Annotated in this window: 51 protein-coding genes and 1 pseudogene; 28 read left to right on the top strand and 24 right to left on the bottom strand. The window is 48.7% G+C overall.

The annotated features are described in order from the left end of the window. The first annotated feature begins 945 nt into the window (after positions 1–945). The gene (locus ACJJIK_RS02465) at positions 946–1,752 is read left to right on the top strand and encodes a hypothetical protein (RefSeq protein WP_444931338.1); all 807 of its coding nucleotides are present in this window, start codon (positions 946–948) and stop codon (positions 1,750–1,752) included. Between the two features lie 18 nt (positions 1,753–1,770). Next, positions 1,771–2,667, top strand: coding sequence for a fatty acid desaturase family protein (locus tag ACJJIK_RS02460; protein WP_444944095.1), 897 nt, complete (start codon positions 1,771–1,773; stop codon positions 2,665–2,667). A gap of 273 nt (positions 2,668–2,940) precedes the next feature. On the opposite strand, the gene ACJJIK_RS02455 is transcribed toward ACJJIK_RS02460, so the two are convergent. The 4 genes from ACJJIK_RS02455 to ACJJIK_RS02440 form a co-directional block, all read right to left on the bottom strand. After that, the gene (locus ACJJIK_RS02455) at positions 2,941–3,552 is read right to left on the bottom strand and encodes an aspartate/glutamate racemase family protein (protein WP_444931340.1); all 612 of its coding nucleotides are present in this window, start codon (positions 3,550–3,552) and stop codon (positions 2,941–2,943) included. A gap of 128 nt (positions 3,553–3,680) precedes the next feature. Continuing rightward, entirely contained in the window at positions 3,681–4,847 is a 1,167-nt protein-coding gene (locus ACJJIK_RS02450; RefSeq protein WP_444931341.1) for an acyltransferase family protein, read from the bottom strand. Between the two features lie 95 nt (positions 4,848–4,942). Next, positions 4,943–5,734 (bottom strand): hypothetical protein, encoded by a 792-nt coding sequence (locus ACJJIK_RS02445; RefSeq protein WP_444944094.1) that lies wholly within the window; start codon positions 5,732–5,734, stop codon positions 4,943–4,945. Between the two features lie 582 nt (positions 5,735–6,316). After that, positions 6,317–9,856: a sialate O-acetylesterase gene (locus ACJJIK_RS02440; protein ID WP_444931343.1), complete on the bottom strand. Its 3,540-nt coding sequence runs from the start codon at positions 9,854–9,856 to the stop codon at positions 6,317–6,319. 1,034 nt (positions 9,857–10,890) lie between these two features. Here ACJJIK_RS02440 and ACJJIK_RS02435 point away from each other — a divergent pair. After that, positions 10,891–11,964 carry a 3-deoxy-7-phosphoheptulonate synthase gene (locus ACJJIK_RS02435; protein WP_444931344.1) on the top strand — a complete coding sequence of 358 codons (1,074 nt, stop codon included), beginning with the start codon at positions 10,891–10,893 and terminating at the stop codon, positions 11,962–11,964. Positions 11,965–12,105: 141 nt separating this feature from the next. Beyond that, positions 12,106–13,244 (top strand): IS3 family transposase gene (locus ACJJIK_RS02430; RefSeq protein ID WP_444930134.1). Its coding sequence is split into 2 segments (ribosomal slippage): positions 12,106–12,355 and positions 12,355–13,244, totalling 1,140 coding nucleotides; the frame shifts between segments, so codons are not numbered across the junction. Here ACJJIK_RS02430 and ACJJIK_RS02425 read toward each other — a convergent pair. The 4 genes from ACJJIK_RS02425 to ACJJIK_RS02410 all read right to left on the bottom strand — a co-directional run bounded on the left by ACJJIK_RS02425 (position 13,182) and on the right by ACJJIK_RS02410 (position 17,081). Beyond that, positions 13,182–13,970 (bottom strand): ion transporter, encoded by a 789-nt coding sequence (locus tag ACJJIK_RS02425; RefSeq protein WP_444944093.1) that lies wholly within the window; start codon positions 13,968–13,970, stop codon positions 13,182–13,184. The two genes, ACJJIK_RS02430 and ACJJIK_RS02425, sit on opposite strands and share 63 nt — an antisense overlap. 133 nt (positions 13,971–14,103) lie before the next feature. After that, a complete protein-coding gene (locus tag ACJJIK_RS02420; protein ID WP_444944092.1) occupies positions 14,104–15,372 on the bottom strand; it encodes a metallophosphoesterase in 1,269 nt (422 codons plus the stop codon). Between the two features lie 378 nt (positions 15,373–15,750). Then, positions 15,751–16,107, bottom strand: coding sequence for a 5-carboxymethyl-2-hydroxymuconate Delta-isomerase (locus tag ACJJIK_RS02415; RefSeq protein WP_444944091.1), 357 nt, complete (start codon positions 16,105–16,107; stop codon positions 15,751–15,753). A gap of 32 nt (positions 16,108–16,139) precedes the next feature. Further along, positions 16,140–17,081, bottom strand: a complete 942-nt coding sequence (locus tag ACJJIK_RS02410) for a peptidyl-alpha-hydroxyglycine alpha-amidating lyase family protein (protein WP_444944090.1) — start codon at positions 17,079–17,081, stop codon at positions 16,140–16,142. Between the two features lie 104 nt (positions 17,082–17,185). On the opposite strand from ACJJIK_RS02410, the gene ACJJIK_RS02405 reads away from it, so the two are divergent. Beyond that, positions 17,186–18,094 carry a LysR family transcriptional regulator gene (locus tag ACJJIK_RS02405; protein ID WP_444944089.1) on the top strand — a complete coding sequence of 303 codons (909 nt, stop codon included), beginning with the start codon at positions 17,186–17,188 and terminating at the stop codon, positions 18,092–18,094. A gap of 18 nt (positions 18,095–18,112) precedes the next feature. Here the strand turns inward: ACJJIK_RS02405 and ACJJIK_RS02400 are convergent, their stop codons facing one another. Further along, positions 18,113–18,559 carry a GNAT family N-acetyltransferase gene (locus tag ACJJIK_RS02400; RefSeq protein WP_444944088.1) on the bottom strand — a complete coding sequence of 149 codons (447 nt, stop codon included), beginning with the start codon at positions 18,557–18,559 and terminating at the stop codon, positions 18,113–18,115. 527 nt (positions 18,560–19,086) lie between these two features. On the opposite strand from ACJJIK_RS02400, the gene ACJJIK_RS02395 reads away from it, so the two are divergent. After that, the gene (locus ACJJIK_RS02395; protein ID WP_444944087.1) at positions 19,087–19,506 is read left to right on the top strand and encodes an ester cyclase; all 420 of its coding nucleotides are present in this window, start codon (positions 19,087–19,089) and stop codon (positions 19,504–19,506) included. A 53-nt stretch (positions 19,507–19,559) separates the two neighbouring features. Then, on the top strand, positions 19,560–20,042 hold the full coding sequence (locus tag ACJJIK_RS02390) for a pyroglutamyl-peptidase I family protein (protein ID WP_444944086.1): 483 nt from the start codon (positions 19,560–19,562) through the stop codon (positions 20,040–20,042). 25 nt (positions 20,043–20,067) lie between these two features. Here ACJJIK_RS02390 and ACJJIK_RS02385 read toward each other — a convergent pair. After that, positions 20,068–20,331: pseudogene (locus ACJJIK_RS02385) on the bottom strand (DMT family transporter); the annotation flags it as partial. A 301-nt stretch (positions 20,332–20,632) separates the two neighbouring features. Here ACJJIK_RS02385 and ACJJIK_RS02380 point away from each other — a divergent pair. The 6 genes from ACJJIK_RS02380 (at position 20,633) to ACJJIK_RS02355 (ending at position 26,941) form a co-directional block, all read left to right on the top strand. Beyond that, entirely contained in the window at positions 20,633–20,974 is a 342-nt protein-coding gene (locus tag ACJJIK_RS02380) for an ArsR/SmtB family transcription factor (RefSeq protein ID WP_444931353.1), read from the top strand. A 260-nt stretch (positions 20,975–21,234) separates the two neighbouring features. Further along, positions 21,235–22,689, top strand: coding sequence for a hypothetical protein (locus ACJJIK_RS02375; RefSeq protein WP_444944085.1), 1,455 nt, complete (start codon positions 21,235–21,237; stop codon positions 22,687–22,689). A gap of 115 nt (positions 22,690–22,804) precedes the next feature. Then, positions 22,805–23,887 (top strand): permease, encoded by a 1,083-nt coding sequence (locus ACJJIK_RS02370; protein WP_444944084.1) that lies wholly within the window; start codon positions 22,805–22,807, stop codon positions 23,885–23,887. Positions 23,888–23,914: 27 nt separating this feature from the next. Continuing rightward, on the top strand, positions 23,915–25,216 hold the full coding sequence (locus ACJJIK_RS02365; RefSeq protein ID WP_444944083.1) for an NAD(P)-binding domain-containing protein: 1,302 nt from the start codon (positions 23,915–23,917) through the stop codon (positions 25,214–25,216). 82 nt (positions 25,217–25,298) lie between these two features. Continuing rightward, on the top strand, positions 25,299–26,156 hold the full coding sequence (locus ACJJIK_RS02360; RefSeq protein ID WP_444944082.1) for a class I SAM-dependent methyltransferase: 858 nt from the start codon (positions 25,299–25,301) through the stop codon (positions 26,154–26,156). A gap of 233 nt (positions 26,157–26,389) precedes the next feature. After that, on the top strand, positions 26,390–26,941 hold the full coding sequence (locus tag ACJJIK_RS02355) for a hypothetical protein (protein ID WP_444944081.1): 552 nt from the start codon (positions 26,390–26,392) through the stop codon (positions 26,939–26,941). A 28-nt stretch (positions 26,942–26,969) separates the two neighbouring features. On the opposite strand, the gene ACJJIK_RS02350 is transcribed toward ACJJIK_RS02355, so the two are convergent. From ACJJIK_RS02350 to ACJJIK_RS02325, 6 genes are all read right to left on the bottom strand, one after another. Beyond that, positions 26,970–27,938 (bottom strand): UDP-glucose 4-epimerase family protein, encoded by a 969-nt coding sequence (locus ACJJIK_RS02350; RefSeq protein ID WP_444944080.1) that lies wholly within the window; start codon positions 27,936–27,938, stop codon positions 26,970–26,972. Positions 27,939–28,052: 114 nt separating this feature from the next. Then, on the bottom strand, positions 28,053–28,565 hold the full coding sequence (locus ACJJIK_RS02345; RefSeq protein WP_444944079.1) for a hypothetical protein: 513 nt from the start codon (positions 28,563–28,565) through the stop codon (positions 28,053–28,055). Between the two features lie 141 nt (positions 28,566–28,706). Next, complete coding sequence (locus tag ACJJIK_RS02340; RefSeq protein ID WP_444931361.1) at positions 28,707–29,597, bottom strand: AEC family transporter; 891 nt, start codon at positions 29,595–29,597, stop codon at positions 28,707–28,709. A gap of 34 nt (positions 29,598–29,631) precedes the next feature. Continuing rightward, positions 29,632–33,312 carry an efflux RND transporter permease subunit gene (locus ACJJIK_RS02335; protein ID WP_444944078.1) on the bottom strand — a complete coding sequence of 1,227 codons (3,681 nt, stop codon included), beginning with the start codon at positions 33,310–33,312 and terminating at the stop codon, positions 29,632–29,634. A gap of 10 nt (positions 33,313–33,322) precedes the next feature. Continuing rightward, positions 33,323–34,432, bottom strand: coding sequence for an efflux RND transporter periplasmic adaptor subunit (locus ACJJIK_RS02330; protein ID WP_444944077.1), 1,110 nt, complete (start codon positions 34,430–34,432; stop codon positions 33,323–33,325). Positions 34,433–34,435: 3 nt separating this feature from the next. Continuing rightward, positions 34,436–35,758, bottom strand: coding sequence for a TolC family protein (locus tag ACJJIK_RS02325; RefSeq protein WP_444944076.1), 1,323 nt, complete (start codon positions 35,756–35,758; stop codon positions 34,436–34,438). Between the two features lie 454 nt (positions 35,759–36,212). On the opposite strand from ACJJIK_RS02325, the gene ACJJIK_RS02320 reads away from it, so the two are divergent. The 10 genes from ACJJIK_RS02320 (at position 36,213) to ACJJIK_RS02275 (ending at position 45,938) form a co-directional block, all read left to right on the top strand. Further along, positions 36,213–36,920, top strand: a complete 708-nt coding sequence (locus ACJJIK_RS02320) for a TVP38/TMEM64 family protein (RefSeq protein ID WP_444931365.1) — start codon at positions 36,213–36,215, stop codon at positions 36,918–36,920. Beyond that, positions 36,920–39,157 carry a hypothetical protein gene (locus ACJJIK_RS02315; RefSeq protein WP_444944075.1) on the top strand — a complete coding sequence of 746 codons (2,238 nt, stop codon included), beginning with the start codon at positions 36,920–36,922 and terminating at the stop codon, positions 39,155–39,157. The genes ACJJIK_RS02320 and ACJJIK_RS02315 overlap by 1 nt, the downstream gene beginning before the upstream one ends. After that, positions 39,154–40,428, top strand: a complete 1,275-nt coding sequence (locus ACJJIK_RS02310) for a glycosyltransferase (protein ID WP_444944074.1) — start codon at positions 39,154–39,156, stop codon at positions 40,426–40,428. The genes ACJJIK_RS02315 and ACJJIK_RS02310 overlap by 4 nt, the downstream gene beginning before the upstream one ends. A 10-nt stretch (positions 40,429–40,438) precedes the next feature. Next, positions 40,439–42,868 carry an endonuclease/exonuclease/phosphatase family protein gene (locus tag ACJJIK_RS02305; protein WP_444944073.1) on the top strand — a complete coding sequence of 810 codons (2,430 nt, stop codon included), beginning with the start codon at positions 40,439–40,441 and terminating at the stop codon, positions 42,866–42,868. Between the two features lie 229 nt (positions 42,869–43,097). Continuing rightward, positions 43,098–43,781 carry a Bax inhibitor-1/YccA family protein gene (locus ACJJIK_RS02300; protein WP_444944072.1) on the top strand — a complete coding sequence of 228 codons (684 nt, stop codon included), beginning with the start codon at positions 43,098–43,100 and terminating at the stop codon, positions 43,779–43,781. 66 nt (positions 43,782–43,847) lie between these two features. Further along, on the top strand, positions 43,848–44,240 hold the full coding sequence (gene tusD / locus ACJJIK_RS02295; protein ID WP_444931370.1) for a sulfurtransferase complex subunit TusD: 393 nt from the start codon (positions 43,848–43,850) through the stop codon (positions 44,238–44,240). A gap of 2 nt (positions 44,241–44,242) precedes the next feature. Further along, the gene (gene tusC, locus ACJJIK_RS02290) at positions 44,243–44,605 is read left to right on the top strand and encodes a sulfurtransferase complex subunit TusC (protein WP_444931371.1); all 363 of its coding nucleotides are present in this window, start codon (positions 44,243–44,245) and stop codon (positions 44,603–44,605) included. Between the two features lies 1 nt (position 44,606). Beyond that, positions 44,607–44,900: a sulfurtransferase complex subunit TusB gene (tusB, locus tag ACJJIK_RS02285; protein WP_444944071.1), complete on the top strand. Its 294-nt coding sequence runs from the start codon at positions 44,607–44,609 to the stop codon at positions 44,898–44,900. Between the two features lie 6 nt (positions 44,901–44,906). Continuing rightward, complete coding sequence (locus tag ACJJIK_RS02280) at positions 44,907–45,242, top strand: TusE/DsrC/DsvC family sulfur relay protein (protein WP_444931373.1); 336 nt, start codon at positions 44,907–44,909, stop codon at positions 45,240–45,242. Positions 45,243–45,572: 330 nt separating this feature from the next. After that, the gene (locus tag ACJJIK_RS02275) at positions 45,573–45,938 is read left to right on the top strand and encodes a hypothetical protein (RefSeq protein ID WP_444944070.1); all 366 of its coding nucleotides are present in this window, start codon (positions 45,573–45,575) and stop codon (positions 45,936–45,938) included. A gap of 20 nt (positions 45,939–45,958) precedes the next feature. Here ACJJIK_RS02275 and ACJJIK_RS02270 read toward each other — a convergent pair whose 3' ends face one another. After that, the gene (locus ACJJIK_RS02270; protein WP_444944069.1) at positions 45,959–47,056 is read right to left on the bottom strand and encodes an IS630 family transposase; all 1,098 of its coding nucleotides are present in this window, start codon (positions 47,054–47,056) and stop codon (positions 45,959–45,961) included. A 194-nt stretch (positions 47,057–47,250) separates the two neighbouring features. Between ACJJIK_RS02270 and ACJJIK_RS02265 the strand changes: the two genes are divergently transcribed. Together ACJJIK_RS02265 and ACJJIK_RS02260 are read left to right on the top strand one after the other, a co-directional pair. Then, complete coding sequence (locus ACJJIK_RS02265) at positions 47,251–47,565, top strand: hypothetical protein (RefSeq protein ID WP_444944068.1); 315 nt, start codon at positions 47,251–47,253, stop codon at positions 47,563–47,565. A gap of 230 nt (positions 47,566–47,795) precedes the next feature. Further along, positions 47,796–48,140 carry an IS30 family transposase gene (locus tag ACJJIK_RS02260; protein WP_444944067.1) on the top strand — a complete coding sequence of 115 codons (345 nt, stop codon included), beginning with the start codon at positions 47,796–47,798 and terminating at the stop codon, positions 48,138–48,140. Positions 48,141–48,177: 37 nt separating this feature from the next. Here the strand turns inward: ACJJIK_RS02260 and ACJJIK_RS02255 are convergent, their stop codons facing one another. The 6 genes from ACJJIK_RS02255 to ACJJIK_RS02230 all read right to left on the bottom strand — a co-directional run bounded on the left by ACJJIK_RS02255 (position 48,178) and on the right by ACJJIK_RS02230 (position 52,499). Next, positions 48,178–48,678 carry a GNAT family N-acetyltransferase gene (locus ACJJIK_RS02255; protein WP_444944066.1) on the bottom strand — a complete coding sequence of 167 codons (501 nt, stop codon included), beginning with the start codon at positions 48,676–48,678 and terminating at the stop codon, positions 48,178–48,180. A 24-nt stretch (positions 48,679–48,702) separates the two neighbouring features. Next, a complete protein-coding gene (locus ACJJIK_RS02250; protein ID WP_444944065.1) occupies positions 48,703–49,329 on the bottom strand; it encodes a hypothetical protein in 627 nt (208 codons plus the stop codon). Positions 49,330–49,691: 362 nt separating this feature from the next. Further along, positions 49,692–50,830, bottom strand: a protein-coding gene (locus ACJJIK_RS02245; protein WP_444931122.1) for an IS3 family transposase whose coding sequence is annotated in 2 segments (ribosomal slippage) — positions 49,692–50,581 and positions 50,581–50,830 — 1,140 coding nt in all. Because the reading frame shifts where the segments join, the coding sequence is not laid out codon by codon here. 354 nt (positions 50,831–51,184) lie between these two features. Further along, entirely contained in the window at positions 51,185–51,514 is a 330-nt protein-coding gene (locus ACJJIK_RS02240; protein WP_444944064.1) for a hypothetical protein, read from the bottom strand. Positions 51,515–51,650: 136 nt separating this feature from the next. After that, positions 51,651–51,956 (bottom strand): hypothetical protein, encoded by a 306-nt coding sequence (locus ACJJIK_RS02235; protein WP_444944063.1) that lies wholly within the window; start codon positions 51,954–51,956, stop codon positions 51,651–51,653. Positions 51,957–52,088: 132 nt separating this feature from the next. Further along, on the bottom strand, positions 52,089–52,499 hold the full coding sequence (locus ACJJIK_RS02230) for a hypothetical protein (protein WP_444944062.1): 411 nt from the start codon (positions 52,497–52,499) through the stop codon (positions 52,089–52,091). Positions 52,500–52,733: 234 nt separating this feature from the next. Here ACJJIK_RS02230 and ACJJIK_RS02225 point away from each other — a divergent pair, with 234 nt between their 5' ends. From ACJJIK_RS02225 to tnpC, 3 genes are all read left to right on the top strand, one after another. Further along, the gene (locus ACJJIK_RS02225; protein WP_444944061.1) at positions 52,734–53,636 is read left to right on the top strand and encodes a site-specific integrase; all 903 of its coding nucleotides are present in this window, start codon (positions 52,734–52,736) and stop codon (positions 53,634–53,636) included. Further along, a complete protein-coding gene (locus ACJJIK_RS02220; RefSeq protein WP_444944060.1) occupies positions 53,636–54,682 on the top strand; it encodes an IS91 family transposase in 1,047 nt (348 codons plus the stop codon). Before ACJJIK_RS02225 ends, ACJJIK_RS02220 begins: the two co-directional genes overlap by 1 nt. A gap of 311 nt (positions 54,683–54,993) precedes the next feature. After that, positions 54,994–56,454, top strand: coding sequence for an IS66 family transposase (tnpC, locus tag ACJJIK_RS02215; RefSeq protein ID WP_444944059.1), 1,461 nt, complete (start codon positions 54,994–54,996; stop codon positions 56,452–56,454). A gap of 140 nt (positions 56,455–56,594) precedes the next feature. On the opposite strand, the gene ACJJIK_RS02210 is transcribed toward tnpC, so the two are convergent. Beyond that, positions 56,595–57,338: a hypothetical protein gene (locus tag ACJJIK_RS02210; RefSeq protein WP_444944058.1), complete on the bottom strand. Its 744-nt coding sequence runs from the start codon at positions 57,336–57,338 to the stop codon at positions 56,595–56,597. Positions 57,339–57,671 lie beyond the last annotated feature (333 nt).

The raw sequence follows: 57,671 nt of genomic DNA, 5'->3' as shown, positions 1-57,671 counted from the left end.
TCAAATTCTGGCTTAGCAAAATGCCAGCTTTTAATTTTAGCCCTACTCCTTTCACCCTCTGATACCGTGAGGTGTATACCCCCAACTAGTTCGGACATAGCCCTGTGCACTCATCAATGCGAAAGTGTAAACCGCCAAGGCTAACAACTAAAGAGGCAGATGAAAAAAACATCAGAAATTCAGGCAACCGAACCAATATCAATCAACCGATTGCCCCCTCAAATGTTCACAATCTAGCCTCCTAAAATCCCACCCTGACACCAAGATATCTTCACTCACAGCTTAAATATCAGTGATAACGAACTTATTAACTTAAACAACAAAACCAGAAGTTGAGACGATCGTCCCGGCCTCATGTTAAATATGAGTAGCAGCCAAGCAGAAATAGACCCCCATACCCACAACCTCTTTACCCCCCATTGTCAAGAGAGCTGTTCAGATAAAAGGTGAAGATAAGGTGCGCAAAGAACAGGATCTCGACGAAAGATAGCCCTCTTGGTCTCTCTATTTTGATTCCAGCTTTGTAAGCAAGGGCCTCGTTTCCAGGATACCGCTAGAGACCAAACGCCAACAAAAATAAACATTTTCATCGAGAAATGCTGAAGTGGCGAAAACAAAAAATTGGGACAAACACTGCACTTACAATACCGAAAGAAAAAAGTTGCGAGCTAAATGTTGCCATCTGCGCCACCCGCCTCGCACAAGCAAGCCATTCACTTATAAAAATAACAGCTAGCCCCCACTTATTACAAACCCATCGGTTGCGTTAAAAACCCCTCCCCAGCAATAACGAACAATTGAAATTGAAACTCAGAGCAACAATAAGCGCCATTTTTTCTATTTTGTCGCCCTCCTCCTCCTTAAAGCTTACAGAATGTTGCACACTGTGTTTAATTCTGTAATATCCAAAAAAATACAGCTCAGGGCGTTGTCACAACATTCATCATGTATCAATTTACCTATGAACCCACACCCAAAAATGTCCTCCTGGATCTAATGGGCGTCAATCAACAGCACGAGCTTTCAACCAGCCAACTCAGCTTTATATCTGATGCGTTCGATATTTCCATGAATAATCTACGGGTAACCTTAAACAGATTGACCGGCACTGATTTAGTCACCCATGATGGCAGAGGCGTATATCGATTAACTGAGAAGGCTTTAACAAAGCGTGCCTTTATTAATCGCTGGCAAAAAGATACTTTTCATTATGATAATTGGAACCATAGCTGGCTCGCCTGCCATCTCCCAAGAGGAACAGCTCGCGCCAGCCGCAAAAGATCATTAATAGCACTTGAGTGGCATGGTTTTGCCGCTGGCCTGGACAATCTATGGGTACGGCCTAATAACTTACGACTCAACTATACAGAAATAACCGCAACCTTAATAAATCTTGGACTTGAAGACGGTGCCCACTGCTTTATATTACAGGAAGCGCCAGACTCTCTCGCCAGCCAGTGGACCCATCAGTTATGGGATGTTGATCGACTCGACAGAGAATATGATGCTCTTATAGAGTCACTTGAAGACAGTCTAAAAAATCTAGCGTCGAAGCCGATCAATGTAACACTATCTGAAACCTGTCGCTTAGGGGGTGAAGCTATTCACCGCTTAGCCGTTGACCCACTACTACCAAAAGTAATTAGACCACAAAAAAAATATCAGCAACTAAAAAATATCCTACATGAATACGATCGGACCGGACGCAATATCTGGTTAGACCAATTAAAAAGGTTAGGCGTTAACGAATAATTAAACAAGGTGACCCCAATGGACATCCCCATTAGCAAAGAAGAACTCAAGCCATTCCTACAGCGTAGTGATGCCAAAGCCTGGTGGATAGTGGTCAGCGCCTGGCTTGGCATAGCAGGTATTTTTATTGGAGCAGCATTGCTACCACACTGGTCAACTTATCTTGCCGCAGTATTTTTACTGGCGGGTCGCCAGCAGGCCTTGGCGGCAATCATGCATGAAACCGGGCATAAAACACTCTTTAAAACCCGATCCTACAATAAGTTTGTATGCAAGTGGCTATCTTCACCTTTTCTGCTAATGGATGGTGAAACCTATATTAAGTGCCATTTAAAACATCATCGAAAGGCGGGGACAGATCAAGATCCAGACCTAAAAAACTATAAAGATTATCCTGTAACCAAGAAAAGTTTAATCAGAAAATTTGCTAGGGATTTCTTGGGGATTACAGGCTTGAAAGCAAACTTATACCTGCTTTTAAGCGGTCGGGACTTATTAAGCCGAGAGCAAAGAGTTAACAATCAGTTAGCTCGAGGAGTGTTTGTCAACTTTATTATGTTTGCCGTATTGTGGATCTCAGGCTTCCCACACTTATATGCTTTATGGGTAGCGGCTTACCTCACTGTATATATGGCTATTATACGGATGCGTCAAATCGCAGAACATGCTGGGGTCAAGGACCTCTACGATCTGGCGCCCAAATATAATACTCGCTCACTCCCAAGAGGCATACTAGGCTTACTGTTTGTCAGCCCCACCGATGGCCTAAGCTACCACTGTGAACACCATGCTTTTATGGCGGTTCCCACCTATAACTTAAGGGCATTACATCAATTACTGAAGTCTCGTGGCTACTATGATGATATCGAGTCAACCAATAGCTACTTAGGTGTTTTGAAACAGGCACTAAGATAACCGGCAGCTACTATTAACTTACTAGCGGCGGTGCCTTCTGAGATAGAAAATAGATTCAGGGCAGACCGTGAAACATTCTGCCCTTTTAGCTTGAGCAATATTCTTCACATAAAGCTCTATTCTTAAATATTACAGCCGCCAAAAAAATTCCTGCAAATTAATCAGGGACCAAGAACACCCCCTGCAATATCTCTGCGGGGTTTTTAGGGTGTTCCCCCACCCTACACACCACAAAATCACTCAGAGGCGCCTGGCACAGCGCCCACCCTCACTCTATTGGCAAACTACATGCTCTGTCGCCTTCCGAATCGCCGCCGCTGCCAGCAAATAATTAGAATTCAGGGTAGGCAGAGGTAAATTTAGATCGCTAATAATTAGTGGTATTTCAGTACAACCAAGTATTACAGCATCGCAACCGCTATCTTTTAAATTATTAATTACCCCCTGAAAGTAAGCGGCTGATTCTGACATTAAAACACCACAAATCAATTCCCGCATGATTATACGGCTCATTTCACTTGTCTCTTTCTCTGTCGGGCGCCTCCAGCCAAGACCCAAGCTTTCTATTTTCCTTTGATAAACTTCACTTTCTACCAGCCATTTAGCACCTAAAATCCCAAGCTTCTGAAAACCTCTAGATTTTGCCCTTTCTACTACAACCTCAACTATATGCAGCGAAGGTAATGGCGATTGTTCATCAATATACTCAAATGCTTGGTGGATAGTATTATCTGGGCAGATTAGGAAATCAGCGCCCTGCGCCTTAAGCTTATGCGCAGAAGAAAGCATTAACTCAGCAACCCCAGCCAAGTCATTGGAATCTAGACGATTTACATAGCTTGCCAGAGAGTGGGTATGCATGGAAATTTCTGGGTGCGAATGCACCCCTAAAACTTTAGCACTTTCACTGCATATTGTTTTATAACAAAGAGCAGCCCCCTAAGCAGAACAACCAACTATACCTATATGCATGGGTGAAACATTCATTTCGCGACGTCCTTTGCTCACAGAGTTCACCTTACATTCACGACCGAACCCCTACCAGAGATATCATTTTGGCTTAACTGATTGTAAGCGGTCGGCTTTGATTTTAAACCAAACAAATAACGAAAAATCCCTATAGGCCTTACAACCCAAAAACACAGCAAGCTACATACAATGAATGAGCACAGCAACAAGCTTATTGACTTTATTGCAATACCTGCGTTCCACTGCACGATATAAAAGGCCAACGCCACAATAACGGTTTGATGTACTATATAGAACGGATAAATTAATTCATTAGCAGTATGGAGCCATCTGGGCGTTTGCTTACAAAACGCACTTGCGTACCCCACCAACGCCAACAATCCAGACCAAGAAACGAGTGTACAAACCAGCCACCAGAGTTGCCAACGCACCTCTAGTGCCACGTACTCACTAATATCAGGCTTGAAATAGTAAGCATAAAACAGTATAGAACTAAAAATGAACCACTTTAAATTTACCAAACGATTGCTGGTTACAGACCTCCATATCTTGGGACTACGAATGAAACACATACCAACAAAAAAGAACAGAAAGAAAAACAATGAAACTGATAAGTTATCAATACCCTTGTCCTGGGAAGGCATTAGAAGCTTGAGACCACACCTCAACAACAAAAAAATGATTACAATTGAAAACAGCCCATGCTTAAAGGATACCAAGCGTTCCATCTTATGGATAAGAATAGCCCCCAGCCTACTATCAAACCCCAATCTGACTGGAATAGCCAACAACATAAACACAAGAAGAAATTCAATAAACCAAAGGTGATTCGTCTCAAATGATAGAAACAGATGTTGATAAGCGTCAAATATGCTCGTGTAACTATTTATTTCCTCAAAATAGTTTTGTGGTGGCACTATGAGCATGGTGGCAAAAACCAAGGGAACAAAAAGCCGATGAAATTTACCAACCAAAAACTCTCTGGCATTAACTTTTCTTAATAAAAGTAGACTTCCTGCTCCAGCAATAAAAAAGAGAGTTTGCAACCTCAACTGCTCAAAGTATACCATTACATCATCGAGCAACTTACTTGACTCTCCATTCATTACGTGCCATCCATCACCATTGAATGGCATAAATACATGATGCAAAAATACAGCCAGAATCAAAAAGACCCTTAACCAGTCTAATTCAGAATACCTTTGTGCCACCATGCCCCTCCAACCTTCCATTAGCTTATAGTGAGTTATAATATTCGTAGAAAATCCAGGACAATATGTAGAAAACCTCTACTTTAGCAACCTCTTTAGCACGGAGCCAAATTTCCCGCTTGGCCAATTGCCGTAAGGCAAGCATTGAGCACTTCTGTTGTTACCCTCGCCCTATTGAAAACAATATCGCACAGGATAGCAAAGACCAGCCCCCAATAGCCCACATAGGCAAAGCCAGTATAGTCGGAGTAAATAATCGTATAGAACCAATTTTGTTCAAAGAGATAAAAGTATGAGCAAACCGCTGTTGACGCCAACATTAACCCACCGGGTAAGAATAGCTGCTTGACCGCTCTCGGCTGCATAAATGAGGCGATCAGCAAGAAAATAAAAACAGCTGCATTTACCCCCAAGAAAATACGCACATCCAAAGTTAGTTTATGGATAATTTCCATATATTTAACATGGCTAAACTCAACAAGTTTACTCTTAGCCGCTTCGAGGGAGGCAAGCTTTGCCTCCATAGATACTCTGATTGACTGCTGCCACTTTTTTCGGCACTCACAGTCTAGATTTTGAAGTTTTGCAATTTGTTCGGCCAAAATAGCTGGCGCATCGGCTTTGAGTTGCTGCTTTACCTTTTCAAGGTTCTTCTCAGTTTTAGCGTGGAGTTCTCGCGCTTTAGCGCCAAGTAGCACTTCTAGCTTTGTTGGCTCTGGGAGCTGTACGGCATCAATCTGCATATTTGCCTCAGACTGAAGCTTCCATTCAATAAATGACTTACCCGACTTCTCGATCACATGGGGATCAGCGAATGTAAGAAGGAATAGAGGGGCAAATAAAATCACGCCTAGAACTCCAAAAGTCCTGAGAAACACCCTTTCCACTTGGTACTCCAATGCTATTTGATGGCTATTTTAGGCTCTATTGAAATAGAACCTATTCATATTAGCGTAGCGTACAGCACAAACTGTTCAGCTCCAAACTAACCAGCAAGAGGTAGATCTCTCAGTGCTTCCTGATGAAAAATTTTCACTGCTTTACAGCCATAACAATGGGAAGCCTAAATAAGCGGATCACTGATACCCTAAAACACTAATAACACCTCAGGAGCCTGAGTGTAATCTGGCGGGATCAGGTCAGCAGAACAGAAACCTCTGAATTATTTGTAGGATTCACAAACCTGCAAGCCTCTATAGGCGGTTCTGCGGCTGTTATTATTAGGTGTTACATCACAGGATTCGATTTAAAGGCGGGGGCGATTTACATCAATGTTTGACTGTACGCGCGCTCAGCAGATTATAAATCTAACCATATCTGTGTTGAGCACACAGTAAATTACGAGCTAATAATATGAGGGGCAAATAAAAGGGGGCTCTATATAGCCCCGCAATATCTCTGCGGCGCTTTTAGAGGCCCCCTAAGCTTTTAGAAAGGACTTGACACTTGTTTAAATGGGATGTGGTTGCTTAGGGTAAGCTATCTCGCACCTCTTTCATGCGTTTACCAATCACCAAATGTGCCGCCGGATCATAGTGGTAGTAACCGGAGAGATCATCCGTATCGTGCGCTTCAACATTATAGGTAGCGTCTGCAACATTTTGCTGGGCTGACTGAATAGCACCACTTGAATCGCCGTAATGGCTCTTGGTGATGATAATAGGCAGGTCGTAATCATTCAGCGCTTCGCGCATGCCATCTACTAAGCAAGTCAGATTCGCTTGATAATTACTTTCATTTACTGATTGTCCGCCATCATTCCAACCTTGGAACCAGATAAAGCTATCAATCTCTATTGTCTTGTTTTCATACTGTGGGAAATAACTGGCCAAAACCTCTGGATCGCGCAAGGCTTCAATTTTTTCCAGCATGGCGGTGTAAAGAGAGTCCTGGTTTTCTTCGTCCTCCGTCCACTCATTAGCGCTAGAGTCGTGGCAGCCGGGCACTTTCCAATCGACCCGTAAGTCAGTGCCGCCCTGCACCACTTTTAGGAGCAGTAAATCACCCTCGGTCTCTTCGCCAAGATAGTGGCCAAAAGTGAGTTCCGGGCCATAGCGGTTAGTGGATACACCATAATTTGGGAACAGCTGCCCGTAGCGCTCTGAAAACGATAGAGAACCGGTATCGTTTAGCGAACCCTGATACTGGAGTACAGTGACATCATCCCGTACAGATTCAAGATCTGCGCTAAGGTGCCCATCAGCATAAGCCTCAGCCACCTCCATAGCGGAACTCATTTGCATCCAGGCATCGTAGTTATAGCCATAAGAGCCATCACTTGAAGAGAAATAATAACTGCTGATGGTGGCAAAGAGTCGATCGGTCAAATCAAAATCACGGCTGTCGCAAGTCTCCCCAGAGAGGGAGTCCAGGCTGCCCGCGCGACAGAGGAATTGCCCAAGTTTTTGTACCACCGGATCTTCGCTATCACTGCTCAGTCTCTCACTGTAGTCATCTAGCGAGTCAGTATTATCGATAAACTGTTCGTTGATTTGCTCATCACTGATGTCTGTTGAGCCACAGTCTGAATCACCATAGGTATAGTCTTCATTGGCATGGCAAACCAGCTCCTGCAAGCGATCCAAGCGGGTGTTATTGCCTTCCATATTGGATTGACCAGCCATCACTACAACTTTGACGGTATCACTATTAGAGCTATCCCCCACTGGGTCAGAGTCGATATCACCGCCCGATGGATAAATGGCGAAGTCATAATCGTAAAACTCGAAATCCCTAAAAGTATCCGGAGTAGTAACCACCAGCGCATAGAGCTCGTGATCTGCCGGTACAGGAACTACGGTGCTGGAAACCTCACCTGAGCTGTCAATATCAAACGGGTAGTAGCTGCGAGAGCCGGTGGAAGGGTTGTAGACCACTGCACGGCCACGGAAGTCTGCATGTGCGGGGTTATTTTCAGCATCCACCCTAACGGCAATGGTGTAGTTGTTATCTTCAGTGATACCTTCCACCTTAAAGGCATTAAACGCCCAGGAGCCGGGTACATAGCCGCTATCCATATCGGTCCAGCTGTTACCGGTTCCTTCGCTATCGAAGGTATGGGTAAATTTATTGTCATGAGTGCTGGCATCGGGGTGCTCATCCAGCATTCGGCTCAGTGAAACTGCTTCCGATATCTGGTAGGCCTCGCTCTCAACCATATCCCAAGTTGTAATACGTGCAGCAAAATCTGCAAACAGGGCTTTCATATCGTGCCCCTGAGCCGTTAGATAGGCATCGGCAGCTTCCAGGTCATTAAGCCCATCCCTGGAATTACGGAACACGCCCCCCATTAGATCCTTACTAACTGCGTAGTTGGTAAGCCATGACCAAAAAATATACGCCCCGTATTGATGACCGCCCTTGAAATCATAACCGTATTGGTGATCTACCGGGGAGTCTTGAATAGCCCACAGGCTAATATGCGGGTGGAGCGTATAGTAGCCCAAGAGACTGTCCTTAACTCCGGGGATATTGTGATCCGCTCCCCAGCTGGCAGAGGATTCCAGGGTGTACTTTCCACTGGCTTCCCCTGTAACTCTGTTTAGCCTCCCCTGGTAGGAGTGGAAGTTCTCATGCAACCAATGTTGGGCATTTGATTGAGTTAGGGGGTTATCTTCTAAGGTATAATCCTTAACGAAGGTGCCGCTGATCGCATCGTTTAGTTCCAGGTCCCGTGTGGAGCCGTCATCGCTAAAGTAGGTGCAGAGCTCACCCTGACCGTACATACCGGCCTCAAAGATATTCCGCTCCCAGACGCGCTCTTGAGCCACAATATAGTGCTCAAAGTTTTCCATAGTCTTATCGGTGTCATCAGGCCACCACTGACATTGATAGGTTGAACACAGGTAATTGTTGTAACCATCATAGGGGCTGGTGGCAACCATAGCTTCATTACATTTGCTGCCCCCTAAGTCCATAACCTCATCATAAGTCAGCACACGCTCGTAGAGGCGCACATCCCAGATCTTCCCGGCAAAGGGCCCAAATTGCAGCATATCGCCCAAGTGGGCATAGCTTTCACTATCGATCGCTACTGAAGAGGATGCCTCCCCATTCACGTAGACAGTCAATGTGCCATTATCAACTGTGAGTGCTATATGATTACAACTGCGGGTCTTTAAAGTGCTCTCAGTATTAGAAAACTGCTGACTGTCTTGACTACCCAGCTGCCCGACAACACCACTGCCACTGGTGCCCACATAAAAACTGCCGGCATTATTGTTAGTAGTTGGATCGGCGATTGATCGCACCATCACTTCATCACCGTTGGCGCTATCCGGAATAAACTGAAATGACAGACTAAAGTAAGCGAGATCGTCTTGCTCGGGAAGGGCGATGGTCATATCCGCACTATGAAAGTCATTGCGGCTCACGAACATAGTGCGCCCTTCCACCTCCGGGTCTGAGGAGGCGCTTTCTGTCAGTGCGGTACCCTCAACAACCACACTATTACCACCGGCTACATCGCGGAATTCCAGGTGGGAGGGAACGTGCATAAGTAAGCTGTCAGAGGGTCCTTCCAGAAAATCACTGGCACAATCATTTGCCGCAACCTCAATCGTTACCGTCGCAAGATTGCTGGCACCGCTACTGTCAGATGCCATATAAGAAAAGCTGTCAGTACCGGTAAAACCTGTTTCAGGGAGATACTCCCAGCGCTGACCGCTGCCGGTTAAGCTGCCATGAGTAGGTTGGGATTGAATGGTATATTGCAGCGAGTCTAGATCTGCATCATAGGCGGCGAGAAATATAGATTTAGCCAAACGACCATGTGCAGCCATCTGCACTAATTGGTCATTGGCAATAGGTAGGCTATTACTACGACTATTTTCAGAAGGTGTGTCTACGACTTCCCCCCCTGAGTTCTCACCGGCAGAATCCTCTTCCGATGTTGCCTCATCACTACCACCGCCCCCGCCACAACCAAAAAGCAGTGCGCTTAATAATAGTAAAAACGGGGCTTTCAACACCTTTTTGGATTGAAGTTTTTCATTTGAGCTTGTAAACATGCTGACCATCTAAAGATTCTGAACTTAACGAATAAAGCTTATCCGTGCATGGCGCCCCATGCCGTGAAATAGTTCTTTAATTTAGCCAGCCTACTTCACAGTTCTTTACTTTTACCTATATCGATTTTTTATACTTTTGTGGTCAACTTTTTTTTGGCGATACGCATTGATGGCGACAAAGTCACAGCAAGAGACGTTAGCCCACCGCCAAAGTTTTCATGTTTCGCCCCATGACCAACCTCTAGCCCAGCAAATACGCCATATAAAATTATTATGCAATCTACCACCTGGTACGACCGAACCAATAATAGTGCAAATTTTCACCAAAGGATCAAGATTGACAGGCCTGCCATGCTGATAGAGCTACTTCAATTAGAAACAGCCACATCTTTACTTCAATTTCGGAAACAGCATAGCCATCTCTTTCAATACGCTTAATGAGCGAGGCCTTCTTTTCCTTTAATTGTCTGCGAAATTCAGAGCACAGCGCCCCCTCCCGGAAGTTTTTCTGGAGGAGTTAACATTCCAATCTTCTCGTAATAGCAAAAATTATCGCGGGAGCTTTTCATCTTTTTTCAATAGAGTTATTCGGCAAACTCAAGCAAAACCTACCACCGGGCGGCTAGCCCCCTTATGGCACATAGTGTTGGATTTTCATTCGATTAAAAGGCGAAGCGAGCCTTTATATTATCGGGGACAATAATTGCAAACCCTATGGATGCACTAGACCACCGCCAAATCAAGCGTAAAGACTTAAGGAGCCTCTAAGTAACTCCGTAATGCCTCTGCGGGTCTTGAAGGCTACAGATGTTAGGCGCAGCTCGCCACGAATGGCCACAACCCTTTATAAGACAAGGTCCGCTCTGCGGGGCTTTCAGAGGCACGCTAGAGTAAAGGGAGATACACATCCCAAAATAGGGCCAAACATTTGGTTGCAAATGAAACCCTCGCCCTATTCTTTGCGGCGCAGTAGGATAAGTCATCCGCCTGCAAGTGCAGTGCGGCACTAAGGAATAGAGTAACCAGAAGGCACCATGACCACACAGCAGTTCGACGACTTAAATGTTGTCTCCCAGGAAGTCCTCATCAGCCCGGAGACGCTGAAAGCAGAACTCCCCATTAGCGACGCCGCCGAAGCGACTGTCGCCAAAGGGCGCGCCGCCGTGCGCGATATCCTCGACCGCAAAGACCACCGCCTAATGGTGGTTATCGGGCCCTGTTCCGTTCACGATGTGGACGCCGCAATGGATTATGCCAAGCGTCTGAAGGCGTTGGCAGACAAGGTTTCCGACACACTTCTGATAGTAATGCGCGTCTATTTTGAGAAGCCCCGCACCACTGTTGGCTGGAAGGGGCTTATCAATGACCCCCACTTGAACGACTCCTTCAAAATTGAAGAGGGCCTACATATCGGCCGCAAGCTGCTAATGGATGTCGCCGAACTGGGGCTACCCACTGCGACAGAGGCACTGGACCCGATCTCTCCCCAATACCTGCAAGACCTTATTTCCTGGTCCGCCATTGGTGCGAGAACTACCGAGTCACAAACTCACCGGGAAATGGCCAGCGGCCTCTCCTCTGCTGTAGGCTTCAAGAACGGTACTGACGGTGGCTTGGAAGTGGCTATTAATGCCTTGCAGTCTGTCGCCAATCCCCACCGCTTCCTCGGTATCAACAAGCGCGGGCAAGTTGCGATAATCCACACCGCCGGCAACCCCTACGGCCACGTTGTACTGCGCGGTGGCAATAACAAACCGAATTACGACTCCGTAAGTGTCGCTATGTGTGAGCAGGAGCTACGCAAGTCTAATATCATGCCAAACATTATGGTCGATTGTAGCCATGCCAACTCCAACAAGAACCACGAGCTACAGCCCCTGGTGGTCGACAATGTGACCCACCAGATTCTCGACGGCAACCAGTCGATTATCGGTGTTATGGTGGAAAGTAATCTGAAGGCCGGTAATCAGAAAATCCTGCCAAACCTGAGCGATATGGAGTATGGGGTTTCCGTTACCGACAAGTGTATCGACTGGGAAACTACAGAGTCTCTACTACTGCGGATGGCCGAGCAGTTGCGCGAACCTCTAAAGGCACGCACTTCTTAAATAGCCCGCCCCTGTAAGAGGCCCGCGAAGGGCCTCTTACCCATCAAAGCTAGCGACAATCCCCTACTCATCATCCATTGTAGTGGTCTAATACTTCCGGACACTTCGCTAAGATGGTAAAACTACCAAGTGAGGTGACGTATGACAACAAAAGGTACACGCCGGCAATTCAAGCCGGAGTTCAAGAAAGACGCTGTAGCTCTTGTCTCTGAACAAGGCTATTCGATTTCTAAGGCCGCAGAGGCTGTAGGGACCACTGCTAATAACTTGCGACGCTGGGTAAAGGAGCTGAAGCAGGAAGAGAGCGGAGTAAGATTGGATGCAGGCGAGCGCGCTGAATTGGATCGGTTGCGACGTGAAAACAAGCGCTTGCGGATGGAGAAGGAAATCCTAAAAAAGGCCAGCGCCTTCTTTGCGAAAGAAATGAAGTAAAGTACAGCTTCATCAAAGAGCAGAAAAGTAGCTTTCCAGTTAGGATGCTTTGCCGAGTAATGCAGGTAAAAAAGAGCAGCTATTACGATTGGTGCCATCGCAGTGATAGCTCAATAGATAGCCAAACATGGCAACTATGCCATCGCTTGAAGGCCTTATTTGCAGAATCTCGGCAGAGCTTGGGAAGCCGCCGACTAATGAAGCTATTACGCAGAGAAGGCTTTAAAATTGGGCGCTATCGAGCCCGAAAGCTAATGAAAAAGCTAGGTTTGGCAGTAAAACGCAAGAAGCGTTTTGCGTTGACGACAGATAGCAAACACCAACTGCCCATTGCAGAGAATCTTCTGAATAGGGATTTTTCGCCGAGTGCTAAAAATCAAGTTTGGGCTACGGATATTACATACATCTGGACGCTACAGGGATGGTTGTACTTGGCGGTAGTAATTGATCTCTATTCACGCCGGATAGTTGGTTGGCACCTAGATCGCCAGATGGAAACGGCTTTGGCGAGTCGTGCGCTGATGATGGCCGTCAATTTACGCACACCACCGCAAGGCCTTCTACACCACTCTGATCGAGGCAGTCAGTATGCCAGCCATACCTATCAGGCGTTGCTGAAGGAGCATGGAATGGTATGTTCAATGAGCCGTAAAGGAAATTGCTGGGACAACGCACCAACAGAACGGTTTTTTAGCAGCCTGAAGCGAGAGTGGCTAACGGGAAACCTCTATGAAACAAGGGTGGACGCGACAGCAGATGTGAGAGCCTATATTGCTTATTACAACTCATGCAGAATACACACAACATTGGGGGATGTAACCCCTATCGAATTTGAGAAATGTGCTTAAAGAGGTGTCCGGTTGGACTTGACCACAACACATCTCTTCGAGCCGAGCCTTAGATAAAGCCGAAGCTACAAGGCCTGTCGGAATTGCAACCACCCCCAACCCCGTCAAAAGCACAAAGAAAGTAAATATTCTCCCACCAACAGTGACCGGGTACATATCCCCATAGCCCACAGTAGTCAAAGTTGTAACCGCCCACCATAAACTATGAAAAATAGATTTGAATTGCTCTGGTTGAACTGCATTTTCAAAATAGTAGATACCTACCGCAGATAAATAAAGCAAGATAAGTGCGGTTACACCAAACAACACCAACTCTTCCTTAACCATTCGAAATGCACAGCCAAACCGGGCAATGGCTTTACTATAGCGCAATAGCTTTAGTACTCTGAAAACCTGAAATAGACGAACAACCCTAAGCGCCCTCAAATCCAGCCCAGAAGCTATATAAAAAGGCAAAAATGCCATAAGGTCCACTAACCCATAAAAACTAAAAATAAAGCCCAACCTATTTTCAGAAAAATAAACGCGAAGCACATACTCCAAAGTAAAAACTAACACTGTAAACACTTCAAACAGGTGTAGTGCGTCCTTCTGCCCCTGAGTTAAATCAGGGAGAGTACCGATAGAAAAAGAAATCAAAGACGCAACTATCAAGCACTGAATAAAGACAGCCCAGGCTTTTTTAATCTCAAAACCTTTAATCCAGGTTATAACTCTCAACTCCACCAGAACACCCCACCTACCCTTTCACATCGGATTTATACAAATCGAGCCCAAATACCTCGACACTAAAACATCAGCATACAGTTTTACTTCAGCTAAAATTAACTACTCTACTGAGAGGCTTAAACCTCCACAGCTATAGAGTAAGAAAAGGAACAAGAAAAACACCAAGAAACGCCATCCAGTGTTTAGAGTTGAGAATGTCAAATGGCTCTTCCACAGTATGAGCATCCTCAAAATCCTTGCGCATCACACCAATATCATGCACCACCGGCTCTCCCGATTCAAAGACCAGTGCTTTAGGTACATACAGAGTACTATCAACCAAGTACACCCTGCCCTGGAACTTAGAAGCCAACTCTTCTTGAGTGCTGTGACCGACCACAATGTAATTCACATCATAGTAATCCAGAGTATCATCAACCAACTTCTGATTAGCCTCTGGGTAGCCATCCATTCCATACGCATAGCCACGATACTGTGTTGGTGAGAAGCCCCCGACTAACAAACTATCGTCTATATTATTATCACCAGACAAATAGGCTCGATGGGAGTTATTAAAATCGTTAATACTTAGATCCTGCTCTAATACCTGAGCGCTGATACCACCGTGAGTAAAGAGCACAGATCCAAGTTTAAGCATCACCTTCTTACTTCTTAACCAAGCCCCTAAAACGGTATCTTCGGCCAAAGCTTGATTATAAGCTCTCAGCTGCTCTATGGCCCATAAGTGCTCTGCCTCTACCGATTTTATTTCATAGGAAAATGCATATTGCTCATGATTCCCCAACAAATAATGTACCGCGCCACCGCTATCCGCCGCCTGCTTCTCCAGATGATAAATAAACCAGAGCAAGTCATAAACATACCGCCCCCGATCTAATACATCACCAACAATTACTAACTGCCCAGTGCCATATGACCAATTCCCCTGGGCATCGATAACACCAAGGCTGCGAGCCCATTCTTGGAAGAAGTCCAAATCCCCCTCCAAATCACTGACCACTGCTATTGGACTTACCCCATCATACGGCTGGAATTCAACCTCACGCTGCCTCAAAGAAAAATTTCTCTTATCGGCCCCGCACCTCAAAGTAAATTCTGTAGAGGTAGAGCGCTGCTCCTCAACCCGATCTTCACAAAACCACCGAGAAACATAGTCATTTTTAGTTCGAATTATGACTGGCCCTTGCATCTTTTCAATTTTCGGGTCTTCCGCAACCCGGCTCAAATCTGCACGCCATCTAATAGCTGTCTCTCCAGTAGGTATCTTAATACCTTGAACTACCTGCCCCGAAGTTTTAATAATCGTACTACTATTAAGCAGGCCAGCTATGCCGACAACCCCAAGAATCGACAATACAAAGAGTAAAACCAGCCCTCGCTTAACAACCACTGCAACCACAAATAACTCCCTTTATACAAACTAAATATTTTTCAGATAGCGTTTTTCCAAAACCAGCTCTTAACCTCAAGAAGAAAGAGCCCGCACCATCGTACCCCTTCCCAATGGAACTGTCCGCCTATTAAATAGAAGCCAAATACATTTGAAAAGCAAAAAACAGCAAAAGCTGCCCAAAATATGCGGAATTAGGCCAACTGCCCTTGGTAGGAATATGAAATCTATATCGCCAAAAAGTCCTATAAATTTTCGCGATACGCTTAAGACTTGAAAAGAAAACCTGAGCAAAATTGACCCGCTATCAAGCGAAGCGCCCCAATTGGGGCGCGCAATGCTCATCTAAAATTCGATTGTGGCTACCCGCTCCAGCTCATTAAGAGGCTACAGCTCAAGCTCCAATGCGGCGCGGTTACAATAAGCGGCTCGTACGATCTCTCGGACTTCCACAGAGATCATCTCCACTTCAGGCAATACTGTACATAGAGCCTTAGCCAGCAACTGAGCCAAGTTTTGCCGCTGCTCCACACTTCTACCAGACAGCAGGCTGCATTCAAGATGTATGAAAGGCCCTGGATTGCCCCCTACCAAGTAGTGCTCAACCGGTAGCATACGAACTTTGATATCCCCCGACTCAAAAAGAGCAGACTGACCTGCGGCCATATGTACTGAGGCCAGCAAACCAGGAACATCTATCGACGCCAGCATGCTTGAAGGACACTGGATAACACAATGAGGCATAAATACTCCTAAATACATTTATCAAGAAAAAGCTACATAGCGGGAGCCGGTACCGAATCTGCCGGCAGTAGGCGATCGATCGTCCAGTTCAGGATATGGGATATCCAAAGCCCATCCTTATCCACGTAAATTCCATGCACGAAACCAAAGTGCTCCGCACCCCGCCCGGGCTGCCCCTGGTAGCGTATCTTGAGATTGCCAGAGAGATCGTACTGCCGCAGCTCCTCGGCCCGTGCATCCGTCATCCACAGAGCATCACCTCTGAGAAAGAGGACATAGGGATAACCTATATCCGCCCACTGATTTACGTAGTTGCCATTAGAATTGAAAATCTGCACCCGCTGATTTTCACGATCAGCGATATACACTTGCCCCGAGGCATCAATCACAATGGAGTGGGGAAAATTAAACTCACCAGGGGCATAGCCCTGACCACCCCAGGTAGTTACCAAAAGGCCCCTCTCATCCAGTTTTACAATGCGGCTATTGCCCTTATCCACGACATAAATAAACCCATCTCCATCTACAGCTACATCTTGAGGCTGGTTGAACAGCACCAAGTTATAGTCACGATCAAACCAGCCCTCACTGGCCGTATCGCGCTTCCCCAAGACCAGCGCCACTTCTCCACTGGGGGCAAATTTCAGCACCAAGTGTGTAGCGGTATCAGTCGTCCAAATATTGCCCTGCTGGTCCACGCGGAGACCATGTGGGTTTTCAAATAGCCCGGCCCCTATCTCCCGGACAAAACGCCGCTGTCCGTCAAACTCCAGCAGTGGATGCGATCCTCGGTGAAACACGACAAAGTGACCATTATCTCTGCGAGCCACTCCAGCAACCTCACCAAAGTACCACCCGTCTGGCAGCTCAAAGTCACCACTTTTGATATGAAATAGCGGGTTGTTAGGGGAGGGCTCCGCCAAGGCAAAAGCACAGGGAAGCAAAATCAAACACAGCTGTATAACCACTCTCATTGGGAGTTCCTTTTACTCGTCAGTCTACTGGGGTATTGTCACTTTTTCCCAAAGGTGCGTTAATGGTAGGATATTGATATTCACTATTTCCCAACAGGAAACTATTGGAGGCTTCTCTGGACCGGTTTCACTTAATTCAGGTATTCAATACAGTGGCGAGGCAGGGCTCTTTTACCCGTGCTGCGCGAGAGTTGGGATCAACCGTGTCTGCGGTGAGTAAAGCCATCCAGCAATTGGAGCAGCGGTTGGGCACTCGCTTGATTCACCGCACCACTCGCGCTCAAAGCCTGACGGATGCGGGGCGGGATTACCTGGAAACGACAGAGCGTATCCTTACTGATTTGCGAGAAGTGGAAGAGCGCTTGCATAGTACCAAGGGGCAGCCTTCCGGCTTGCTGCGAGTCACAGTCCCAACGGCTCTGGGACAATTTTGGCTGGCACCGCGACTGGCGCAGTTTACTTCCAGGTATCCAGATATCCGCCTCGACCTGATCCTGGATGACCAACTGCGGGACCTCACGGGAGAGGGATTTGACTTGGCATTGCGCTCCCAACCTGCCCCAGCCCACTCAACACTCTATTCACAACAGATTGGTCAACACCAGCGTCTTCTGGTGGCAGCCCCAGACTATTTAGCCGCACTTGATTCACTTTCCTCCCCAGAGCAACTCAATACATTCAAGCTGCTGTGCTACAAGTACAGCCATGTTCCCGTGTCTTGGGCCTTCCAAAAAGGGCAGGAAGCAATCACTATCGCCCCCAACCCCCACTTCTCCAGCAATAACTACTATGCGCTCTACCAGTCGACGCTGTCCGGGGCTGGAATAGCCTGCCTCTATGACTATCTGGTAGAGCGGGATATTGCTGCGGGAAACCTGGTGCAGATCCTGCCGGATTGGCAGCAACCGAGTAGGCCTCTTTTTGCGGTTTACCAACAGCGAAGGGCAGCCTCTGCCAAGCTGGATGCCTTTTGGCAATTTTTGGCGGACAGCTTCCACAGCAATGCCCGCTAAGGTACTTTTCTGCGGAATTTAGCCGGCACTTGACGGGCGGACCATTTGATTAGCCAGAACGGGAACCCCGCTATAGGTGGTCTCTAGCTCTCCGGTCACCACGAAACCATACTTGCGATACAGGTTTTTCACCGGATCATTGGTCTTGGCAACCTGTAAGCGAACTTCCCCGTTGATTTCTCCCAGCAGGTGCTCCAACAACTCCTTTCCTATACCTTGACCTCGCACCGAGGGATGAACAAACAGCGCTCGAATCTCATTCTTATATCGAGCCCCATAGCCAACAACCTCACTATTTTCATAAACATAAATATCTGACTCCATCAGCTGAGCCAAACGCTTTTGATCTTTATCCAGCGGAAGCAGGTTAAAATTTCGACTTTCAAAGCGCAGCTCATCTAGCTTTGAGCGCGCATAAATATCCAGCACACTTGAGTAATCATTTTTATTGTACTTTCTAATCATCTTGAGAATGAATCCGTTCAAAGGAAGACAAGTTAAAATTTTATTGCCTGAATTATCAATTGAGGCTGGAGAGACAGCAAGAGCTATTCAGGTCTTGTTCGGTGGCGCCTCTCTAACAAGCTGTCACTTTAATCGATCCGCAAAGCCATCCACAATCGTACCATCTACAAAGTGGCAAATATCGATAAACAGCATATCTTTTCAGAGTAACAAACAGCGACGGTAAAAAATATTTGAACAAAGCGTATAAGTAATCACCACGCAAATGATAAAAATTGCGCAGCGCCCTTAAATAAAGTCATTAAAATTCTACTAAGTGATTACAATTACCGCATCCACTGACATTTCAGCAGGTTAGCATACTTTTGTCATGCTATTCCTCAATGAAGCCTATCTTATGGAGACTGTAGCTTGGTATAGAGCCATACTGGCAGCAATAACTAAAGTACCATGCAGCCCTCCCCTTCCAGTATGAAATCCTGAACTATGCTTGGGCTAATCCCACCCTCACCAGCAATGGAATTAAAATGACGAATAAGCACAAAGAAATATCGAGGTCTCTATTGGAATTATGGGGTGACAATGCGCCTCATAAAGCCACGGCCTATCTCTCCTCCGATTATAAGAACCATCAAATGCCCTATGCCGGTGGCGGCACCTCCGTGCTATCCACGCAGGACTGGCAGAAACTTGTCACAGAATTTCACAAAGGCTTTTCCAATGTAAAAATGGAAGTTCTGCTACAAGTAGCTGAAGGGGACTATGTCTGCACCCGCTGGAAACTGACGGCAACCCACAGTAAAAAATTTCAACAGTATGAAGCTACGGGAAAAATCAGTAGCTGGACCGGTGTCCACACCGATCGATATCAGGATGGAAAACTAGTGGAAAGCTGGGTTGACTGGGACAAATTTACTTTTATGGAGAGGTTGGGTTTAGTAACCTAGCCTGAATTACCAGCGATAAAATCCCAGCAACTGAGCTTTAATGAACGATCAAAATGCCTACTGTTTTGCTAACCGGCTTCGAGCCCTTCGGTAACACCCCGATAAATCCCGCTGAATCCGTTATGCGCTTACTGGATGGCACACAAATATCCAACTGTGATATTCAAGGCCTTTTAGTGCCCAATAATTTCTTTGAAAGTATTGATCTTGTTACCGCTGCAATTAAGACGATAAAACCTCAATTAGTAGTGATGCTGGGGGAATACAGTGGCCGCGCAACGATTACTATCGAGAGAATTGCACAAAATTATAACGATTTCACCAGATATCATCTAAAAGATAATCGGGGGGTTGAAATACAGGGGGAAGCAACGGTACAAAATGGTCCAGTGGCCTATCGAAGCACACTTCCTATCCGCGCAATGGTAATGGCCATGCGAAACACTGGCGTTCCGGCAGATATATCCGATACTGCCGGCACCTTTTGCTGCAATCACCTGATGTATGGCGCTCTACACTATCTTCACCGCCAATAAATATTGCTAAATTATTCAGGGCTTCCTAGGAGGTAAAAACGCTAGATTTTACCGTAATCAGAGCTGTCCCCATAAATATCAGCGCAATACCAGAAATCGCGTAGGTGTCAAATTTCTGCTGCCAAATAAAAACAGATGCTGCACAGACAAGTGCTATCCCGACTCCAGACCAGATCGCATAGACCATACCTACATTCATGGTTTTCAAAACGAAGGCCTGAAATAAGCTCGCCAAAGAGCAAAAGAATATGGAAGCCATACCCAGCCACCACTTCTCCCAGCCATTTGATGCCTTGAGGAGCTAAGCAACAACCGTTTAATACAGCAAACTATCACCAAGTGCCTGTAGCGTTTATATGAAAATTACTCATCGTCTAAGAGAGAGAATCTAATCATCACACCCCTGAATGCTGATATCACTTCGGAGCAGATATCATCACCTCTGCCCTCTCCGGCATACATCATCAGTCAAAACTCAGGTTCTCCAGGGACTGAAAGACTTATGGCTCCCCAAATAGATCAGGAAAACTTTATCTTTAGCACTAAACTGTATATATTTCGATAAATGCAGAATTTATGATCAAATCGTGATGGAAATCGAAGAAGCAGCCAAGTCACTCAAAGAGCTCGGACACCCAACCCGGCTATTGATTTACAAAAAGGTCGTCAAAGCCGGTTTACCGGGTATTCCTGTAGGCAGTATTCAGGAACAACTAGACATCCCCGGCTCAACCCTCTCTCACCATATATCAAGTCTGGTTTCAGCGGGGCTGGTCTCTCAGCGACGCGAGAGTCGCACTCTTTACTGTGTGGCAGAGTATCAGCACTTAATTGAAGTTATTCAGTTTTTGCAAGATGAGTGCTGTCATGATGATTTCAATTCATCGATAAAGTACCCTGACGCCAAGTGCACACTGCAAGATCAACACTGAATGACCCTAGCTTTGCTCCGGACAGCCCCTATTAATCGCATTCCGGAGCTACCCGCCCCCTCCCAGACAGCCAGCTTATAAGTGCCAATAGACTAAGCGCCCAAAAAACAATCAACCCTGGTCAACGCTCTCGCGTAAGTTGAGATCAACCTCTAAATCTCGGGGCTTTACTACACTCACATATTTCGATTAATCTAGAATCATAGATATTAATTATACAGATGACCTTGTGGCCATTACTGTCGATAAGGAGAGAAACCATGCAGACTATCCAGCCTAATACCGTCCAGGCTGCCGGTGAAGCTGCGGAGTGGGGACTTGCCCACGGCCTCGCGTTCAAGAAGAGCGATGGCTCTGCGATCCATGTCCCCTTTAGCTTCACTCCCAGTACTATAGATCTCGATCATTTTGAGGCACTAAAGAAAGCGGCACCTCTTCTGGCAAGACTTATCCATACAGTCTCAGAGGATCACCAATTCCTTCACGAAGCCATCAGCCCCGTCGCTCAGGGCGACGCATTCTTTAGTGCCCTGCTAGTCATGCATCAGCAAATCAAGGATGCCGCGCGCCTCCCCCTCCTGATTATGAGGAGTGACTTTATGGACGATATAGATCACGGTCCAAAGCTGGTTGAATTCAACGGGATCGCCGCAGGAATGGGACCATTCGGGCAGCGTATTCACGAGTTGCATCAATTTATCCAGTCACACTATCCAGAGCCTTATACGACTTGGTCCAAGCCCCCTTATGGCCCACTGATTGATAACCCCAGTATCGAAAGGCTATCCCAAGGCCTTGCCGAAGCGGCAAGCACCATTAAAAATGAATTTAAAGATGGCGGCAGCCCAGTTTTTTTAATGGTGGTTCAGGAAGACGAAGATAATATCTTCGACCAGCATCTGCTCGAATATGCCTTAGCAGAAAAAGGGGTGCGCACGGTACGCAAGACCTTTCGCGAACTTAACGAGAGTCTAGCCAGCGGCCCCGGCAACAGGCTGCTTCTACAGGGGGTAGGCCCCATAGACTGCGTTTATTTACGAACTGGCTATAACTACTGCGATTATGTCGCTAAAGACCTGGATGGCGAACGCTGCTGTGAAACACTGATGCAAACGCGGATATTGCTTGAGAACCACCGAGTCGCAATCAATGCAACCGTGAGCCAACAGCTGGCCACCAGTAAGCGCGTACAAATGACCCTTTCATCCATGCCTGCACAGGAGCTAACACGCTTTAACCTGTCTCTAGATGAAGCTATCTCCATCAAATCATTACTCGGCGACATAAGACCAATATCAGCAGATACGCTGGAGTGGTTCAGCAAGCAGGATTCCGCTCACTGGGTTCTCAAAAACCAGGGAGAAGGCGGTGGGCACTGTATTTTTGACCGCGATATCATGCCAAAACTCAAGCAGCTCTCAATAGGCGAGTACCCCGCCTGGGCACTGATGCAGCGCTTAAACCCCGCTCCTAGAAGCGGCCCCGCTCTGATAGTCAGAAATTCCGAACCGCACCTGCTAGATGATTTGATCAGCGAAATAGGTCTGTTCACAATTCTCAGCAACGGCAAACCAGCCACTTTAGAACAGGGTTACGCTGGCTATTTGACCCGAAGTAAATCATCCCGGGCGACTGAGGGCGGTGTGCACAGCGGCAATGGTGTCTTAGATTCACTAATGCTCAATATTGCCCAACACCCACTAGTCACTCCATAGAAGTACTCTCCCAGCAACCCTAAAGGTTATTTCCACTTTTATAGAAATATATTGACGCCGCTCATCATTTCGGCAATTCTAGAAACATCAAATCTTTAACTAAGGAGTTGAAACAATGTCCCCAGAGTTTGCATCCATGCTCGAAGAAGCTCTCTCTATGTTTGCTTTTCTTGCAGTTGAGTTAACAGTCCTGTTTCTAGCGGTCAGCTACCTTGTTGGCGTATTACAGCAATACATTACCCCTGAAAAAATTCAGGCAACCCTCAGTTCACGTAATGGCCGAGGCTATGTGATAGCTGCGCTCCTCGGTGCCATTACACCTTTCTGCTCATGCTCAACCATCCCCTTTTTAAAAGGATTACTCCGAGCCCGCGCCGGCTTCGGGCCAATGCTGGTATTCCTATTTTCCAGCCCCCTACTCAACCCGGTAGTTATCGGATTACTGGTCGTTACTTTCGGCCTTAATGTGGCAATCTTCTACTTCTCTCTGGCAATGGCGGTATCCATTACTGCGGGATTTGTTTTAGAAAAGCTCGGATTCGAGCGCTTTGTCCGCGATGAAGCCTACCGGGAATCAAGCAACAATAATTCCAGCTCCCCCACAGATAAAAAGGAAACAGGTACCAATCCACTATTTAATAAAGCTGAATTAGCGACTGCAAGCACAGTGCCCGCAGCAGCAGTCGCTAGTCCATCACTCACGACCAATACCGAAACCACTTCGACCTGCGGAGCCGGTACTTCAGCGGGCAACAGCTGCGCAGCGGATAAAATAGAAACCCAGCAGCCCAATCGCTGGATCAGTATCTGGCACTCCACCTGGAAAGACTTTAAGAAAACCCTTCCCTACCTACTACTCGGTATCACTCTGGGATCCTTCATTTACGGATTTGTACCGACTGATTTAATCGTAACCTATGCCGGTGACAATAAATGGTACGCAATCCCAATTGCAGCCATTATCGGCATTCCACTCTATATTCGCGCCTCTGCTGTTATTCCCCTGAGTGCAGGCTTAGTACAGAAAGGTATGGCTCTCGGATCGGTAATGGCGCTCATTATCGGTAGTGCCGGCGCCAGCCTAACAGAGGTTATCCTGCTGAAATCCATCTTTAGAACCCAGATGATCGCAGCATTTTTAACCGTTGTTTTAGGTATGGCTGTTACAGCCGGCTATCTGTACACCCTTCTGTTTTAACACCAGATATTTTAAAGGTACTGACTGATGAACAAGATACACGATGCCATTATTGTTGGTGCAGGTCCGATTGGAATTGCCGCTGCCGCACAACTCCTGTCGAGAAACTTAAAGCCACTGGTTTTAGAGAAGGGGATCTCCGTTGGTAGCGCTATATTAGAGTGGGGGCATGTTCGGGTATTTACTCCCTGGCCCTATGTGATTGATAAGGCTGTGGCTACCTTGCTTAAGAAAAATGGCTGGACCTACCCCGATAAAGAGCAGCTACCCACAGGCCGTGAAATAGTGGATAAGTATTTAACCCCAGCCGCCACAACCCCCGAATTAAAAACAGTAATTACCTACTCTGCCGAAGTGACAGCAATATCCCGGGAAAACCATAGCAAGCACACCTCAACAAATCGCGACAAGGCTCTCTACACCGTTCACTACAAGGATGCTTCTGGCAATACCCATATCCAGTATGCAAAAGCGATCATCGACGCCTCAGGAACCTGGTCCAACCCCACCCCCATTGGGCGAGACGGACTTCCCGTACCCGGTGAGATTGAGAATCGCGACCTTATTACTTACGGAATACCCGACATTATCGGTACCGACAAACAAAAATATAGGAACAAGCACACTCTGATTCTCGGTGCTGGGCATTCCGCCATGAATATCGCTCTCGCACTTATCAATCTTCAGAAAAGCGAAGCTGACACACGCATCAGCTGGGGTATGCGAAAAAATGATATTGAAAAACTCCTAGGCAGTGGCATCAACGATAAGGTTCCCGCGAGAAAAGAATTGGGTATCGCAGCCAAAAACGCCATCGACAGTAAGCTACTGGAACTACTGCCGCAAATACAGATAAAACAAATCAAAAGAGAGGGCACAGAACTTCTTGTCAGTTTAACCAGCGGTGGCGAAGACCAGGAAATAACGGTCAACCGCATTATCGTCGCTACCGGGTTTCGCCCCGACCTACAAATGCTGCGTGAGATAAGGCTCGATATCGACCATATCGTAGAGGCCCCAAAAGCCCTCGCCCCCATGATAGATCCCAACCTCCACTCTTGTGGCTCAGTAAAAGCACATGGTGCCGAGGAGCTATCTCATCACGATGAGAACTTCTATATCGCTGGCATAAAATCCTATGGCAGAGCCCCCACATTCCTTATGCTGACTGGATATGAACAGGTTCGCTCTATTGCCGATAAGCTTGCTGGAAATTATGAGGCCGCCCGCAGCGTTAAACTCAATTTCCCGGGAAGTGAAAGCAATACCTGCACACAAGCTCAAAATTCTATTGACTCCGAAAGAACTACGACCTCTCACTGCTGCTAGCCACACGGTCTGATACTTCTGTCGAAATAGTCTGTCGGCCTTGCGATCAATTAGCACCGCAATTGATCGTAAGGCCGGTAATATGCCGCATCTCTCTATACCTGTAACACACGCCTCCCCGACTCACACAAGGCTCAACTTCGAAATACAAAGGAGAGCCTGCAAAATAGTACAAGCGAACAAGTTTTATCTCGGCAAAACTAACAATTTTAGAGATATAATTAATCCGCTATCATTCGAATCGCCTCAGAAAATAGCATCAGCAACAAAGGTTGTATCCATGCAAGACCAAGATCCACAATTTATTGCCAGTCAACTCTCATGCCCCAAAGGGGAGGCAGGTGTTGATATGGGCAATAAAATGAATATTCTCAACCAAATTATTACCCAGCAAACCATTGAGAAGCTATCTCCCCAACAAGCTGAATCAATCGTTGAGATCGGGCCAGGCAACGGGCTGCTCTCCCTACCGATATTAGATGCCCTTGGGGCCGATGGACATTATCTGGGCATTGAGATGTCAGAAACTATGGCCGGCGAGCTTCAAAGCGCCATAATAAATAAACCCTGCACCACAGAAGTTATTTGCGGTGATTGCCTGGAAGTTCAGCTAAAAGCTGAAAGTGTTGACGGTATTATAGGGGTTAACATCCTGTATTTTATCGAAGATTTATTGGAATTCTTTACCCACATTATTAACTGGATCAAACCTGGAGGCCGGGTAGTCTTTTCTATTCGCTCAGATAAATCACTGAAAAAACTACCCTTTACCCAATTTGATTTTCATATACGCAACACCAGTGAAATAGAATCTCTTATGCAAAATGCCGGTTTTGATGCCATTGAATCCTACTCTTTTGATGAGCAAATGATCCCTTTTGGAGATACCCTGGTACCAGCGGATTCGGTGATCATAGCCGGGGAAAAACCCCACCCCTAAACTTACTCTAATGCGCCTAAAGAAACACTACCGATATCCACCGAACACAGCCCCACCCGGTCTTATCTTTTCATGCCACCTTGGTGGTGCAGATAAATATTCGAAGGGGCTTCAGTTTGTACCGTTAGGTCTCAACCATAAGGTGGCAATCTTCGCCTCGCAGTTCCTGCCCAGGCCCCAGTTGTGCGATACTGCCGCCCCCAAAGAAGTCCGAAAGAAAACAGGGAAGGCCTATGACCAAATTTACACTGACTCTGGCTGCGATTGTATTGGCTGGCTGTAGCTCGGTCACCCATATCTCAGAAAAAACGGCTGGGGAAGTCAGGCAGGCGGTATCTATCCAGGTGGATGAGAAAAACCCCGGCACCCAATTCTCAGGCCCTCACTTACAGGCCACCACTGATGGCTCTGACTTTAATCTCTATTACTACAGCCTCCGCGCTTTCGAACCCGCTAGCGATGCACCCATTCGCTATCACCTCCGGGTCAATCTCACCTATCGCCAAGCATGGCGCAACTACGAATTCGCCGAGTTAAATGGTGGGCAATCCGTAGAAACCGCGCCTATTGATAGGAATGTCCTACAGTGTTTCAGTCGCAGCACGTGTATGCTCGAAGAGGTTCTGGATATTGCTCTCACCCAGGAACAAATACTGGCTGCGGTGCAGGAGCGGGATAAGCTCGCGCTAAAATTGGGAGCAAAGTCCGGGCACAGCTCCACTATCGAGGTTCCCGCCAGTTATCTATTGGGCTTTTACGCCGCTGTTGTTAACTACGAGGGGTAGTCCCCCTCCCTCTCACCACAATCCTTGCCTAACGGCTCTTCTGTGGCGATTTGGACGTTCCCGCCTGACAATAAGCCTGTGCCGCACTGGCCAGGCCTTCCCCCAGGGCCATCGGCGGGGTCCAGTCGAGCAGCTCTTTGGTTTTGGCGATATCAACTTGCAGTGATCCACACAAACGCTCGGCAATTGCCCCCTTCCCTATCACCTTGAGCATACTGGTCAGCAGTAATTGCGGGACCGGCAGCAGGCGGGCATTGCAGCCCAGGGCACAGGAAAGGCCGCGCAGCAGATCGGTGACCGATACATCCATATCGTCAGAGACCAGGAACACTTGATTTGCCGCACTGGGGTGAGAAATACAGACGCGTACCAAGTCCACCAAATTACCCATAGACACCAGGCTTCGGCGATTGTTGATCGCCCCGAGCGGCAGCGGAACACCCCGGCTCAGCCAGCGCATCATCGATTGAAAGTTTGCCTTTACCCCCGGGCCATAGATCAGCGGTGGGCGAATAATAACCACTTCCATTCCGCTAGAGCCAGCCAGCTCAAGCAGCGCCTCTTCCGCCTCCTTCTTTGAAAGCCCATAAGGATCAAGGGGCTCACACTGCTCATCCGCGTTAAATGGGACCCGGTTGTCGGTGGACTCACCGTTAACCTTGATGGAACTGAGATAAATAAAGCGCCTAACTCCCGCTGAAGCCGCCTGCTGTGCCAACTTGATAGTCCCCTCGACATTCACCCGGCGGAATTCGGCCAGGGGATTAGCAGCGGTTTCCTCCATCACATGAACGCGTGCAGCGGTGTGAATCACCGTATCTATATCGACCAGTGCATCGCTCCAGTCTGTATTGCTGGACAGGTCAGCAATCTGAAAGCCCCCCTCAGTCTCGCGGCGATACACCGGCAAGACCGGATAACCGACTTTGCGCAGCTGTGATAAGAGTGCGGTTCCGACAAAGCCACTGGCGCCGGTGAGTAATATACGTCCTTTCAAAAGAGGCCTATTTGGCAGCTGTAGAATTTTCCTTAGTTTACACGGAGCGCTTTTGCAACGCAGCTCTGTTCCCGCAAGGCATATAGCGCGCACAAAACAAACAGGGGATCGCGGCTATATACCGCAAGAGCGCGCCCTGTTTGCGCGGGCGTTTTTGAGCCTGGCCCTGACATTCTTCAGGGCTCTCGCGTGGGGAGCCCGGGTCTCGGGCCTGCCCCAGCGCTTTTCCCAGGCTTCCCTAGCCTGCAAGCAGGCCTGTGCTTGCCGGTACTTCCAGCTCGCCTCTTCACAGGGAGGCAGCCCCTCGGGGGGCTGTCGGTCACAGATCTGATGATATTTCTTGTGCGCAATCTTTTCTTGAAAGTTCTCGGCGGTAGCCCCTTCAAAGTGTCGAATCGGTGCTACTTGGGCTTCCCTATCCCCGCCAGCTGTAACTCCCCCCGGATAGAGCACCGGCAGAATTACCACATCTTGACGCAGCCCATTGATAGGCCGACGGGCATCGACAGAAGTTAAATCTCCTCCCGGAGAGGAGTGCGCAAGCAACTGAGAGGAGATCGCCAATAGAAAAGTCCCTATGATTGGCAATACCCAAAACAAGCGCTCGGGCAAAAATTGTTTTGACATTACAGCCTGTAAGCTCCCAGGGATAGCTGGTTGCGGTGGCAAAACGATTTCCATGCCGCCAAGTGACAATATGGAACAGTTTAATCCGCCCCTCTGCCACACCCCAACTCATACCGCAATAGTCAGTGACTCGACTGTGGATTACTGCACCCAGTAAGTGAGTGCAACAGGTAGAACAACAATACTCATAAGGGTCGAGATAAAAATGATACCGGATACTTTGGCCGCATCCTCGGGGCGATAAATAGAGATCCACAGATAGGTATTAATCGCACAGGGCATCAGGCACTGTAAAATCAGAACCCCGCGCATGGTACCGGTAAAGTTAAAAAAACTGGTCAGAATAAGGGCAACCAGCCCTCCGAGGATAACGTGCCCAAAGGCAAAGATTAACTCTTTCTTTATATCAGTCAGCTTAATTTGGGCAAGACTGTGCCCCAGTGTCAGTAACATTAGCGGGATCGCCATCCCCCCCAATAGATGCAGGGAAGACATAACCGCTTGTGGCAGACTTATATTGAAAATTAAAGCCACTATAGAAAAGATAACACTGTAAATAGCCGGGCTCAGGAAAATATCTCTGGCGGACCAGCGGCCGGAAGTGACCCCAGCAGCAATTACAAAGACAAATACCATGCCCACCACAACAAATGCGACCCCATACAATCCACCGGTATGCCCGAAGGCCAAAGCACATATAGCCAGGCCTATATTGCCGGTATTACTCATACTCAAACAGGAGAAGTAAGTCGGTATACTCTGCCTAAACAAAGAGAGCAGCAGCAGGGTAAACACCGCCATTAGAGAATACATCAGGGCAGCGGCCAACAGCATCCACAGGAACTTATCCAGCACAATCTTCTGACCCAGCATATGATCAAGTATCAAGGCCGGATAACCGATATGGGCCATCAATTTGGATACCATTTTAGTGTTCAGTTCTTGCTTACTGGCGGCAAATAGGTATCCAATAAGAACACAGACAAAAACAGGCACAATAACTTCAAATACATTCCCAAATAGGGTTTTCATCGAACCTCAAACAACAAGCGGGAGTTAACAATATTCAAGTGACCGGCAAATCACCGGAGTCACTCGCCTTTTCAGCCCCGGCCTCCCCCCACTTGATCCACTTTAAATCCTCTACCAGCGTTGTATAGATCACCGGCACTAAAAATAAAGTTCCAAAAGTAGCCAGAAGTAAACCGCCAATCTGGGCGAAGCACAGGGGCCGCCAGAGAGGCCCGCCGTGAATCGCCAGGGGGACCAATGCAAAAGTCGTTGCGGCGATCGTGATCAGAATTGGACGCAGCCTTAGGATACCCGCATCGAGAAGTGCCTGGCGCAATGAATCACCAGCGGCATGGCGCACCTCAATAAAATCAAACAGAACAATAATATGACTGACAATAACCCCAATCAGGCTCACTATTCCTAAAAAGGCCATAAAGCCAAATGGCTGCCCAGTGATAAAGAGAGCGGCAAGTGCGCCCACCATACCCAGAGGCACTGTGGCAAAGACAACCAGGGGTTTGATCAAACTGCTAAATTGAAATACCAGAGCGAGAAAAATCGCACTGGAGGAAACCGCCATAATCATCAACAACTGTAAAAACCCATGCCGAGTGCTTGCCGCATCTCCAGACACCTGCAATTGATACCCCACCGGTAGCGATTCCGCCAGCAGCTGCAACTCATCTTTAATATCCGCCATAATGTCAGCTGAAATAAATTCAGCATAGGGGAATGCATAAACACTAATGGTGCGAAACTTCTCCAAGCGGTAAATTCGTTCCGTCGCAAAGCGCACAGAGGTCTCCGCTACTTGCCGTAAGGGAACATGGTTTTCGCTATCTGCGGCAAACACATATAAGTTATTTACATCCTGAAGCTGGCCGCGCTCTGCCAGGCGAAGCTGGGTTACAATGGGGATTTCCCTATCTCCCTGCCGCAGGGTATTCACCGCCGTTCCGCTCAAACCAGAGGATGAGGCCAGGGCAATATCTGCATTGGTAACACCCGACATCGCCGCCCGATCTTCGAAGACATTCATCTCTAACACCAGGCTCTTGCCTCCCCAGTTAGTGCGGGCAATCCGGGCGTAAGACGACTCCTCCACAATAGTTTTAATGGTTTGCGCATATTGGCGCAAGAGCGCAATATCCTTTGCCTCTTCCTCGGCTCCCACTGTCACACGCCCCGACACTCTTATCTCAAAGGGGTATTCAACATTGCTTGTCTGCAATTGGCGAACATCCAGCTCGGCCCCCGGAATACGCTCAGACAGCGCGCGCTGAATAATCGGCGTGAGTAGCGGCGTTAAATTTTTATCACTCAATTTAACGATAATTTGCCCGTAGTTAGGCTGTTTTTGCTGGGGATTAATCGTATACCAAAAACGCGGCGCCCCGCCCCCCAGGGTTGTACTAATCCCATCGAGAATAGGTTCATCAGTGCTTTTTCGATGCTTGCGCTCATACGCCTCAATCGCTTCCCTAATCATCCCTTCGGCAGTTTTTGCCACATTATCCGTTGCATCAATACTCGCATCATTTTGCAGCCAAATATCAACATAGAAAAGGTATTGAACATCTGCGGGAAAGAATGCATTGCGCAGCTGGCTCTTTATCACAACCCCCAATACGAGCAGTCCCAGGGCGATAACAAGCACCGTCTTTCTATGACTAATAGCCCAACCTGCCGCCCAATAGTAGCGTCCCGTCAGTCCGTATTTCCGTTTCGCCTCCAGGCTTTGCGTCTCTTGCTTAGGTGGGCGCAATATCGTATGCCCCAGAAAAGGAATAAAGGTCATTGAAACGATACGAGAAGCCACCAGGGCACAAACCATAACCACCGGAAGGCTACGCAAGAAGTCGCCCTGATTGCCGCTCAATAGTAAAAATGGTAAATAAGCAACGATATTGGTTAAAGTGGCAAAAAAAATCGCCTTAGCCAGTAAGGTCGGCCCCAACCAAGCGGCTATTGCAGCGGCTTTGCCCGCTGTCATTTGCCGCTTGATCGCATCACTGGCCACAACCGGGTCATCCACTAAAAGCCCCAGGGCTATAATCAGTGCAGCAATCGATACCTGCTGGATATCTATTGACAACAACTGCATAAACCCAAAAGTCATTGTCAGCGTTACCGGTATCGATATCATCAAAAGCAGCGCGGATCGCCAATCGGAAAATCCGATAAACGCAATAATAACCACCAAAATAACGGCTTCAATCAATGCCGCTATAAATAGGCTTACACTCTCCTGCACCTGGCGCGGCTGATCGGAAATCCGAGCGATAATTAAATCTTTAGGCAGATCAACCCTAACCCGTTGCAGAACCTCAGTAATATTCTGCCCGAGCTGTTCTATTTGCTTGCCATCCAGCATCTGCACAGAGAGATTAATACTGCGACTGCGCTGCCACTCGCCCTTTTTATCCCGGTTAACGTAGTAATTGAGCAGGGGCGGCGGCGTCTGGTAGCCCATTACAATATCGACTATTCCGCGCAAGTATACCGGGGTTCCCGCATCACTAAGGGCCACCGGCACATCCGCTATTTCTTCATAGTCGGTAAATTCACCGCTGGGCATAATAGCGACACCCAGATCATCCGCAATAATCGTGCCGCCGGGGATGGTTGTATTGCGGCTGTTGAGAACCGAGGCGATCATATCCGGCCGCAACCCATAGGAGGCCAATCTCTCCTGGGAATACAGTAATTTAACTTCCTGGGTGAGCACACCGGTTCTCAACACCCTTTTCACTGCCGGTATAGTTCTGATATTAGCGGCGATAAGATCTGAGAATTCATCCAGCTGGCGGTAGCTATATTTCGCCCCCGCAATTTTTAACAGGTGTTCACGGGTATTGGCCGGATCACGTACCACAATAGGCTCCCAGGCATCGGGAAAGAAACGCTGGGCACTTAACTTATCGGACAAGTAGCGTTTTGTTGCCGCCAACAGATCGCGACTGCTTTTATCGGAGATAAAATCCACCCCCAAATAGCCTGCCCCATTCAAAATCTCAAAATCCGTTCCGTATCCCTCCGCTTCAAGCCAGTTGGCAAAAATCCACAGCCCCGTGGCGGAAGAGGTATTGTCCCGGGACAGTGGAAGAGCGACAACAATACTTACCCGTCCCTCACTGTTCGAGGCCTGCGCGCGAATTTCAGCAATACGCTCCCCGATATCCTCTGCCCGCAAGGTAATCTCCGTTGGCCCCGCCCGAGGGCTAGCCACACTGAGCAGGATTGCCGCCGTATCGCCAAACTCTGAATTCAGTGAAATTTCACTGGCACCAGAGGGGAGTTGCTGCTGTGCCTCAATCAATTTCAGGTTGAGATCGTTAAACGCTTTGGTCGCATCGGTTTTGGGTGCCAGTTGTACTTGCACCATAGACACGCCATTTAGTGTGAGGGATTTTATTGCGAAGGTTCTTGAATCCGGCTCATGGAGATATTCACTTTGAGCAATAGCCTCCTCCACTTTCCGTGTAACCAGTTCCTCGACCCTTATAGCCGGTTGCCCCGGCCAATAAGTTGTCGCTACCGCGATACGCACAGGAATATTGGGGTCTTTACTTTTCGGCATAAACAGATAAGCCACTAGCCCCCATATCAGGGTAGTGATTAGCAGGGCCGCAGAAATACTGGGATTATCGACAAAGAAACGTGCGGCATTAAAGCGGTGATAGGTTTCCACCGCAGCAAGGTCAGCCTGTTTTTTTTCCTGCCGATGCGCCATTCCCTAGCCCTCAAGGCACGACAATTATGGCTTGCCCGTCTCTAAGCTGGGCCGCCCCCGTAGAGACAACCCGCTCGCCCTCATTTAAGCCCTGGAGAATGGCAATATCATTGCCCAGTACCTGCCCGGGGTGAACCTGTCTTATTTTCGCCCGTAAAGTCTCCCCGTCTCGCACCAATACAAATACGGCAAAACCCTCTGGCTTGCCTGGAAGCGCGACGAGACAGGAAAGCGGGATGATCACCCTATTCACTGGAGCCGGTATTTTATCCAGAGCCAGTGATGCAATCATGCCCACTCGCAGATGGGCCTGGGGATTATCTACGGTGACGGTAATTGCAAACACTCTAGTGCGGGAATCCGCCATAGGTGAAACTTCCGTGACCATGCCTTTAAATACTTGCTCCGGCAAAGATTCGGTGCGCAGTGACACCACACTGCCAAGGGGCACATAACTCAGCACCAAATCAGGCACTGAAAACACAACCTTTACCCGAGTGATATCGGCGACAACATAGCCCACTGTTTGCCCGTGAACCAGGCTGCCCACTTCAATATTGCGCTGTAGAATAATTCCGCTAAGGGGCGAGCGCAGCACCGTATCCCGCAGCTCCTCCTCCGCTCGATCCAAGTGCGCTTTAGTGCCCACCACTGCCGCCCGGGCAATTTCATACTCCTCCCTGGCAGAGTCGTATTCCGGCGCGGTAATACTGGCAGAGCTAAAAAGTGCGCTGGCCCGCTGGTAATCCAGGTCGGCCTTGCGCCGCTCTGCCTCGGCTTTACTCACATTTGCCGCCGCCTCAGCGACGCGATCCCGGTACTGCTCATCATCAATCTTCGCCAGCACCTCATGGCGCTTTACATAATCCCCCCCTTGCAGCAGGCGGGTTTGCCCCAGTGCCGCACGAGTGGGGATCGCACGCACATAACCCTCCGTACGAAATGCCACATCCACCTGGGTGTAGGGGTTGACGACTGCGGAATAGAGAAAGCTCGCCGCAGCCGTTTGTGAGTGGGCAATAAACACTTTGACCGGGGTAGGCATTTTTTCCGGTGGCTGGCGGTCACAAGCGCCGCTAACCAACAGTACCGCGATCAGGCAAAGGCGGATACTGCCCATTGATCACACCTCCCCCACTGACCTTTCATATTCAGCCAGGGCCCGCCACACGGAAAGGATGGCACGGTTATAATCGCTATTAGCATGAAAAAGCTGCTTTTCCGCCTCCAAAACTGCGCTCAAAACGGCGGCTTGCTCGCGGTAACGATTGGTCATTACCCGCACCTTCTCTCGATAAGCGCTCTGTAATTGCCGGGCAACCCCGACAGACGCCTGAGCAGTGCGTATATGGCGCAGGCTATCGCGCACTTCTATGGCTATGCGCTGGCGAACCTCTTGTGACTTTTTTTCCGCTTCAACAATTTTATTGGCACGGCTGGACAACTCATCCCGTTTTCGCCCCCAATCAAAAAACTCCCAGCGCATCTCCAGGGAAATATAAGCTTCCGCATCGGGGATCAATTTCACATCGTAGAGTTTTAGGTACTCAATATTTAAGGCGACATCGGGAATATACTCGGACTGCTTAACCTCATAGCTGTATTCCGCCTTCTCAACCGACAGCTCCGATGCAGCGAGGTCCGGACGCTGTGCAAAGGCGAGCCCCAATGAAGTGTCTACATCAAAGGTTAAAGGATGGGGAGCCGGTAGACTTTGAATATTGAAAGGCGTTTCGATATCCCGATCCATCAGCGCATTGAGGCGCTCTTTCGCCGTCGCCATCTCATCGACAAGCCGCTGACGCTCCAGCTCGCGCTGTGCCAGGCGCGCCCGCACATCCAAAACCTCATACTCAAGAGCAACTTGCTGTGCTACGTAGTTCCCGACAAGCTCACTGAGGGAGGAGAGGAAGACAATGGCTTCATCCACAGCCTGTATATCACCGAGGATTCGGTCTATTTCAAAATATTGAACCTTAGCGAGGTAGCCGACATCCTGCTGCGCCAGGCGAACCTTTGTCGCCGCCATCTCTCTGTCCACACCCCCTTCACCAATCTCAAGCGCCAAGGTGTACAACTGTGTGATGGGCTGGGTGGCGCTGAGGGAAAACGCCTTGCTCACACCTTCCTTAGCGGTGATCTGTATATCCTCGGGCGGTATGGGCCCAATCGGGGAACTCTGTACCCAGACACCGCGATCAAAGGTATATCGCTGTCGCGTCAGGTTATCGGCGATACCCGCCGCCATTTCCAGGCGGGGATAGCGTCTTGTCTTTAATGCCTCGACGTCATCTGCAACCTCATTGACTTCAAGTGCCGCCGTCTGAACCCGCAAGTTGGCGGTCACCGCCAAGTCGATGGCATCCTCCAGGGGCAATACCGGCGCACCGGCATAACCCCAGGCCCCGCCGCCAACCAGCAGTATTGCAAGCACACACTCGAACAACGATCACCTCTATTTACAGCGGGAATTGAATAAGGGGCCCAGGGTAGTCTCATCCTGTCCCAAGGGCTGTCGGCACGATTTGCACAATGCACCAGCGGCGCCGTTAAATTTTCTCACTACCCCAATAAATTTGGGATTCAGTAAGTATATCTATTGGCAGCCTCGAACCGGGCTGCCGAACCCAGCCTGGCGGCTATCCGCTTACCCCAGGCATTAATCGGCCAAGAACCCTATTTCTATTGGTAATAACTTGATATATTTTTATTCCATCAATGCGAGCCCCACAGTGCGCAGTCAAAAATACCCTTCCTTTTGGAATATTCCATCTCACCACAATATCCCTCTGCGAAACTATCGAGACGCCATAAAGAAGCACTGCCTGTCGCCATCCTTTGACTAGGCTAGTAAATGGCGGCGATCAAAACCGTGCCCCTTCGGTTCTGTGGATAATCCTATGGCGGTAAAGTTTCTACCTCTATTCGTTCTCGCAATTTGCATTATCGTCGTAGCAGGGGCACTGAGCTTGCTGGTTTATTTTGACCTGGACAGCCAAATTATTGCGTTGATGCAGTGGCTCAACGAGCGCGGCTGGCAAACGAGTTTGCTGTTTATTTTTATTGTGGCCGCCGCAATCATTTTTTTACTGCCGGGTGTCATTTTTACTATGGGCGCGGGATTTGTATTTGGAGTAATAAAAGGCACCCTGCTGGTGATTGCCGGCACCGTACTCGGCGCCACTCTGGCATTTCTTATCGCCCGCTATCTCCTCGGCGAGAGGGCCTCCCAGTGGATAATGTCACATATCAAACCCGCAACAGTCGGCGAAGTGATTCGGCGCGAGGGCTGGCAAATGATTATGCTGACCCGCCTGGTCCCCCTATTCCCCTTCAAACTGTCGAACTATTTCTTTGGACTCACCCCCGTTCGACTGCGGGATTTTGTGATCGGCAATGCACTCGGAATTATCCCCCTCACCTTGCACAACGTGTATATCGGCTCCATCGCCGCAGACCTCACCTCGCTGGGCAAAGTGGAGGAGCGCACCCCCATGCAGTGGGGATTTTATGTTGCCGGCTTTGCCCTGGCCGTCATCGCACTTATCGGGCTCACCCGCATGGCTCGCCGTGCACTGAAAAGAATTATTAGAGAAGAGGATCTCTGATGCCTTGGATGAAATGGCTGCCTTGGCGCTTCTTCGTGCGCCGCTTTGCCACCGCTCACGGTTTCCTTGACCCGCTCACCTTAATGGCGCACCTCCAGCGCTTTGCCGAACCCTCGGAGGTGAGTGAACCCATTGAACTGCTGCGAGCCGGTGCGGTATTTCACGCCCGGGCCCTGATTAACAGCAAGGTGATCCAGCACAACCTGGACTGGGTGTGGCCCTACTGGATTCAGCGCCAATTCGATCCCCGCGACAAGTCCTTTATCCCCCGGGCCTTTTCCATTAGCCACTGCAACCTGAGCCATCGCAACTGGACTGCGGTTGGCATACCGGACTGTGAGGCCCTGCCGATCGTCGACCCGCGAGGCTTGCTCACCCCCCACTACGATGGCTGGTCTATCGATACCTGGGTGATCAGTGATAGCGGCGAAGAGCTGATGCCCTCCACGCTCAGCTTCTGTAGCCAGCACCAGGAACTGGGGGACAATATTGCAATAGTGACCGAATCCCACCGCAGGGGGCTCAAGCTGCGCAACAGAGCTGCAGCCAGCCTGCTTCAGGGCCAGCCGCGCTGTGTACTGGAGCTCAATGCCCAATGCCCGGGGGGCGGCTGGTTGATGGTGGTATTGCGCCCCTGTAACCCCGAGGGCGTCAGTTTCGTACACAAGGTTCGCCTGAGCGATAGCGGGCGCAGCTGGCTTGTGGAGGACAAAGCGGCGGTGGAATTTAGCCAGCCGGTAGATAAACACCTGGCCTCCAATTACAAAGGCGGCGATATCTACCTACACCTGCGGGACAAAGAGGGCCACCGCGAGGGGCTGTGCGATATCGGCATGGCCTCCGCTGCTGCCATGTTCCGCATTGAAGACCGCAAACCCTGCAAAATTGAAGTTGCCGTTCCCCTGGCTGAGGAGGGTGTTGGCAACCCCCAGTGCTGGGAAAACGCGCTGGAAGGTCACTGCGCCCTCACCGTGCCCGACGAAAAATTCCAGTTTCTCTACGACTCGGCAATACGCACCCTGATCCTCCACTCCCCCAAAGATGTCTATCCGGGGCCCTACACCTACAAGCGCTTCTGGTTTCGGGATGCGGCATTTATGATTCAGTCGCTATTGTTTGCCGGGCTGACCAAGCGCGCCGAGAGAGCTCTGGAGCAATTTCCCCACCGGCAAAAACGGGATGGTTTCTTCCACTCCCAGGACGGCGAATGGGACTCCAATGGCGAAGCCCTGTGGATTTTCAATCTCTACTGCGAATTAACCGGCAAGCCCCTAAAGCAGAGCTGGTGTGAACCTGTCGTTAAAGGGGCCAAGTGGATTGTCGGCAAGCGCCTGCCGAAAGATGGCAGCCTCTGTGGCGGACTGCTGCCCGCCGGGTTTAGCGCGGAACACTTGGGTCCCAATGACTGCTACTACTGGGACGACTTCTGGGGGGTCGCCGGACTCCAGAGCGCCGCCAGTATTTGCACGCGCGAGGGAATGGAAGACAGCGCCCACCGCTTCAATAGTGCGGCCCGTGACTTCCAACGCACCATTGACCAGAGTCTACAGGGCGCTTGCGAACGCCTGGGCCGCCCAGCTATGCCCGCCTCGCCAAACCGGCGCCTGGACGCCGGCGCCATTGGATCAATCGCCGCCGGTTATCCTCTGCAACTGTACCCCCCCGAGGATTCACGACTGATAGACCTGGCCGAATATCTAATCAAAGAGTGTTTTGTCAGCGGCGGCTTTTTCCAGGATATGATCCACTCGGGCATTAACGCCTACCTCACCCTCCATATTGCCCAGGTACTGCTGCGCGCCGGAGATTCCCGCTGTATTGATCTGATGCGCAGTGTGGCGGAACTGGCCTCGCCAACCGGGCAGTGGCCGGAGGCCATCCACCCCCACTCCTTCGGCGGGTGTATGGGAGACGGGCAACACGCCTGGGCCGCAGCCGAGTGGGTGGCGATGCAGCGCAATTGCTTTGTCCGCGAAGAGCAGGACGCCCTGGTACTGATCTCGGGGCTGCCCCCGGAGTGGCTCAAAGGGGGCGACAACCCCCAACCCATCCGCTTTGGCCCCGCACCTACCCGATTTGGGTTGATCACGCTGGAAATTGAACCGGGCCCCAGCCCCAAGGTCTCCTGGGCCGCCGATTGGCACGGCAAGCCCCCGGCGATTGCGATCAAAGCGCTCGGCTTCCGCGCTGTACTGGTTTCAGACGGCACTCAGAGCGTGGAGTTGAGTCCCCAGTGAATATCGCAATGTTCACCAATACCTACCTGCCTCACGTGGGCGGCGTTGCGCACTCCGTGGCGGCCTTTAGCGAGGAGTATCGAAAACGCGGGCACCAGGTTCTGGTTATCGCACCTGAATTCGCACAAAAGTCCGAGAATGAAGAGCATGTTCTACGGATTCACTCAATCCAGAATTTTAATGGCACCGATTTTTCTATGGCGCTGCCATTCTCCGGGGTTTTGACGGATGCGCTGGATAAATTCCGCCCGGATATCATTCATGCGCATCACCCTTTTCTTTTAGGGCTGAGCGCCCTGCGAACGGCACGGGAGCGCGAACTGCCCCTGGTTTTTACCCATCACACACTGTACGAACACTATACCCACAACCTGGTGGGAGACTCGGCGGCGCTAAAGCGTTTTGTCATCGAGGTGGCGACACACTACGCCAATAAAGCGACCCTGGTACTGGCGCCCAGCCTGAGTATTGTAAAGCTGTTGCGGGAGCGGGGGGTGTACACCCCCATCGCCGAAGTGCCAACCGGTGTGCACTCGGAGCAATATGCCCGGGGCTGCGGCAGGCGAGTCCGGCAACAGCTAAAAATTCCCGCATCCGCCTTCCTGTTGGGACATCTGGGGCGATTTGGAAAAGAGAAAAACCTGATTTTCCTGTGCCAGTGTGTCGCCGCCTTTTTACGGGAAAATCCCGGCGCACATTTTCTGCTCGCCGGCAGCGGGCCCATGGAAAATCAGCTTCGACAATTCTTTATCGACAAAAACTTGATGACGCGGGTACATATGCCGGGAAAAGTCATCGGCGATGCGCGCCGGGATGTTTACAGTGCAATGAACATCTTCCTATTTACCTCCACAACTGAAACTCAGGGGTTGGTACTCTCGGAAGCCATGGCCTCTGGTGTACCGGTGATCGCCCTGGATGCCAATGGCTCCAGGGATATGTTGAGACCGGGTATCAACGGCCGCCTTATTGCCAAACAGACCACCCGCGATTTTGTCGACGCCATACGCTGGTTTTATAAACTCCCCAGCCAGCGCCGCCAAATGCTTATTAAAGCGGCCAGAACAACCGCTCGAGATTTCTCCATGCAGAGCTGCGCCCAGCGCGCACTGGACCTCTACCAACCCCTCGTCCACAACCACTGGCCGCTAGATAATTCGATTTACGCGCGCTGTATGCGCACCGGAAAGTTGATTAGCACCCAGTGGGAAATTTTTGCCAGTGTCACCGAAGCCGCCGGCGTCGCCATAAGTCGACCCACAAAGCGCTGATCCAGCAGTAATGTTAAGCCGTATTGGACTCTCAATCAGACGCTGGCGCCGCCGCTTAAGCCGCAGCGAGTGGATCACTCGTCTACTCAGACTATCCACCAGCCCGCAGAGCCCCCACGCCCCTGGCCTGATTTTGATTCAAATAGACGGGTTGGCCCACCCAGAGCTGTTAAAAGCCCTGGCGCGGGGGCGAATGCCATTTTTAAAGCGCCTGATCAGAAAAGAACACTACCGCCTGGAACATATGTACCCCGGGGTGCCCTCAACAACCCCAGCGGTACAGGCAGAGCTCTTTTACGGTGTCCGCCAGGCCGTGCCCTCTTTTGGTTTTCTCGTTCACGAAACCCAAAAGCTCGGGCGCATGTACGACCCGGAAGTGGCCGCGCTGGTAGAAAAAAGAATTAACACACAGGATCGCGATCCACTTTTAACCGGCGGCAGTTGTTATCTCAGTTTATTTAAGGCCGGTACCAAGACTGGCGAGGCCCACTTCTGCCCGGCAGACCAGGGCTGGGGCCCGGCCCTGCGCAAAGCCAGCCCCCTGGCAATCGCCATTTTGATTGTCACCAACCTCTGGAGCCTGGTGCGCACCAGCGCACTAATTATTCTCGAACTGCTGCTCTCTATCGCCGATTGTATTCGCGGAATTATCGCCGGGCAGAACCCACTCAAAGAATTGCTGTTTATTCCAACGCGGGTCGCCGTCACCATTCTTACCCGAGAGCTGTGTACCATGGGGGTGAAAGTCGATATCACCCGCGGCCTGCCGATTATTTATATCAACCTGCTCGGTTACGATGAGCAGTCCCACCGGCGCGGGCCCAAATCGGCATTTGCCCACTGGGTATTAAAGGGGATAGACAGTGCGATAGCCAAAATCTGGAAAGCCGCACACACTTCAGAGCGGCGCCATTACGATGTATGGATTTTCTCAGACCACGGCCAGGAACAAACCCAAGCCTACGAGGAGCTAAATGGGCGCAGTCTGGGTGACGCCCTCTCTGAAGCGCTCTCCAGCCTGCCCTCCGCGCCACAAATCAGACCCACGGCCCCCGCCAAAAAAGTCCGCTTCGAAAGAGCCCGCCTGTTTGGCAGTGAATGGATGGACAAAAGCAATATTGAACAGGCATCCAAGCAAGAGGGCGACAAAGCCCCAACTGCCCTGGTCGCCCTGGGGCCCATCGCCATGCTGTACAACATCGACCTGGGGGGCGCAAATCGCGCCGATGTTGCAAGAATGATCGTAGAGCAGGCCAAGGTGCCCTTAGTGCTCTACCTGCAAGACCCCAAATCACCGGCGTCATCGCCGGTACACGGCTGGTGGAGAGAGGGGCCTATCGCGCTCCCGAAGGACGGCCGCAAACTGATGGGGAATGAACACCCCTACCCGGACCAGGCCGCAGAGGATATGGCCAACCTGTGCCGACACCCGGATTCCGGGGATTTTATGATGTACGGCTGGTGTACAGGTCTGCCGCAACCGATCACCTTTGCCATGGAAAATGGCAGTCACGGCGGCTCCGGGCCCAACGAAACCCACGCCTTCACCCTGATGCCAGAGGATATCCAGCCCCCGGACCCCAGCCTCGGCTACTGGCGCCCCCAGGACCTCCGCACCGCCGCCCGATCCTACCTCAGGGGTGCCCCCCCAAAGAGGATGGATACCCACAGAGCACCGCAGAAGGTGCTGCGCATCATGACTTACAACGTACACAGCTGCCGGGGACTCGACGGTAAACTGTCACCCCAGCGCATCGCCCGAGTGATCGCCCGCTACCACCCGGATATCGTCGCCCTGCAAGAACTGGACGTGATGCGCAAGCGCAGCGGCGGCCTCGACCAGGCAGAGAGATTGGCGCGCCTACTGACCATGGACCTTCACTTCCAGCCCACAATCAATATCAAGGAGGAACGCTATGGCGACGCCATCCTTACCCACCTCCCGGCCCGCCTGATTAAAAAAGGCATACTGCCCGGCCCACCTGCGGGCAAAGGGAGACTGTTCAACCCCGCCGCCGACGAACCACGCGGCGCGGTATGGATAGAGATCGAAGCGAATGGTCGGCCTGTCCAAATCATCAATACCCACCTGGGTCTATCCCGCACAGAGCGCCTGCGCCAGGTCGATGCCCTGCTCGGCCCCGAATGGCTCAGCAACCCCCGCTGCACCGGAGAGCGGGTGCTGCTGGGAGACTTCAACGCACTGCCAAATTCCGCCGAGTGCAAACGCCTGGGAGGCTACCTCCGCGACGCCCAGGAACAGGCGCCCCACCACACGCCCAAAGGGACCTTTCTGAAAGTGCGTATCGACCATATTTTCTTGAGTGCGGGGCTCAAGGTGAAAAAGGTACTGGTGCCAAAAACCTCTCTAACCCGCCAGGCCTCAGACCATCTGCCACTGATCGTAGATATCGAGATTCCCCCCAGGGTGGATAAATAAGCTCCCTTGGACGCCTGGTCAGCGCCGCTCCTACCCGCACAACAGCCCTTGAAAAATGCCCCACAGCCCTCACAATAAGCGGAGGATATTTTACTAAACCCTTTAAAAACATAGGGTTTTTGTAAATTCATAGACACTGGCAGACGGATACTAAAAGGGTTTCCCCGACTTGAAGGTCCCCACTGCGAGCTATATGATTCTTCTATCAATCAATAGCAGGAGTCGCTAAATGCAACCGCAAGCTTACACTCAAACCCGCGCACTGGATCGCTCGGAATCGGCGAAGGTGTTGCGCAATACCTATGCCCTACTGGCTATGACCGTTCTCTTTAGTGCCATTACCGCCGGCATTTCCATGGCGATTGGCATGGGCCGCGGCATGAGCCTGATCTGCTCCCTGGGAGCCCTGGCTTTAATCTGGTTTGTATTGCCGCGCACAGCAAACTCCGCCGCAGGCGTGGGCGTCGTTTTCGCCTTTACCGGCCTACTGGGCGCTTCCATCGGCCCACTGCTTAGCCACTACCTGGGCATGGCTGGCGGCGGCCAGATCGTTATGCAGGCCCTCGGTACCACTGCCCTGATCTTCTTTGCCCTGTCCGCCTACGTGCTGACTACCCGCAAAGATTTCAGCTTTATGGGTGGCTTCCTCGCCGTTGGCCTGATAGCGGTCCTGGTATGTTTCCTGGGCGTTATCATCGCAGGCTTCTTCGGCATCCATATGCCGCTGTTTAGCGTTGCCCTGAGCGGCGTTGTGGCCCTGCTGATGTCCGGCTTTATCCTGTACGACACCAGCCGCATCATCAACGGTGGCGAAACCAACTACCTGATGGCTACCGCCTCCCTGTACCTGAACATCTTCAACCTGTTCACCAGCCTGCTGCACATCCTTGGATTCGCATCCTCTGACGACTAAGCAACAAGCCTGATCGAGCAAGTCACAATGCCCCGCCATGCGGGGCATTTTACTATTTGGCCCCCTATGAAGTTTTCCCTAGCCATCTACTCTGCCCCCCACAGCGGCCAATCCGCATCCAGTGCGCTGCGATTTGCCAAAGCCCTTTTAGCCCAGGGCCACACCATCTACCGGGTCTTTTTCTACTGCGACGGTGTACAAAACGGCAATGCCGTAGCCGCCCCTCCTCAGGATGAAACAGATCTCACCGCCGAGTGGCAGGCACTGGGCCGCCAGCACCCATTGGACCTGGTAGTTTGCATTGCCGCAGCGCAACGGCGCGGAGTACTGAACCAGCGAGAATCCGAGCGCCTGGAAAGACCCGCCGCCAACTTAGCGGACGGCTTCGAACTGGCGGGCCTAGGCCAGTTGACCGATGCCGTCGCCAACTCCGACCGCCTGATTACCTTTGGAGGCTGAGCATGAACACTAAATCACTGGCCCTGTGCCGCACCGCCCCCTACGGCAACGCCCTGGCACGGGAGGGTATCGAAGCCGTACTGGCCGCAGCGGCGATGGAACAGGACGTGGACCTGCTGTTTCTCGGCGATGGGGTATTCCAATTATTGGAGCAGCAATCGCCCGCAGAAATCGGCCAGAAAAGCCTGCGCCGCAATTTACAGGCCCTGCCGATGTTTGGGATTGAGCAGTTTTTTGTTTGCCAGCAAAGCCTCGCTGAACGCAATATCACACTGGAGCAAATTCAGGTTGCCGGCGCAGAAACCAAAACCGTAACAGATACCGGCTCACTGATCGCCGCTTACCCCACCGTATTGAGCTTTTAATATGACGTTGCATATTGTCAGTAAATCACCCTATACCAGCAGCGCCCTAAAGGAATGCCTGGGTGCATTTGCACAGGGCGACGCCCTCCTTCTTATTGAGGACGGCGCCTACGCACTGCATCACCCAACCCTGGCAAGGGTGCAAAATGCACCGGTCTACTGCCTGGAGGCTGACGCCGCTGCCCGAGGCCAGCAACAACCTAGGGCGGCCATGGATAGCGTGGAAATGATCGACGATGCTCGCTGGGTACAACTCTGTACCGAGCATCAACCCATAGTCAGCTGGTTTCGGTAACAACAAATGAGCAACCTAGTCGTCAACGGACAGGAAATCCCCTTGGATAAAGAGGGTTACCTGCGCAACCTCAGTGACTGGAGCCGGGACGCCGCTCTTCAGCTGGCCGCTGCCGAGAACATCGAATTGAGCGATGAGCACTGGCAGGTTATCGACCTGCTGCAAAGCTTCTACCGCGAATTTGAACTCTCCCCGGCTATGCGCCCGCTGGTGAAATATATTGGCCAGCACCTAGGTGCAGAAAAGGGCCGCAGTATCTATCTAATGCAGCTTTTCCCCCCCAGCCCGGCAAAAGTGGCCAGTAAAATCGCCGGCCTCCCCAAGCCAACCAACTGCCTATAATCCCCCCTAGACCAGGCTTGCCTGCGCCAGCCTGGTCAGCTACCCCCTACATATATTTCAGCACTTCGCTCTGTATAGCCAATAGATCTGAATAGTACCCGCTCTCAAACGGCTGGGCATACAGGTTTACATGGTGAGCGGATTTTCTCTGCCTGATTTCAATAACGGTGAACCCCCTCAAAACGATACACCGCTTCCCTTTCAGTATTGAATGCAGGATAGTTTATAGTTCAGTGCATTCAGCAATAAAGAATTGACCTTAATACTGCGCTAACATAAAGCATAAGAAGCACCCAGGTCAGTTAAGCGCTTAACCCACAAAATAAAACTATGAACAAGAAAAATATATGGATCGTTGCAAGCATGTCACGCCCATTAAAGGGCTGTTTACTTGACAGTGATGGGGCAGAGTTTTATTACGTCGACTGCTTAATTCCAGCAAAAAACTCTGAAGAAGCTACTGGTACCATGGTTCACCTATTGCGAAACAAGCAGCTCGATTTGGCCGAAATACTTAAATGTGAGAGGTATAATCCCAAATCATGGAAGAGCAGCATGCAATTTGAGCAGATAGAAAAGGCTGCTGAGCATGCCAGAAATAAAGGGGAACCTAAATTTGCCCTATTTATTTCCTCTGATGCTTTGGACTTTGATGAAGATAAAGAAACTGATAATGACGAAGTTGAGTGGGACTAGTTTTAAACTAGTGTACTGTATTAAATAGATTGCTGATTTGAGAGTGCTTGGCGTGCACGCTCCACTTTCAATAAAATTTCCTCAGCAGATTTCGTCCACACAAAAGCTTTCTTGGCTTCATTATGTGTTTCAATAAATTTCACGATAGCCGTTTCCAACTCCTTGACTGAGGTGAATACCCCTCGGCGCAACTGCTTCTCTGTGAGTAATCCAAAAAATCTTTCTACCAGATTTAGCCAGGATGAACTGGTCGGAATAAAATGAAGATGAACTCGTTTGTTTCTCTTGAGCCAGCGCTTTACATTTTCATGCTTGTGAGTCGCGTAATTATCGACGATAAGATGAAGATCCTGTTCTTTGGGTGTTTGCTTTTCTACGGTCTTTAAAAAGCCTAAGAACTCCTGATGACGATGGCGCTTTCTACACTCACCTATGACCTCACCAGTCAGCGTATTAAGGGCGGCAAAAAGAGTGCTTGTCCCGTGACGTTTATAATCATGGGTCATGGTGCCACACCGCCCCGGTTTCATGGGTAGTCCAGGCTGTGTCCGATCCAGGGCCTGAATCGAGCTTTTTTCATCCACACAAAAGACAACAGCATTTTCTGGCGGTGACATATACAAGCCAACAACATCGCGTAATTTTTCTTCAAAAGCAGGATCGTTACTCACCTTGAACTTTTCGGTTAGATGAGGCTTAAGGCCCACTTCCTGCCATACCCTGCTGACAAAAGAGTGGTTAATTCCTAAGACTTTCGCCATGCCTCGCGTTGTCCAGTGTGTCCCATCCTTTGGCTTACTTCCTGTCGTCATCTTGATAATTTTCGAGCGGAGTTTTGCCTGCTCTTCTGAATTCTTACCGCCATGATTAGCCCCCCTGGGCAAATCCTTCTCTATACCTGCCAGACGCTTTTCTGCAAAACGATTGCGCCATCGGCCCACCGTATTGACATCAATGCTTAACTTTTTCGCAATTTGGTAGTTGGGAACCTGCTTGGCAGCGAGCAAAATAATCTTTGACCGCTCAGCCAATCTCACCGATATTTTTCGACTTTTTATATTCTTTTCTAACTGCTTTTTTTCTTCCGGTGATAAATTGATTTCAACTTGAGCTGGCATTGGTCTTCACTTAATCGCTAAATTAAGCTCACATTATATATCGGTAATCTATTTAATACACTACACTAGCTTTAGACAAACAGGGATTGATACATTCCAGTATTGTGTGCAGGTAATGCCACTTATGGGCACTCGGAAAAATACCGTCAACCATATATCCACAATAAAATATACAACAACTGAAGAACCTGACAATGCTTAACTTTAGCGGGAAAGATGAAAAGGCCAGGCTGGTCATGCTTCATTATGCCGGGGAGTTTAACAATCAAACCGTGCTTGAAATTCTATCCAAGCCAAGAGGCGTCTTCAATAAAGAGGAAGCTATTATTCTATCTAGGTTTTTCTGGGAAATGCTCGACGCCACTGCCCTAGACAGAGAAGAGGGAAAGATTGTATTAGGCGAGGCTAACCTTCAACATTGGGCAGAAAGAATAATGCACATTATTGGCGGACACCTGAACAGCAATGGCTACCAACAAGAGTGGGATACAGTCTGCGATGAAGCATAGATCCACAATCCAGCTAATCATAAAGTGGTATGAAACTTTAATGAAGAATTTCCCGTTAAGTACTCCTGCTTCAGATTACCAAAATTTTCCTCACCGCTTATTCAGGACACCATTCCGTAGTGCTATTTATGAACATCCACCAGAAAAAATATAATCCTTCAGCCCTTTTGACAAACGAGTGAAGCTTTCGAACATTTCTTGCCCTCATATCGGGTCAAATAAGCAGCAAAATGGCACCCTTTATGAGAATTTACCCCCAGAGATATCCCCTACAACATAAGGACTTCGTACACATTATTACTGCCTACAACGGTAAAGTGTTTACCCTGAACGGGAAAACTGAAGGGGCTCTAGATGCGAAGGTCTATTTTGCACATCCGCATTCATCGTGGGAGAGGGATCTAAATGAGAATACCAATGACCTACTGCGTCAGCATTTCTCGAAACAAACTGATTTCAAGCTTGCGAATCAAGCAGATATAGAAGCGACTATTGAGAGTTTAAATAATCGCCCGAGAAAGACCCTGGACTACCCCCCCGAAACAATCAATAGGAGAATATACGACTGCCGCTGAAGCCTAAATGGTGATGTACTTCAGAGTTAAATGCAGACTATATATTTTCCAACGAAAGTGACATTTCATGCCAGCTTAACCCTCCATGATCGGAGTTGGATTCACCAATATGAACAAAACCAAATCTAGCGTACATACCAAGAAGTTCAGCTTGGCATATTAGATAAATCCTCGCCTTACCTAACCCCTTCATAGAGCTAATAAAGCTATCCATCAACTTCCTTGCCATACCCCTGCCTTGATACTTAGGATCAACCACCACAGACATAATAACAACATTTTCCCCACTTGGGTCATGGCCAACCAACTCTTTAAACTCCTCATTAGACAACTCAACCCTGTGAGCTGCTCCTGAATTAATAAATCCAATAATTTCTTTACTATTCTCTATAACAAGAAAACCTTCTGGATAGCTCTTGATCCGCTTTAAAATTTTTTCTTTCGTTGCAGCCTCACTACCGCTATAGGACACAGATTCAATTTCAAAGCATCTGTCCAGGTCCCGCTCATTTGCAGAGCGAATATTGACTTCAGGCATAATTAACCCCCCTCCGCACAGAATTCAAACGGAGCGTATTGGAGCACCGCAACTTTTCTTGTTAAGTCTTTTTTCATACTGGTCAAGCTTCCCTAGGAATTGCATTACAAATTCTTTATCACTTTTATTTTTAGATAAATAAACCGCAAAGTTAGCCTCATCACGAATATCTTTACATTGCTCAATATCTGCCCCATCCATACCATAAAGGATAGCTGAAGGCCATTCGTGCTCACAATATGAAAGCCAAGTTAAAATACTATTTACAAGCAACTCATTACCTTCTGTGTTGCTTGGATCAATATCATAACACTTGCGATAAAAGTCCATTTCCCCCAAGAACCCAAGATCCTCAAAAACCCCTTTTGTTTGACATATGTTTTGTACCAGCTTACCCAGCCATAACGTAGATCTGTAGTCATTTGCTTCATAGCCTTTTCTCAAGACCGGATAGACAAGATTATTAAAGAGTTCGTGGCGAATACAGCTATGGTTATTAGTCTCAAGGCATGGCAGATACCCCCAGACCCAAGATTCAATTTCATCTTCGCTCTCAAATGAGTCTACGAATAGAGAAACATACTTAGATGCTTGCTTTTTGAGACCTTTCTTCAAGCAATCTTGAAAATTTTGATAGTGTTCGATATTCATAGGAGACTTAACGCCTTTAGCGTGTGTAGTGGGCTGGATCTGCGAAGCAGCGGAGGTTCAGCCCTAAAGAGGAGATTGTGCCTGGCCTTGTTAGCACTTTCACTCTACATCTTTATCTATCTGGTAAATGTCATGCCAAAGCATCCCATTTATCATGGCTATTCCCTTCAATACATCAGCCTCATAAAAGGGGCCACTGCCAGCATATAGATAATTCCCCTATTTAGCTGAAGATAAGGATTTGTAGCCGGTATCCGACACCCATTCTGTTTTCAAATTTCGGAAGAAACAGCTTAGCCGGTACAGTCCACTACAATTTCTCCTAGCCTTGTTGTTGTGGTCAAGTCCAACCGGACACCTCTTTAAGCACATTTCTCAAATTCGATAGGGGTTACATCCCCCAATGTTGTGTGTATTCTGCATGAGTTGTAATAAGCAATATAGGCTCTCACATCTGCTGTCGCGTCCACCCTTGTTTCATAGAGATTTCCCGTTAGCCACTCTCGCTTCAGGCTGCTAAAAAACCGTTCTGTTGGTGCGTTGTCCCAGCAATTTCCTTTACGGCTCATTGAACATACCATTCCATGCTCCTTCAGCAACGCCTGATAGGTATGGCTGGCATACTGACTGCCTCGATCAGAGTGGTGTAGAAGGCCTTGCGGTGGTGTGCGTAAATTGACGGCCATCATCAGCGCACGACTCGCCAAAGCCGTTTCCATCTGGCGATCTAGGTGCCAACCAACTATCCGGCGTGAATAGAGATCAATTACTACCGCCAAGTACAACCATCCCTGTAGCGTCCAGATGTATGTAATATCCGTAGCCCAAACTTGATTTTTAGCACTCGGCGAAAAATCCCTATTCAGAAGATTCTCTGCAATGGGCAGTTGGTGTTTGCTATCTGTCGTCAACGCAAAACGCTTCTTGCGTTTTACTGCCAAACCTAGCTTTTTCATTAGCTTTCGGACTCGATAGCGCCCAATTTTAAAGCCCTCTCTGCGTAATAGCTTCATTAGTCGGCGGCTTCCCAAGCTCTGCCGAGATTCTGCAAATAAGGCCTTCAAGCGATGGCATAGTTGCCATGTTTGGCTATCTATTGAGCTATCACTGCGATGGCACCAATCGTAATAGCTGCTCTTTTTTACCTGCATTACTCGGCAAAGCATCCTAACTGGAAAGCTACTTTTCTGCTCTTTGATGAAGCTGTACTTTACTTCATTTCTTTCGCAAAGAAGGCGCTGGCCTTTTTTAGGATTTCCTTCTCCATCCGCAAGCGCTTGTTTTCACGTCGCAACCGATCCAATTCAGCGCGCTCGCCTGCATCCAACCTTACTCCGCTCTCTTCCTGCTTCAGCTCCTTTACCCAGCGTCGCAAGTTATTAGCAGTGGTCCCTACAGCCTCTGCGGCCTTAGAAATCGAATAGCCTTGTTCAGAGACAAGAGCTACAGCGTCTTTCTTGAACTCCGGCTTGAATTGCCGGCGTGTACCTTTTGTTGTCATACGTCACCTCACTTGGTAGTTTTACCATCTTAGCGAAGTGTCCGGAAGTATTAGACCACTACAGACACTGCTCTTTGGGTCGAAGTTTAAACTGCCAAGAATATTAGATAAGTATTTATTCAGCCGAGCACCCTCCACAACCTGACCTTTCACTTCACTCATACCCCAATCTTGCATAGTAACCCAGCCAAATCTGAAATTCTTGTTGTGCTAAAACTGTAATTGATTAATTTGCACAATAAAACTGGAAAAACTTGTGTATGAAATTTAGCGTCTGCCTGGGATGGATTTGCAGCAGTGAAGCTGCGAAAAATCCGCCCAAGCCATGGGACGCATGGTGACTACAGCCGCGTGTTAAGAGCCAGTTTTAGCCACGGCTATATGCCGAGACTTAACACCATTACTTTTCAAAAAATTAATTAGCTCTTCAGTTGTATGGTCATTCTGACCAGAAAATGGTTGAAAGACAAAGCTATAATTTGTTTCTGAGGCTAAAAGATTGGATATGACAACTTGAGCCTGCTGGGAACTCATGGGCCCACCGACACCCTGAATAAAGATTGTGCTCTGAGGAGAGATTGCAAGAATAATTGTTTCATGGCTCTCACCTTCGAGATGAACAAGAGACTCCTGACCGCAAGAGGAAAGTAAAACCAGAAAAAATAATATTATGATCTTTTTCATTTTTTAGCCTTAACGCTGAGCTAACCGGCAACCAGTGCAAAGCACGCTTTTCTCTGTCCGACGGAGGTCGCTTGCGGTCGAAGTGTAGTTGAGCTTCTTATTAAGCCTGCAATGAGCTCCGCTACTCCCCATGAAACTATCCCCACGCTTCAGCTTCAAGACCATCACAGTCTGACACCAAATTTCCAGACTCATCGTATATCTTAAATATATGCTGAATATCTCCTATACTTCCTGCACCATCAAGTCCCAACAGCAGGGAATAATAGATGTCGGTAAGAACACCATCTAGGACTAACTTCATCAGATCTTTTTGTTTTGGACTCAGTTCCATCTCCTTGATTAGGGAAGCCACCTCAGTTTCCTCACTGCCAGACGTATAAAGTTTGAGAAAATCTTCCTTCCCGGTCTTCCAATGTTTTACAAACTCTTTAGCATCCATAATTTTCTCTGAGAGCTTAACGCCTTGCCCACCTGCACATACTGCGGAAAGCATTTTTGTGCAAAATGGAACACAGCACCATAAAAAAATTAGTATAGTAGTATGTGTTGACATACAGTAACTTATTATACATTAGATAGATAAGAATAAAAAAACATCCTCATCAGAATTCTGGAGAAATTCTTTGAGCGAAGATATATATTTTCTTGCCATTTCAGTTGACATTCCCCCACGGAACTCATCAATTTTGACCCATTCATTCGAAGCACTTTCTATTTCCTGAGCTGAACAGGATGCTATTTTGTTTTTTAGTGCGACCGGAAAGTTTAGTAGAAAAGCTTCTCCTTCTGGTGGCACTGCTGGCTGGAAGCCTGAAGAAAGCTCTTTGCATGTACCAACTCCCAATATCTCACCCAACTTAGACAGAGGAACGGAGTCGATGTTCTTTGCTCTAAACCATATACCACACTCAGCCTGATCTTCACAGTAAAGAACCTCTTCGGGTTCATTACCATCGAGAAATACAATATCTGAAATAGGCAAGAAAACCTCCTTTAGCAGTAAATCTTTGAATTAGGCATGAAATCTAGATCACCAGCCTATGCTGTGAAATTTTTTAAAGTGCAATAATGAACAAAGCGAAGACCTATTAAAAGAGCCCGCAGTATAGGTCTGGCGCATCGTCTAGTTGAACGAAGCCGCTTCGCGGCATAATAAACGCCTCACAAGCTAAGCTCTTTTCAGTCCAATTCGGACTGAAGATTAAAGGAGCTTATCATGACACCTAAAGAGCAGCGCCGTTTCAACAGCCTTTATCAGCGCCATCTACGCACCCTAAAACTGCAAGGGCTCAGCGAGAGAACTATTAACGCTTACGCGCGAGCTGTGCGACGCTTGTCTGGGCATTTTAATGCCTGCCCCGATAAAATCTCAACCGATAAACTCGAACAATATTTTTCTGAGCTAGTGGACTCCCACTCTTGGAGCACCGTTAAGGTTGATCGCAATGGCCTACAGTTCTTCTGGAAGCATATCCTCAAGCGCAAGTGGCAGTGGCTGGATATCGTCAAAGCATCCAAAATTCAGTCGTTACCCGATATTCTCACGCCACAGGAGATTACGCAACTTATCGGGGCGGCACGTAAACTGCGCTATCGTGTTTTTATTCTCACAACTTATTCCATGGGCTTGCGATTAAATGAAACACTGGCTCTTGAAGTTGGGGATATTGATGCAGGGCGCAAGCAAGTACATATCCGCCGAGGTAAAGGCCATAAGGATCGCCGCGTCCCACTTCCAGATCTGACCTACTGTGCTCTACGCTCGCTATGGTATCGTCACCGACACCCCCGTTTGCTGTTTCCTTGCGTTTCCAGCAATATGTCACTGGTACATCGGGCCAAGACAACAATGAGCAGAAGCAGTACTAAGCTGGCTGTAAGGACGCTCTTGCAAGAGTGTGGAATTAAAAAAATATCCGTGCATTCCCTGCGCCACAGCTTTGCAACCCACTTACTTGAGCGCGGCCTAAACCTACGCCAGATTCAGGTCCTACTGGGACATGCCAGCCCTACAACCACTGCTCGTTACGTTCACCTTACTGAGTCTATTGAGCAAGATACTGCTGCCACTATTAATACTTTGATCAACAGCCTATCTGTTAACCTGAGGAGGCTGTAATGCGCCTTGCCTCCGTGATCGAACATTATGAAAGTGCTCTACTGCAAAAGTATGGTGCCCGTCTACTACCGGAGCAGCGCCGAGCCATAGCGGCTATTCGTCACTGCCGTACCAATATGGCTGGTGAAGTACTGTGGCAGTGCGGGGCCTGCTCTTACTCTCTACTGAATCCACGCTCCTGCGGACATCGCAATTGCCCCCAATGTCAGAACCATGAGGCCAGTCAGTGGTTAGATCGACAGAGCCGCAAGCTACTACCGGTAGAATACTTTATGGTGACTTTTACCCTGCCAGCAGAGCTGCGGGCATTAGCCTTGCACCATCAAAAAGTTGTTTATTCACAATTAATGACCACCTCTGCACAAACGTTAAAGAGCTTTTCTCTCAATGACAAAAAGCTCAATGGAGAAATCGGATTAACAAGTGTTCTTCATACTCACACCCGGCGGCTGGACTATCACCCGCATTGCCATATTATCGTTTCCGGGGGAGCAGTAAATCGGGTTAAACGTCAATGGAGAAAGTCCAAAGGCAAATATTGGTTCAATGGTATCGCCCTCGCTAAAGTCTTTCGTGCCCGAATGCTTGAAGCCTTGCAAGCAGCGGGATTGCAGGTCCCCCACTCACCAGAAAAGTGGATTGTACAGTGTCAGTCTGTTGGTAGCGGGCAATCCGCACTTAAGTATCTATCCAAATACCTCTACCGTAGAGTGATTAGTGAGAAGCAAATACTGAATGACCAAAACGGAAAGGTAACCTTCCGTTATATTGAAAGTAAAAGCGGGGAAAGTAAAATCCGGACACTGCCAGGCGCTGATTTTTTATGGCAGCTACTACAGCATGTACTCCCGAAGGGCTTTCGGCGAGTACGTGATTACGGCTTTCTGCATAGTAATGCCAAACGATTATTGCAGCTTGTACAGCTGACCCTCAAAGTTGTTCTTGAAACGCTCAAACCAAGAAGTCGACCGTCAATGCGTTGCCCTAAGTGCAGTGCCCCCATGCAGTTTGTACAAGTCTTTAGCCCGGGCTGGCTCTCGGGCTGATGAGCAATCTCTTAGTAAAATATTACCACTTACCAACAAGGAGGGAATAAGAGTTCAGTAGAAAACACTACATCCATTGGCACCAGAGAAGCCAAGGCTGGCGATCGTCTTTAAAAAATTGGTAACTATTCAGCGAGCTTTTCGGGAAAATTAGCACAACTCCCCCGCCAGCCACCGCCAAACAAGCTGAGCAAGTCTGCCATAAACCAGCACGCCTCAGGAAATCTCCCGCCTAGCCCGGCAAGAAAAAAACAGCTACAGGTCATACAGCAAAGATGAATTGTGCGATAATACTGCCATATTACTAAGGTATGCTGTTGCCCATGACAAATTCAGTTGACATTAATCAGGCTGTAAAAGAAGCTGAGGAATTGCTAGCGAATGATGCCAGCGCTTCCCCCGCACTAAAAGCGTCTGTAAAAATGCTGCTGATTGTTGTCAAGATGCTCTCGGATCGTTTGGGTTTAAATAGCCTCAATAGTAACAAACCGCCCGCTAGCGATCCCAATCGAGAGAAAAGGCCACAGACAAAAAGCAATAAACCTCGTGGTGGCCAACCTGGACATCCAGGTAAAAATCTCGAACCTGTGGAAGATCCTGATAAAGTCTGCTTCATCAAGCTTGATCGCCGGACTTTGCCGAAAGGCACCTACACAGATGGCGGTTATGAATCTCGTCAGGTATTTGATATTCGAATATCACGAAGCGTTACAGAATATCGGGCGCAGGTTTTAATTGATGAAAGCGGCCGAAGATTTGTGGCAGACTTTCCCCAAAAGGTCACGCGTTCAACGCAGTATGGCGCCAGCGTCAAAGCTAATGCGGTTTACATGTCGATATTTCAGCTGATCCCCTACGAGCGAGTGGAGACACACTTTTCTGAACTGTTTGATACCCCCATCAGTGCTGGCAGTGTTTATAACTTCAATCTGGAAGCCTTTGAGCGCTTGGCGTTGTTTGAGCAAACAGCTAAAGCTGTGCTGCGCCAGGAAAAAACCTTGCATGTTGATGAAACCAGTATCAATGTAAATGGCAGCCGTCTGTGGTTGCACAACGCTTCCAGTGCCTCCTGGACATTGATTGCTCCACATGCAAAACGCGGCAATGAAGCTGTAGAAGAAATGGACATACTGCCTCACTATAAAGGCGTTTTAGTTCATGATCATTGGAAGCCTTACTACCGTTATACAATGTGTCTGCACGCTCTTTGTAATGCTCACCATCAGCGTGAACTAACCAGGGCTTTTGAGCAGGATGGACAGGAATGGGCCAGAAAAATGGCGCTACTGTTGCAGCAAATCAACACAGCAGTCAAGCAATCAGATGGCCGCCTAACAGAAGAGGAATGCCGAAATTGGCGTAGACAATATAGAAGCCTATTAAAAAAAGCTGAGCTGGAGTGCCCGCCACCAGAAATTAACAAATCACAACAAAAAAAGCGTGGCAGATTAGCTCGAAGCAAATCTCGGAACCTCTTGGAACGTCTACAAAAATACGAACAAGATGTTTTACGCTTTATGGAAAATCCGGAAGCGCCTTATACCAATAATCAGGGTGAAAGAGATATTCGCATGGCCAAGGTGCAGCAAAAAATATCAGGTTGCTTTAGGTCTATGGCTGGAGCTGAGATTTTTTGTCGTATCCGTAGCTATTTGTCCACTTGTAGAAAGCATGGTGTTGGCGTGGGGGAAGCCCTTGAAAGCCTATTTTCAGGCGAGTGGCCAGAATTTCTTCAAAAGAAAATGACAACACTCAAAATATCCGCTGAATAGTTACAAAAATTGAACGATAAGAAACTCCAAAATATTCCAAACTCCCAAAAAGATATTTTCTTATAAAGAGCGAGCCGGGCGCTACGGGCTTGTCCAACAACTGGATAAGATCGCGGCTACGCGCGATCTATCCTTATTCGTTAAGCATAGCGCTCCGATATTTGCTGAAGAGCTGAAATTAGCTCCGGTGCTGTACTTCTAACGAAATCTACTTGAGCTGGTGACACTTCTTCTCCATGAATCGCCGGAGAACAAACAGAGTAGACTTCTCTTATTGCATGACCGATGTTCGGGTCTATAAGCTCATTTTTAATTAGGGTGCCAACTAAACGATGAATTGGCTCAGGCCGCTTTCTTTGTTCTTCACTCAGGAAGCCATATATGGAGCGTAATTCTTTCTCAATTGAGTATCGCGCTTTGAAAAGGATATCAATGTCGGGGGTATCTGGATTGACAAAGAATTGAGATAAACTTTGGTTTGGGGCAGAAAAACCCTGCATTGCTGATTCAATTGCACTTTTTACCTGCTCCTCAATATTATGTAATTGTGAGTCAGGTGGTGGTGGGTAACCAAAAGAGAACTGCGGACTCATTGTCTGATTGTTGTCTGTGGTTACCTTTATCTCGTTTCTTATAGATGCGATTTCTTCAGAGACATGCTCCTTAACCTCATCTATCTGTTTCTTAAACTTTAGCCCAAACAACTCCATTTCATTGAAAAATGGGGCCAGGCATAAAGCAACCCATATGGTTAGAACTAATGCGTCAAACCATTGTGCTTCAGCTTTTTGCAGCTCTGGATATCGATCAACCAAGTAAAAGCCTATGCAGAATACAAGCACGGTCCACCAAAAGCTTTTAAAGTTGTTTGTTAAGAAATCCATACTTCCTTCTTATGTTGCTGTAGTGGTAGGACAGCCGGTTACCCGACTGCCCCCACGCAGATCCGGACGTGCGGAATTACCGCATCCGGCTCCTCAGTTATATTATTTACCGCGCAGCTAAATCCTATCAAAGCTATTCACTCCTCCCATCTTCGCCTTTTCACCCAATGACTGAAGTGCATAAACTCAGATTCAACTGAATGTAATGCTTCCACTTTTGTTTTCATACAATATCCAGCCCTACATGTCCGGTGTATGTATCGACTGCAAGCTCAATATAACTGCCAGCCCCTTCGCCCTGTAGACGGCTTTCCCGCCCTCCGACTACTATGA

Source organism: Microbulbifer regidiadema (SeqCode) (assembly GCF_052466995.1).
This window is presented reverse-complemented; position numbering and strand designations above follow the sequence as displayed.

Coding starts and splice junctions, on each gene's coding strand:
- ACJJIK_RS02465 (WP_444931338.1), top strand. CDS start 946: ATGTATCAATTTACCTATGAACCCACACCCAAAAATGTCCTCCTGGAT.
- ACJJIK_RS02460 (WP_444944095.1), top strand. CDS start 1,771: ATGGACATCCCCATTAGCAAAGAAGAACTCAAGCCATTCCTACAGCGT.
- ACJJIK_RS02440 (WP_444931343.1), bottom strand. CDS start 9,856: ATGTTTACAAGCTCAAATGAAAAACTTCAATCCAAAAAGGTGTTGAAA.
- ACJJIK_RS02435 (WP_444931344.1), top strand. CDS start 10,891: ATGACCACACAGCAGTTCGACGACTTAAATGTTGTCTCCCAGGAAGTC.
- ACJJIK_RS02415 (WP_444944091.1), bottom strand. CDS start 16,107: ATGCCTCATTGTGTTATCCAGTGTCCTTCAAGCATGCTGGCGTCGATA.
- ACJJIK_RS02410 (WP_444944090.1), bottom strand. CDS start 17,081: ATGAGAGTGGTTATACAGCTGTGTTTGATTTTGCTTCCCTGTGCTTTT.
- ACJJIK_RS02400 (WP_444944088.1), bottom strand. CDS start 18,559: ATGATTAGAAAGTACAATAAAAATGATTACTCAAGTGTGCTGGATATT.
- ACJJIK_RS02395 (WP_444944087.1), top strand. CDS start 19,087: ATGACGAATAAGCACAAAGAAATATCGAGGTCTCTATTGGAATTATGG.
- ACJJIK_RS02390 (WP_444944086.1), top strand. CDS start 19,560: ATGCCTACTGTTTTGCTAACCGGCTTCGAGCCCTTCGGTAACACCCCG.
- ACJJIK_RS02380 (WP_444931353.1), top strand. CDS start 20,633: ATGGAAATCGAAGAAGCAGCCAAGTCACTCAAAGAGCTCGGACACCCA.
- ACJJIK_RS02375 (WP_444944085.1), top strand. CDS start 21,235: ATGCAGACTATCCAGCCTAATACCGTCCAGGCTGCCGGTGAAGCTGCG.
- ACJJIK_RS02370 (WP_444944084.1), top strand. CDS start 22,805: ATGTCCCCAGAGTTTGCATCCATGCTCGAAGAAGCTCTCTCTATGTTT.
- ACJJIK_RS02365 (WP_444944083.1), top strand. CDS start 23,915: ATGAACAAGATACACGATGCCATTATTGTTGGTGCAGGTCCGATTGGA.
- ACJJIK_RS02360 (WP_444944082.1), top strand. CDS start 25,299: ATGCCGCATCTCTCTATACCTGTAACACACGCCTCCCCGACTCACACA.
- ACJJIK_RS02355 (WP_444944081.1), top strand. CDS start 26,390: ATGACCAAATTTACACTGACTCTGGCTGCGATTGTATTGGCTGGCTGT.
- ACJJIK_RS02345 (WP_444944079.1), bottom strand. CDS start 28,565: ATGTCAAAACAATTTTTGCCCGAGCGCTTGTTTTGGGTATTGCCAATC.
- ACJJIK_RS02340 (WP_444931361.1), bottom strand. CDS start 29,597: ATGAAAACCCTATTTGGGAATGTATTTGAAGTTATTGTGCCTGTTTTT.
- ACJJIK_RS02335 (WP_444944078.1), bottom strand. CDS start 33,312: ATGGCGCATCGGCAGGAAAAAAAACAGGCTGACCTTGCTGCGGTGGAA.
- ACJJIK_RS02330 (WP_444944077.1), bottom strand. CDS start 34,432: ATGGGCAGTATCCGCCTTTGCCTGATCGCGGTACTGTTGGTTAGCGGC.
- ACJJIK_RS02320 (WP_444931365.1), top strand. CDS start 36,213: ATGGCGGTAAAGTTTCTACCTCTATTCGTTCTCGCAATTTGCATTATC.
- ACJJIK_RS02315 (WP_444944075.1), top strand. CDS start 36,920: ATGCCTTGGATGAAATGGCTGCCTTGGCGCTTCTTCGTGCGCCGCTTT.
- ACJJIK_RS02305 (WP_444944073.1), top strand. CDS start 40,439: ATGTTAAGCCGTATTGGACTCTCAATCAGACGCTGGCGCCGCCGCTTA.
- ACJJIK_RS02300 (WP_444944072.1), top strand. CDS start 43,098: ATGCAACCGCAAGCTTACACTCAAACCCGCGCACTGGATCGCTCGGAA.
- tusD (WP_444931370.1), top strand. CDS start 43,848: ATGAAGTTTTCCCTAGCCATCTACTCTGCCCCCCACAGCGGCCAATCC.
- tusC (WP_444931371.1), top strand. CDS start 44,243: ATGAACACTAAATCACTGGCCCTGTGCCGCACCGCCCCCTACGGCAAC.
- tusB (WP_444944071.1), top strand. CDS start 44,607: ATGACGTTGCATATTGTCAGTAAATCACCCTATACCAGCAGCGCCCTA.
- ACJJIK_RS02280 (WP_444931373.1), top strand. CDS start 44,907: ATGAGCAACCTAGTCGTCAACGGACAGGAAATCCCCTTGGATAAAGAG.
- ACJJIK_RS02275 (WP_444944070.1), top strand. CDS start 45,573: ATGAACAAGAAAAATATATGGATCGTTGCAAGCATGTCACGCCCATTA.
- ACJJIK_RS02270 (WP_444944069.1), bottom strand. CDS start 47,056: ATGCCAGCTCAAGTTGAAATCAATTTATCACCGGAAGAAAAAAAGCAG.
- ACJJIK_RS02265 (WP_444944068.1), top strand. CDS start 47,251: ATGCTTAACTTTAGCGGGAAAGATGAAAAGGCCAGGCTGGTCATGCTT.
- ACJJIK_RS02260 (WP_444944067.1), top strand. CDS start 47,796: ATGGCACCCTTTATGAGAATTTACCCCCAGAGATATCCCCTACAACAT.
- ACJJIK_RS02255 (WP_444944066.1), bottom strand. CDS start 48,678: ATGCCTGAAGTCAATATTCGCTCTGCAAATGAGCGGGACCTGGACAGA.
- ACJJIK_RS02250 (WP_444944065.1), bottom strand. CDS start 49,329: ATGAATATCGAACACTATCAAAATTTTCAAGATTGCTTGAAGAAAGGT.
- ACJJIK_RS02240 (WP_444944064.1), bottom strand. CDS start 51,514: ATGAAAAAGATCATAATATTATTTTTTCTGGTTTTACTTTCCTCTTGC.
- ACJJIK_RS02235 (WP_444944063.1), bottom strand. CDS start 51,956: ATGGATGCTAAAGAGTTTGTAAAACATTGGAAGACCGGGAAGGAAGAT.
- ACJJIK_RS02225 (WP_444944061.1), top strand. CDS start 52,734: ATGACACCTAAAGAGCAGCGCCGTTTCAACAGCCTTTATCAGCGCCAT.
- ACJJIK_RS02220 (WP_444944060.1), top strand. CDS start 53,636: ATGCGCCTTGCCTCCGTGATCGAACATTATGAAAGTGCTCTACTGCAA.
- tnpC (WP_444944059.1), top strand. CDS start 54,994: ATGCTGTTGCCCATGACAAATTCAGTTGACATTAATCAGGCTGTAAAA.
- ACJJIK_RS02210 (WP_444944058.1), bottom strand. CDS start 57,338: ATGGATTTCTTAACAAACAACTTTAAAAGCTTTTGGTGGACCGTGCTT.